The organism is Marinobacter sp. NFXS9, assembly GCF_040148665.1.
Classification (GTDB): Bacteria; Pseudomonadota; Gammaproteobacteria; order Pseudomonadales; family Oleiphilaceae; genus Marinobacter_A; species Marinobacter_A mangrovi.
Genome location: NZ_JAGDDW010000001.1, coordinates 689,864 through 747,534, shown reverse-complemented (window position 1 = coordinate 747,534; position 57,671 = coordinate 689,864). Strand labels below are relative to the sequence as shown.

The window sequence follows — 57,671 nt, the reverse complement described above, 5'->3', positions numbered from 1 at the left end:
AAGACCGCCGTAAGGGGTTGCCCATGGAAGACCTGCTGGAATGCAAGATGCAGGGCATCCGGATTGTCGACGGCGCGGTCTTCTACGAGCGGGAGTCCCGCAAGGTCGCGATGGAAATGATTACGCGCGGCTGGCTCGTCTTCTCGGACGGCTTCTCGGTGTCTTCCGTTTCCGGATTCGGCAAGCGGGCCCTGGATGTGCTGGCATCAGGCACCTTGTTGATTGCAACCAGCCCCCTGATGCTGCTGACCATCCTGGCGATCAAGATCGAAGACGGATGGTCCGCGCCGGTGTTGTATAGCCAGGAACGTGTTGGTCTGCGCGGCCAGGTCTTCAAGGTCCACAAGTTCCGTTCGATGCGCACGGACGCTGAAAAGGATGGCGCCGTCTGGGCGCGCCAGAACGATACCCGCGTGACTCGCGTCGGGGCCTTTATCCGCAAGGTGCGTATCGATGAGCTTCCACAAATCTTTAACGTGTTGAACGGCACCATGTCGTTTGTGGGCCCCAGGCCGGAGCGGCCCATGTTCGTCGAGCAATTGGCGGAGAAGATCCCGTTCTACAACGAACGTCACCGTGTGAAGCCGGGCATTACCGGCTGGGCGCAGCTGTGCTTTGCCTACGCCGATAACGAGGAAGACAGCCGGGAAAAGCTTCGCTACGACCTGTACTACATTAAGAATCAGAGTCTACTGTTGGATTTGTTGGTTATTATTCAGACAGTGGAAGTAATATTGTTCAAGAAAGGATCGCGCTAGGCATTGGTTTGGCTGGTCATCGGCCGGAACGGGTGTCAGTAACCGTGGCTTTCGAAAAAAGAAGCGAGGATGTGAAATGGCAAGGATGGTAATCGGGCTCGTTGTACTGTTTTCTCTTCTGGCAGGTTGTGCCTCGCAACCGGCTTCGTCGCCGCAGCAGATCGAGGCGGCGCTCAATAAGAACGCCGGACCGGTCGACCAGTACATTCTGGGACCCAACGATGTGGTCCAGGTCTCGGTGTGGCGCAATCAGGATCTCAGCGTCAGCGTTCCCATTCGTCCCGACGGCCGGATCTCCGTGCCGCTGGTGGGGGATGTCGTGGCCGCCGGTCTGACCCCCGAAGAGCTGGCCGACGACGTACAGGACAAACTCGAGCAGTATATCCGCCAGCCCCAGGTCAGTGTGGTCGTCACCGGGATGAACAGTCATGAGTTCACCGATCGCGTCCGGGTGACCGGTGCCGTCCAGAGCCCCATGACCATGCCGTTCCGTGATGGCATGACGGTCATGGACGTGGTGCTCTCTGCCGGCGGCGCCAACCCGTTCGCCGATTTGAACAACGCCATGCTGTACCGGCCGATGGGCAAGGAGGTGGTGGCGATCCCGGTCAAGCTTGACGACATTCTGACCCGGGGCGACATCGCGACCAACTACCGGCTTTTGCCCGGGGATATCCTGACCGTGCCCGAGCGCAGTTTCTGATCCACTGGCCGACGCCCTGACATCGATGGTCGGGGCACTCCAGATGATCGCACGTTAGCTTTCAGTTTCAGGTAACAGCTATGGCACTTCCACTGATTCAACTGCCCAGCGAAATCATCCGCGAAGTCGGAACCCGCAAGTGGCTCGCGCTGGCGGCTTTCGCCATTGTCAGCTTTGGCGTACTGGCTGCCGGGTTTCTCTGGCCCTACAAATACGAGTCGGACGTCGTCATCTACGTGGACGACGAGAACATCATCCGCCCTCTGATGGAGGGCAGCGCCGTGACGACCAAGATCAGTGAGCGGGCATCAGCTGCCCAGGAGCTTCTCTGGAGCCGGGGTGTGATGGAAAACGTCGCCAAGGATACCGATCTCTTTGGCCCGGATGCGGCCAGCCTTCAGGCGGAAAAACTGGAATCCCGTGTCAACTGGTTACGCTCCAACCTGAGCGTCCGTCCCCGTGGCGACAGCTATTTCAGCATCGGCTTTATGTCGGAATCCCCCTCCCAGGCCTATCGGGTGGCACAGCGCATGGGTCAGGCCTTTATCGAAGAGTCGGCGCGCCGCAAGCAGGCGGAAAGCCGCAGTGCCTACGAGTTCATCGACAACCAGGTCAAATCCTACGAGGATCTGCTCGCCGAGTCGGAAAAGCGTCTCAAGCAGTTCCTGTCCAAGAACGTCGACGGCACCGAAGGCGAAGCCAACGGCAAGTTGTCCGACTTGCGCGGAAAGCTGGAACAGGCGCAGCTGGATAAACAGGAAACCGAAACCCGAGTGGCGTCGTTGCAAAGCCAGCTTTCGAACGTGAACCAGAACATACGCCGTGGCAAGACCATCGACGCCTACCAGCAGCGTATCAACTCCATGCAGGATCAGCTCGATACGCTGCGCCTGAAGTACAAGGATTCCTACCCGGATATCGTGGCTTTGCAGGAGCAGATCGCGGTGCTCAAACGCCAGCGTGACAAAGCCCGCAGCAGTGGAGACACCTCCGATGCCAGTGTTGGTACCGGGGACACGATCAACCCGCTGTATCAGGATTTGAGTTCCGATCTGGCCGATGCCCGCACCCAGATGGAAATGATCAACACCCGCATCCGCTCCATCAAGACGTTGATCGGGGAACAGGTTGATCGCATGCAGCGGATCCAGGAAAACAAAGCGGAATACTCGCAACTGACCCGCGATATGGAAGTCAACAAACAGATCTACAACGATCTGCTCAAGCGTCGCGAGCGAGCCCGGGTTTCCATGCACCTGGACATCAAAGGGCAGGGCCTGAACTATCGGATCAACGAGACGGCGCGTTACCCGCTCAAACCCGAAGGGGCCCAGTTTAACCAGTTCGCCATGGCGGGGCTTTTCCTGGGCCTGTTAGCGCCATTGGGCACCATCGCCGGACTGTTGCAAATCGATCCGCGGGTACGCGCCAAGTCCCAGTTGGAAGATGAAGTGGGTATCCCGGTGCTGATGGACATCCCCCGGGTGAGAACGCCCTTTGAGATGCGTCGGGAGCGGCGGGTGACCTATGCCGTTGTTATTTGTGCCGTGCTGGTGATAGCCGCCTATATCGGTGTAGCCGTTGCTTCAGTTATGGGAGTTATTTGATGAACGGAACGCGCCAGAGCAGAGATGTCGATGCCTCTCCCGATAAGGACGAGCAGAACGAACTGGATGCCCTGAGGAAACGGCAGCGTCAACTGAGCCGGGAGGACGAATCCACCAACCGGCCGGAAAAATCAGGCTCAAGCGAGTCGGAAGACGCTCGCCTGTTGGTTCCCAGCACGCTCGAGCTGGGCGCCGGCGCGGTCGACCGTTACGTCATGAGCCGCCAGATCAAACGAATGCAGGAGCCTCGCCAGCTGACATTCGATGATCTCGACGAACGCCGCATTATCTATCCCGAGTCGCCGAACCGGGATCTGGTCAACCGGTTCCGCAGCTTGCGGACCAAGTTGCTGGAAATCTCCGGCGGCAACAACTTCACGTTGGTGGTGACCGGCGCGACCGACGGTGCGGGATCGTCTTTTATCGCCCTGAATCTGGCCGCGGCCTTCGCCTTCGACCAGTCCAAGACCGCGCTGTTGGTAGACTGCAACCTACGCGAGCCGTCCCTGCACACCATGCTGGACATGTTCCCGGACACCGGCCTGACGGATTTTCTGGAAGAGTCAGACTACGACGTTGCCAAGATCATCTACCCGACGGGCATTCCCCGGCTGCGCCTGGTACCGGCTGGCAGTCGCCGCGAATCGCCGGCTGAGTTCTTCACGTCGTTCCAGATCAAACTGTTCCTCCAGTCGATCCGCCGGCGTTATCCGGACCGGTTCATCATCCTGGATACGGCCTCAATCAGTCATTCGCCGGACGCGCGGATTCTCTCTGATCTCTGCGACTATTCATTGCTGGTGGTCCCGCATGGCAAGGCCACGCCGTCAGCGGTGGAGCAGGCCGCGCATTCGTTTGATCCCGAGAAATTTGCCGGAGTGGTCATCAATGGGTAGTTCTTACGAATCAGGGATGATTCGAGGCGTTGTCCTCCTGGCCGGGTCTCTCTTTCTGGGCGCGGCGACAATGGGCCATGCGGAGCCTGTGAAGCTCAGCATCGGCGCTGACAGCCGATTCAGCGACAACATCAAGCGCAGCGAATCGGGGGAGAAATCGGATGTGGAAAATCGGATCAAACTGAAGATTTCCCATAAAACCGATCCGGGCCGGTGTGTATCGGATTTGAGCGCCGATCTTGCCTATGGCATTTACGCCAACAACACCTACGATCCCGAGCCCTACGCCTTCATCGATTGGCTGGGGAGCTGCCAGATTGCCGAGCGCTTCTTCTGGGATGTCACCAATGAAACGCGGGACGTGGTCCAGAGCAACACCGAACCCAACACACCGGACAACCGCAGCCGGCGGAATATCTTCAGTACGGGGCCACGCTACGTCTGGGGCGTTACACCGGTCGATACCATCAGCTTGTCGGCCCAGTACGAAAACATCGAATTCAACGAGCCGGAAGAGCGGGACAGCGAGGCGGGAATCGGGTCCGCAGTCTGGAGCCATCTGTTTTCCGAGCTGCTGACCGGTGGCCTGAACCTGTCCGCCGAACATCGTGAGTACGACAACAAGGAAAAGGTCGATCGCAATACCGCAACCCTGTTCTTCTCGAAGGAGTTTGCGGCTACCACGATTTCCGGCTCACTCGGCGGGACCTGGTTGAAACGTCGGTTTTTCAGTACCGAGCAGTCGTTCAATGGCTGGGTAGGCGATCTGCGGCTTGAACGCCAGATCAACGAGGCGTCCTCGTTCTATGTCGCGGCAAGCCGCCAGGTCACGGACGAAACCTCTGAGTTCGACTTCCTGTTCGACGGCGTCACCTACACCATCGAGGACACCTCGGCCGTCGAAGTCAGCGACGTCCGGGGTGGCTACACCCGCCGGTTCAGTGATACCTCGACCCTCAACCTGAGCGCCGTCGCCACCCGCTCGGACAACCTGAAGACCGACTCGCGCGAAGGCCGGGTGGCCTTTAACGCCGACTACCGCCGCCCGGTGACCGGCCAGATCGACTTCACCGCGGGCACGCGGATTGCCTACATCGACTACAAGGACAACGACACCCAGGACGAGATCATCGGGGTCAATGTCGGGCTCAGTTGCCAACTCCTGTCCGATCTTGACCTGAGCGGGAAAATTGGTCACAACCGGCGCAACAGTGACGTGGGCTCCCGGGAGTATGCCGAAAACTGGGTGCTGGTCAGTCTGGAGTACCAGATCCGATGACGCAGACCACCGATCACAGCCGCAGCGAACAACCGATTAACGCACTCACCGTCGACGTGGAAGATTACTTCCAGGTGGCGGCCCTGGCCGAAGCCGTATCGCGGGACGACTGGGAGGCCATGGAATACCGGGTGGAAGCCAATACGGATCGCCTGTTGGCGCGGTTCGATCAACACGGCATCCGGGCCACGTTTTTTACCCTCGGTTGGGTGGCCGAACGCTCACCCGCGCTGGTGCGCCGCATCCAGGCCGCCGGCCATGAGATTGCCAGCCATGGATACAGCCACCAACTGATCTACAACCAGACGCCCGAGATCTTCCGGGAGGAAACCCGGCGCTCTAAGCAGATTCTGGAAGAGATCACCGGCCAGTCGGTGACGGGCTATCGTGCAGCCAGCTATTCCATCACCAATGAGTCCCGCTGGGCGCTCGATATCCTGGCGGAAGAAGGCTTTACCTGGGATTCGTCGATTTTCCCGGTGCATCACGATCGCTACGGCATGCCGGGCACGCCCCGTTGGCCGCATCGCCTCAAGACCGATGAGGGGCACGAGCTGGCGGAATTCCCGCTCAGTACGCTCCAGTTGCCCGGCTACACGCTGCCCATCGCCGGTGGCGGATACTTCCGGCTGTTTCCTTACTGGTTCAGCCAATGGGGCCTGGGGCAGATCAATCGCCAGTCCCAGCCCTTCGTGTTTTACCTGCACCCCTGGGAGGTCGACCCCGGCCAGCCCCGGCTGAAGGTCAAATGGCTGTCGCGGTTCCGGCATTACAACAACCTGGATGTCTGTGAAGCGCGGCTGGAGAAACTGCTCCGTCGATTCCGCTTTGCCCCGATGAGTGAGGTCCTGCGTGAACAGGGCGTGCTGTCTGGCGGATCGGTCAACGAGCAGGGCGCTACGGCGGTGGCCGAAACGGCTGCAACGCCGGATCGTTCCGCGGTGTCACATTAGGGACGGTGTTTACGGGCAACCATTATGCTGATCCTGCTGTTCTGGCTTTCGCTGCTCCTGCTGCTCTACATCTACCTGGGCTATCCGCTGCTGGTGTATCTGTGGGGCCAACAACCCCGGACGATCGAACAGGATGAGGAAGACCTGCCGCATGTCTCGATCCTGATTGCTGCCTACAACGAAGCAAAAGACATCGAGGCCACGCTGCGCAATAAACTGGCCCTGGACTATCCGGCCGACCGTCTGGAAATCCTGGTGGTCTCCGACGAGTCCGAAGACGGCACGGACGATATCGTGCGATCCGTGGCTGCAGACAGTGCCTCACCCGTTCGACTGTTCCGACAGGCGCCTCGCCAGGGCAAGACCGCCGGGCTGAACCGCATCGTGCCGGAAGCCCAGGGCGAGATCATTGCGTTCTCCGACGCCAATTCCGAGTGGGATGTGGCCGCTTTGCGCAAACTGGTGCGCAACTTCGCCGACCCGCAGGTGGGTTACGTGACCGGCAAGATGGTCTACGTCAACGATGCGGGGCATCTCGTGGGCGATGGCTGCAGCGCCTACATGAAATACGAGAACTGGTTGCGCCACCAGGAAACCCGAGTGGGTTCGATTGTTGGTGTCGATGGCGGTATCGACGCCATGCGCCGATCGCTCTACCAGCCCCTGCGCCCCGACCAGCTTCCGGATTTTGTCCAGCCACTGAAAGTGGTGGAGCAGGGCCAGCGTGTGGTTTACGAACCTGAGGCGGTGTTGCGCGAAGAAGCCCTTCAGGACGGGGCCAGCGAATTTTCCATGCGGGTTCGCGTGACCTTGCGGGCACTGTGGGCGTTGCGGGACATGCGCGTACTGCTCAATCCGTTACGCTTTGGTCGATTCGCCATTCAGCTGCTGTCCCACAAAGTCCTGCGTTATCTGGCGTTTGTGCCACAAATCGTATTGACCGTGAGTGCGGTATTGCTCGCGAACCGTGGGGGCATCTACGGGCTCTGCCTGCTGGGGCTCATCGTGATGTACCTGTTTGCCTGGCTGGGGCAGCGACGTGAGCGGGACGGCCGGAACCTGCCGTTCTACATGGCCGCGCCGTACTACCTGATGCTGCTCAATATGGCCTGTTACCAGGCGACTCGCGCCTTCATACGGGGCGAGAAGAAAGTGATCTGGAATCCAAGGAAAGGTTAGTGGGAAAAGTACTGCACCTCATCGACAGCGGTGGGCTCTATGGTGCCGAAAAGATGCTACTGACACTGGTATCCCAGCAGCTGGCCATGGGGCTTTCACCCATGATCCTCAGCGCCGGCGAGCTGGATGTGGGCGACAAGGCCATCGAGATCGAGGCCCGTCGGTTGGGTCTGCCGGTTCATCCCTGGCGCATGCGGCCCGGGTTCAACCCGTCGGAAGCGCTGCGCATTCTGCGCTGGGCGCAGGCCGAAGGTTACGAGCTGCTTCACTCCCACGGCTACAAATTCAACGTGTTGATGGGCATGTGGCCGGCCTTCATGCGCCGGCTGCCGATGGTCGCCACGCTGCACGGCTACGTCAAAGCCGCCCGATACACCAAGGCCTGGCTGTACGAGGCTCTGGACCGGCTCGTCCTGCGTCGCCTGAACCGCATTGTGGTGGTGTCTGAGGCGATGCGGTTCGACATACCGCCGGGTATCGCACGGTCATCGCTACTCACTGTCATCCCGAACGGCCTGGATACCGAAAGTCTGCGTGAGTCTGCAAGCACCCCGTTACCGGAGGATCTGCAGACCTTCATCGACAATCATCACCCGGTGCTGCTGGGTGTTGGGCGCCTTTCCCACGAGAAAGGGTTCGAGCGATTGGTGGGCGCTCTGTCGATGCTCAAATCCCGCTTTCCCGGTATCGGCCTGATGCTCATCGGGGAAGGGCGGGAACGCCAGGCCCTGACGGACCAGATCGTGGCCGAAGGGCTGCAGCAACAGGTCATCATGCCGGGCTACTGCAACACCGTACCCGCCTTGATGGCCGCGTCCGACGTGCTGTGCATGCCTTCCCGGACCGAAGGGCTCCCGATATCGCTGCTGGAAGCCATGGCCCTGGAGTTGCCGGTTGTGGCGTCCAACGTCGGCGAAATCGGTGCCGTACTGGGCAATGACTTTGGCGGCTACCTGGTGGACGCGACCGAAAGCGCCTCAGTCGCCAAAAGCATCGTCGAATGCCTGTCCGACGAGGCAGAACGCGACAAACGCGTGGCCTGGGCCCGATCAAGGGTGGAACGGGATTTTTCCGGCGAGGCGATGTGCCAGCGCTACATGGCCGTTTACGAGCAGGCGCACCGATGAAAATCAGCATCATCATGGACCAGTACAACCACCCGCATGCCGGCACGGAAAGTCAGGTGCTGAAGCTTGTGCGTGGGCTGACGGACCTGGGCTGGGACGTCCGGTTTGCCGTGCTGCGCGGGACGGACTATTCACGCAGCGGGCACTTCCCGGTACCGGTGGAAGAGCTCGGTGTGGGCAGCCTGTCCAACCCGGGCAGTTGGTGGACGGTTTATCGCTACGCGCGTCGCCTGCAATCGGAAGGCATCGGCCTGGTGCACGTCTTTTTCAACGATGCCTCGGTCCTGTGCCCGCCCATGATGCGGTTGGCCGGTATCCAGACCATCATCTCCCGGCGTGATATGGGCTTCTGGTATTCGCCGCTCTATCTGAAAGCGCTGAAATTGACCGGCCGATGGGTTTCCGCAGCGATCTGCAACAGCCAGGCGGTGGCTCGGGTGACCGGCGAGTCTGAAAACCTCCCCGCAGATAAGCTTCACGTCATTTACAACGGCTATCCGAATCTCGGAGAGACACCGGAACCGACGGATGCGTCCGCTTCGGATGCCGTTCGCATCGGGATCGTAGCCAACCTGAGGCCGATCAAACGGATCGATGATTTGATCCGGGCGGTGGGCCAGGTCGCCGCAGACGGCGGTAACGTTCAACTGAGCGTGGTTGGCGGCGGGGACAGCGCCGCCTACGAAGCATTGGCCCGGGAACTGGGCATCGCCGGCCGCGTGGCGTTTCATGGCAGCCAGCCCGAGCCCGAGCACTTTATACGGGACTTCGACATTGCCGTGCTCTGTTCCGAATCGGAAGGCTTTTCCAACGCCATCATCGAGTACATGCGATGCGGCAAGCCCGTGATCTGCACGCGAACCGGCGGTAATCCGGAAATCGTGTCAGAGGGAGAAAATGGTTTTCTGATCGAAGTAGGCGATGTCGAGGGACTCGCACGCCATATCGCCACGTTAACGGAACACCCCGAGTTGAGGAGAAAAATGGGTGAAGCAGGGAAGTTGAAAGTCACCCGCCAGTATTCAGTGGATACCATGCTGGCGCATCATGTGGCGCTTTACGAGCGGCTGATGGCCAGGGAGGTCTGGGCATGCTGACGCACCTCTCCCGACACGTTTTCTACCCACTCTGGGATCTCAAGGATCGCAGCCGGCGCCTGGAAGAATGGAAGAATCTGGAGCGTCAACAGTGGTGGCCACGCCAGGAACTGGAAGCCCTGCAATGGCAACGGGTGCAGGAGATGGTTCGCTACGCGGCGCGGCACAGCCCGTACTATCGGGGATTGTTCAGGGAACACGGCATCAAACCGGACCGGATACGCTCACTCGATGATTTTCGGGCCATCCCTGTCACCACCAAGCAGAGCATCCGGAACAACCTGGATCGGTTTATCAGTGACGAGTTCGCCAAGGACGAATTGGTGACGGCCAAGACCGGCGGTTCCACAGGCGTGTCCCTGCACCTGTATTTCGACGAAGCCTGCCAGGAACGGCGCAACGCCGCGCAGTTGTTGGCCGATCGCTGGTCCGGATGGGACCTTGGTGTGAAAAAGGCCGCCGTCTGGGGCAACCCGCCGGTGCCCAAAACCCCCAAACAGAAGTTGCGCCACCACCTCCTGGATCGAACCGTCTATCTGGACACCATGGACCTGAATGATTCCTCCATGGGGGCATTCGTCAAACTCTGGCGGCGGCAAAAGCCCGAGGCCATTTTCGGCCACGCCCATTCCATCTACATCTTTGCGCGTTATGTGGATCGGGAAGGGATCCGGGACTTGCGGCCCCGGGGCATCGTAGCGACATCGATGATGCTGCTGGAGCATGAGCGCGCCCTCATTGAATCCGCTTTCGGTTGCCGCGTCACCAATCGCTACGGCTGTGAAGAGGTGGGCTTGATCGCCTGCGAGTGCGAACAGCACAACGGCATGCACCTGAACCTGCCTCACGTGTTGGTGGAATGTCTCGACAGCGATGGCCGGCCAGCCGCGCCGGGTCAGCCCGGCAAGCTCGTCCTGACCGACCTGAACAACCAGGGCATGCCCCTGATTCGATACCGCGTGGAGGACGTCGGCGTGTTGTCCGACCGCCAGTGCAACTGCGGGCGAGGCTTGCCCATCCTCGAGCGCCTGGAAGGCCGTGTCGCCGATTTCCTGAAATTGCCCAGTGGCGGGCAGGTCGCCGGTATTTCACTGGTGGAGCGCACCCTGACCAAAGTCCCCGGGATTGAGCAGATGCAACTCGTCCAGGACACCCTGGATACCCTGATCATCAATCGCGTGAAGGGCCAGGATTATGATGACCAGACGGATGCCGCGCTGATTGCCGCGTTGCGTGAAGTCTTCGACGAGAGCGTCACGTTGTCCATCAACGATGTAGAGGCGATCCCGCAGGAAGCCTCGGGCAAATACAGGTTCTCGGTATGCAGGGTATGACGTCAACCAACCAGCCCCTCGTCAGCGTGGTGATCGCCACCTACAACATGGGCCACTACCTGCCTGAAGCCGTCAACTCGGTTCTGGGGCAGACCTGGTCGAACCTTGAAGTCGTGATCATAGACGACGGCTCCACGGATGACACGGTCAATCAGATCGCGCCGCTGGCGGCTGACGAAAGGGTCCATTACATCCGCACCGAGAACAAGGGCCAGCCCCAGGCGAAGAACCGGGGGCTGCATGAGGCGCAAGGTGAATTTATTGCCTTCTGCGATGCCGACGATCTCTGGTCGCCCTGTAAACTCGAGTTGCAGATGCGTGAGTTCGATAACCCCAAGGTGGGGGTCGTTTATAGCGAGGTCTCCTACATCGACCAGGAAGGCGATCATATCGACAAGGCCCAGCCGTACGAACGCCACAGTGGAACGGTTACAGAGCACCTGGTGATCAAGAACTTCGTACCCTTTGGGACGGCGGTCATCCGCCGGGCCTGCATCGACAAGAACGGGCCGTTCGACGAGACCTTGCCCATGGGGATCGACTGGGATCTGTGGCTGCGCTATTCCGTCGATTGGGAATTCCGCTACGTCAGCGACGTCACCTACATCTACCGGATCTGGCCCGGCCAGATGTCCAAGAACTACCGGGGCCGCTACGACAACGCGTTTCGCATCCTCGAGAAGTTCCTGACAGCGAATCCGCACGCTGTACCGGACCAGCTGGCGTCCCGGGCCTGGGCAGATATGTACATCAGCCGCGGCATGTCCATCGCCGCCGCTGAAAGATCGTTTATTGAACCGTTCTGCGATGTCTTCCGGGGCATCCTGCGGGACAGCTCCTACTGGCAGGGCTGGCGGTCACTCGCCAAGCTGATCCTGCGCAGGGTGTAGTCGGAGCGGGGAGAGACAGGGAATGACACTCAACCAATTTATCTACAAAGCCACCCGCCCATTGGGCGGCCTGCAGCTCGCCCGCATACTGGCGCGCCACCATCCCCGTATCCTGATGTACCACCGGCTTTCGGCGAAAGACGAGCCGGGCAAGATCCATGTGGATCAGTTCCGAAAGCAAATGCGGCTGATCAAGCGCCACTTCCACCCGATGAACCTGACAGAGTTGCTGGAGGCCCATGAGCAGGGGAGCGTGCCCAATCATGCGGTTGTGGTGACATTCGACGATGGTTATGCGGACTTTGCCGAGTATGCCTTCCCGATCATGCAGGAGGAGGGGATTCCTTCCACGTTGTTTATTACGACGGGCTTTGTGAATGGGGATCTTTGGTTGTGGCCGGATCAGTTGCGGTATGCGGTAGATATGCGAGTTATACCCCCCCACCAGTTACGAAATGATTTTAAACTTAATCTGGAAAATCAAGGCTCCCCTAGCAGCCTTTGGAATGCACTAGCGGACTATTCATTAACCTTAAGTAATCGCGATAAAATTGCATTCATTGATTATATTTATTCCGATTTTGGCGTAGAAAGACCCGAAAGAGTGCCAGATGAGTACCTACCTGTTACGTGGGAACAATTAAATAAAATGTCCTTGTCCGGCCTAGATATCGGAAGTCATTCAGTTAGTCATCCAATATTAACTAAACTCGAAACGAATGAACTTATATTTGAGCTCTCAGAGTCGAAAAGAATGATCAAAAAAAATCTGGGATTGTCTGTGGACGTATTTTGCTATCCAAATGGGACGGTCGAAGATTTTAATGAAGAAGTAAAAGAATGTATAAGCAATGCTGGGTATAAATACGCCGTGGCGGCCTACCCGGATGGACCAGTATTAGATGATCGGTGGTGCATAAAACGATATCCAGCTCAGTATGATATGAACAACTTTGAAAAAAACGTATATGGAATGTCCCATATATACGATTACTCAAGAAGCAATGTCAAAATGAGATAGTCATGGCGGGAAATAATCGCTGTATTTGGTTGGCTTGGGAAGGTCACACGAGAAGTAGATCACTTGCTACAGAGTTGGAAATTCCTTTGCATGAAATAATTATTAAAGGAAATAAAATTAAGCGTTATGCTATTTCTTTATATAAAACCGCGAAGGTCGTAAAGCGATATAGACCTGAAATAATTTTTTTTCAGAATCCCTCAATCGTACTCTCGGTGTTTTTGGTTTTGTTGAGGCCATTCCACAAAGCTAAACTGATTATGGATACCCATAATGCTGGTGTATATCCTCTTGAAGGAAAAAATAGAGCTTTGTCATGGATTTCTTGTTGGCTTTCAAGAAAAGTAGATTTAAGCATCGTTACTAACGAATCTTTAGCAAAAGAAGTAGGTAGAAGAAGAGGGATTTCATATGTATTGACCGACCCGATACCCAATTTTTTTGAATACCCTAGAAGTTCCAACGAACTTTCTGAAGAAACCTATGTTGTCTTGGTTTGTACGTGGGCAGACGATGAGCCTTATATGGAGGTTATTTCTGCGGCAAAAATACTCGAGGAACATGGCATTACTATACATATTACTGGAAGACCTCCTAAATGTGTCCATGAGATGAGTAAGCCTAAAAATGTTGTCTTAGAAGGGTTTGTGTCGCATGAAGATTATCTAGCGCTGATTTCGGATGCCACGCTATTGATTGACCTGACAAATAGAGAGAATTGTCTGGTCTGTGGGGCTTACGAGGCCGCCGCTGTCGGTACTCCATGTATAATATCTGAGACAGATATTTCAAGAGCGGTTTTTAAAAGTGGGTATTTATATACCAGCAATAGTGCGGCCGATATTGCGAGTAAAATAGTTATCGGATTGGAGCGGAATTCTGAACTGCGCAAACACCTGCTTTCTTTCAAGCTAGAATATTCAAAAAACTTCTCAAATAAAATTAAGGAGTTGGCGCTTTTGACTGGTATATGAACTGGTATATGAAAAGTGCCGAGGTTTTTGCTAATAATTTTGTGGAGTTACTTTGAGTATTCTTATTCCTAAAAGTATTTTGTGTTCAGTTAAGTTAGTGATAGCTTACTATAATAAATAGATTGGAAGGGTTTACCATGAAAAAATGGATTTTGCTAATAGTATTTGGAACCTTGAGCGCAGTCTCAAATGCCAGTGTGATCACATATGACATCAAGAACTACATAACGGATTTGGACAATGGCAATACTTCCACCGGTGCGATGCAAGCAGTATTTGATGATGATGCTGATACGCTACTGAGTTGTTCTATTGAATTAAATTCAAAGATTTGGACATTTGCATCGGAAATGGGTGAACCCGTAACTGTACAGCCCAATGAAATAAGTACGAATGTGTATGAGATATTTATGCTGTTTGGGCCTATTTCGCTTGTGAACGGACTTGACGAAATTTCATTTTACGCTAATGAGTGGAAAATATTGGACCAGCAACCCGATACTGATCCATTTAGACTGCTAGGAGAGAAGGGGCCAAGTGGCATGGGATTGATAAATGCTGGAAGTAAACGGTATGGAATAACTTCTGATTTTAGCCACCTAACCATTAGTCAAGTGAGCGAGCCCGGAAGTGGTTTGTTGTATTTTGCCGGGCTCGCCTTGATTTTCTTTATTGAAGTGCGTCGACGCTTTATTTAAACCCAATGCCCTTTGGAGGATTAGGTGGTGACGGACAGTCGCTCTGACAGAGGCGGGCTCCGTTCTTATTTACATTGCCGCTTGCATCGACAACGTATATATAAGAACTAGATGGTGTAAAATTTCCTGACTTCAACTTGACAGTTACAGAGTTGTCGCTCCATTTCAGCGGAATCTGAACGAGTCGCGCCTTTGCTTCATCAAAAGTAGGCGCATTTGATAAATATACCCTCTGGAACGTGTCATCTATATATATATTATCGTAATATATATACAACGTTTTATTTTCGTTTGTGCCATTACTTATTTGATCAAAATACAATTTGCTATATCGGTCTGGGCGATCACTAGTTCGCATCCGGAACACTGAATCATGGACGGAGTTTCCGTTGTGGTATAAATCAAAAATTCCGTTTTGAACGTCGATATCACTTGCTTTATACACTATTTCCTCTTGAGTCCATTCTCCTTCAACTTGGGGAAGATCAGTACCTACCCAGGTTGCGCCACCTTCTGCCGTATATTCTGGAAAAATTCTACCAGATGAATTCCCTTCTTTTCCTTGATAACCAATGTAAATATTATTTCCGGTATCCGCCCATATTCTATTCGACTTTAAATTGAAGCCTCTAGATCCCCAGTTTGATGAATCCGCGATCGAGAAGCTGTAGCGTCTATTGAAATAGACGTACAGACGGTCAGAGTCAAAATCTATGCCAGGAATCGCCACTGCAGAAGGATCTTGCTTCACTGTAAAACGAAGAACTTGACCTGAACCATATGGAGTTGAGTCAGCTGATATTGTGCCGTTAGTGCTAAAAGAGTCCTTTACGGCAGACGTTTGAATATTTTGCGCTTTTGAATCTTCATCAAAGTCAAAATAATACAACGGGTTAGGGTGCGATTTTTCACCGAAGCCGGACCCAGAAATAACGAGCTGCAACTCACCTCCGGATGATTGCTGAGTCACTGAATTGACTTGTGGCGCAGCAAGCACTTGGGTTGTTGAGAGGACAAAAAATAAAAAACCACCTTTCTTCAAAGCATTATGAGCCATATTTCTCTCAGCAATCATGATATTAGCCCTTCATCTAACGAATGCCTAAATAGATAAGGCTGGTAACTTACAAGTGTAGCGATAATTTTAGAAATGACAATATTGTAAGGGCGTAATAAAGCTTTGATACAAATAGGTGTTTTTTTAAAACGAAATATTTTTAAGATACCTTCGGAGCTAACCGGTTATATAAAAGAGCCTCCTTATGAGTATTCTGATTTAGAAATTGGCACCAGAATATGGTTGTGAGAATTGGTGAGATCATGAAACTCATATTCGTGTTCAGAGCACCAATTTTTTAATAGCTCTGTATTGTGTTCTATCATCAATATTGGGCGATCTTTGGTTATTAAGTTTTCGAGAGCTTTTATTATAAATGGCTCGTGCCCCTCGGCATCAATTTTTATAAAATTTATACTGCTTTCGAAATTAAGCACAGCAGGAGATATGCAAATGACCTTCGAATCTGAAGATGCGTCAATAGATGCTTGATAAAAATTATTGTTTGGGACAGTAAAACCTACAAGTCCGTTATGGTCGGAGAGTGCGGCATTAATGAGAGTGACATTCTTCAGATCTGCAACGTTGCTCGCAAGATATGAGAAAGTGATAGGGTGTGGTTCGATAGCAATAACCCGTCCTTGAGGTGTAAGGTCGGAAAAGCGTCTAGTATAGTGTCCAACATTTGCCCCTATATCCATAACCCAGTCTTTAGGGGAGATTAGTCTGTTGATAATATTGAATTCCATTTCAGGAGATTTGAAGGTGCCCTTACTAATCTGACTTCTATAATAAAATTGCTTAAGCTGGTGCTGTAACGACCAGGGCAATTTCTTTGCAAGCTGTCGTAGCATTTTGATTCCTTATTAGGTGTCCATTATTTCTGTGATATTCTATAATAAAGCAGTGATTGTTTGAAGGTTTTTATGGCAGGTTGTTTTTTTAGGTGCCTATCATTGAAATCTCTGGCAACAGCGTTTCTCGTGTGTTGGCTTTGCGGCGTATTATCTGTAATTCTAAGCTCACAAACTCCGACAGCAAGGAAGAAAGGGATTTTCTGTGGAAGCAAAAATTAAAGTTCTATTAGTTGTGCGCTGGCCAGTTGGCGGAATTAGGACGTTTCTCAAGTATACGTTTAATTATTTCCCCTTGAACAATATTGAATTTACTCTTTTGACGATAAATTCAGAAGGTGGGCGTTTACTCGAATCCGATATATCAAAAAAAATAGTCAATAGTGAGCTTGTGGCTGATGACAAAGATCAGCTAATGAATATGTCTAAACTGATTTGGCATTACGCTAGAAAGGGTGATATAGACATTATTCATGCGCATGGCTTTACAGCAGCTGCGGTATCGTTCCTACCTTCAATCTTGTCTCGCACTAAATTGATATTAACATCTCACGATGTTTTGAATGAGTCGCAGTTTGCTGGGTTTGTGGGTTCTATAAAGCGATTATTTATCTCTAAAGTACTTGGTCGATGCGAGGTCGTGCATTCTGTTTCTAATGATGCGGAAAAGAATCTTTTTAGCTTTTTTCCATCTCTCAATAAAAAGCGTAGTGTAGTTATAAAAAATGGAATAGATTCTCTTCATTTTTATGAGTCTAAAGCTGTTGATTTGAAAAAAGAATTTGGTTTATCTGAAAAATCAATCATAATAGGATTTTTTGGTCGGTTCATGCGTCAAAAGGGTTTTAGGGTCCTCGTAGATGCTGTTGATTATTTGTCGAAAAATAAAGGTTTAGATAATCTTCATGTTCTATGTTTTGGCTCGGGAGCCTTTATTCGGGAGGAGCAAGCTTATGTGGCAAGCAAAATGTTATTGAAGAACTTTACATTTGCTCCGTTCGCGTCGGATGTATCTGCGGTTATGAAAGGTTGCGATTTAATTGCTATGCCTTCACTTTGGGAAGCTTGTCCCCTTCAACCAATGGAGGCTCTTTGTAGTGGCGTTCCATTTGTAGGCTCTAGATGCATGGGGCTTCGGGAGGTTATCGAAGGAACTCCGGCAATAGTGGTCGATGTTAATGATTGTCAGTCTCTCGCTAAAGGAATAGAAAAATGCCTTAAAATTGGGAACGGACCGTTCCTGGAATATCAAAAAGAAGCATTAGAAAAATATAAAATAGAGTCTTCAGCCAAAGCCCTGCAGAATATGTATCGAGAGGTAGCCGGATGACTAGGAAGCTTGCAGGGAAGTCTTTCTCACTTGAAGCCGGAGCTGCTTTAGAAGCTGCAACTGCGCTTCCTTTTAAGTTATACGTTGTTTACTTGATAAGTTTTTTTATTCATCTTCCGGAAAGAATTGCGCCTTTGGGGTTAATTCGATTCGACTTCATATTAGTATTGTTGATCACTTATCTGATTTTTGCATCAAAGGTCTCTACTGGACCCAAACTAGACTCAGCCTCGAAGTATCTCTTTGCGATATTTGTATACGCTATAGTTACACTCCCTATTGTTGAGTGGCCTGGATCGGTAATTAATCGTGGTTTGATAGAGTTTATAAAAGGAGCAATTTTCTATTTCTTCACCGTTAATTTAGTCGTCTCAGAAAGAAGATTAAAGGTTGTAGTATATGTGTTTGTTGTATGTAATTTAATTCGCATTATAGAGCCTCTAATTTTAAATCTTACTATGGGCTATTTGGGTTCTGAGACCTATTTGGGCGATGGTGATTTTGCAGGTCGTTTAGCGGGTGCGCCTTCCGATACCATTAACCCCAATGGTTTGGCTTTTGTGATAGCGACAGTGTTTCCGTTTTTACATTATGTAGTGTCACCAATAAATAAAAAGATGTTCTTTTTATACGTAATTTCGGTACCTGTTCTGCTCTATACTATGGGGCTAACGTTGTCCCGCTCGGGGGCACTTGCAATTGCAATAATTGCGTTTGGTGTCTTTGTAAAAAGCAAAAGAAAGCTTTTGCTTTCTTTGATTGGTGTTGCAGGTGTTATAGTTATAACAATGTCGTTAAACGATATACAAAAAGATAGATATATGTCATTGGTTAGTCACGACACCAGACAATCTGCGTCTGCTGAAGGCCGTATTGATGGTTGGTGGCGCGATTTTCGCGTTGCTATGAACCGCCCCATTGTGGGACACGGACTGGGAACCTCCAGAGAAGCAAACTGGAATGTTGCTGGCAAAGATCAGATATCTCATATCTTATGGGCTGAGGTATGGCAAGAAATTGGCTTTATCGGTCTAGTTTTGTTTATATTGTATCTTGTTTCGATGATTAAAAATTTTAGGCTAGCAGGTAAATATGTATCTTCTTTTAGTAAAGATGATTTTTTATATCGATCGGTTCAAGCAATGCAAGTTTGGCTGTTGATGAATATGTTATTTAGCTTGGCTAGCTTTGGTTTAAAAAGTTACGAATGGTATTTTTTTGGCGGGCTTTCGGTGGTTATCTATAAGCTTGCTAAATATAAGAGAGATTGCAATAGGAGTGAACAAATCTATGACGTAGTGAGCGAAACGGGGTTCGATAGATTTCCTCTTATAAAGCGACTAAAAGAATATAAATAGTTCTGGAACCAATCACATGAGAGCAAAGGATCGTGCCATAGAAACCTTGAGAGCAATAGCTATAATTCTTGTGGTGGCGTTGCACATAACCAATGATGGTCCGCTGGACCAAGCTCGATCGTTTTATGATTATTTTGCATATACTTTTCAAAATATCAGATTGCCTCTGTTTACAGTGATTTCGGGTTATTTATACGGATTAAGGCCGGCATACTCCGGGGTTTATTCGACTTTTGTTTTAGGTAAGATCCGTAGAATTATTGTTCCACTCGTGACCGTGGTTACCCTCGAAATTGTTGCAAAATCGTTTCTTCCTGGTGTGACGGAGAAAGCTTCGATTGATCAACTATTTTATGCAATAGTTTATCCTTACGAACATTTTTGGTTTTTGCAGGTGATCTTTTTAATATTTCTCTTTGTAGGTTTTTTGGATAAGTTAGATATAATAAATTCCTTTTCAATTTGGGGTATTTTATTTATTTTTAGCTGCTGTATATATGTATTCTATCCTTTTCTTGATATTGATTTGCCTATATTTTCCTTGGGTACAACAAGTTACCTATTGCCATTTTTTTCTTGGGTTATGGAATAGCGAGATTCGATGAAGATATGTTTTCGGAAAATCGTAGTTTTTTATGGTTAGCGTTGTTTTTGATATCTTTTCTGATCCAGCAATATGTATGGTTTGAGGGGCATGCCGAATTTGCATCTAAACGTTCTTTTTTGGGGTTGATCGTATCGGTTGCTGGATGTGCTACTCTATTCGTTTTTAGACGGCCGGTTCTGGGACTTTCTACATTAGGGTCGTTTGCCTTTACAATATATCTGTATCAAGGGTTTGGTTCGGCTCTTGGTCGAAGAGCTGGCTCTATTTTCTTTGAATCTAATCCGCATATGTATTTTATATGTGTGATTGCAATTACAATAGCTTTCGGTGTTGTTGTCGATGTTGCTGTTTCTAAAATCCCTAAAGTGAGGAAGCTAATGCTAGGCGTTAGGTAGTTATCCGTTTTTTTTAAGTAATTTTTTAGTTTTCCGCATTTTTCCCAATAAATTTTGCCCCAAAGATATTTTCATCAGTAATGATAAACTGTTTTTAGAAGGGTAATGTGCTATTGATCTGAAAATGCTTTTGAGTGCAGATAGATGATTGCCGCTGTTAACCTGCTCGCAAGCTATATCATGGTAGTTTTTTGATATCAGTTTTCTTATATTTAATTTAAATTCTCTATTTATATTTCCTTGGAATTTAGTTGTCGAGCTATTTTTGAGCTGACGTTCTAATACTTTGATTTTGTTAGTTGCTCGTTTTGTCGCATTGCCACTAGATATACTGTTTTGGTGAACTCGGTATTCATGATATTCATTGCTTAGATAAATAATATTGTATCTTTTTGCGATTTCAAACCACATGTCTCGATCATCGCCATTCTGTATTTCTTCGTCAAAATAGCCCACATCAAGAAAGATGCTTTTGGGTATTACTACGCCCGAAGTACCAATAAAATTCTGTTTTGAAAGATATAGCCATGGTTCTGGTGCGGGCAATCTAAAGACAGCTTTTTTTGGATTGTTTTGAATTTTTTTTATGAAGCTATAACTGTCTAAAAAGCGATTTCTAAGCGTATTTCCATGCTCGTCAATTGTTTTGAAGTTGGTGAATAGTAGGCCTGAGTCTGGATGCTCACTTAACGCCGCCAGTGAATCCTCGATTTTTCCGGGAAGCATTATGTCATCTGAATCAAAGAGAAAAATATACTCTCCTCTTGCCGCGGCTATCCCTCTGTTCCTCGGAGATGCCGGCCCACCACTGTTTGGTTGCCAGATGTAGCGAATGCGTTTATTTAGGTACAAACTTACAAGGTCTTTGGTATTGTCTGTCGAACCATCGTCAACGATTATAATTTCATCCTGTTCAGTCAACTGAGGCAAGATACTTTCAATTGTTTCAGGCAGCGTCGATGCTGCATTATAGGAGGGGATGATGACGCTGGCTCTCATAAGTCCTTTCCGTGAGTAAGCGTTATTCCAGTAGGCCGTGTCTAGCTGATACCTTCAATAAGGTCGGCAAAAGGGCGCTCATGCTGTACACCCTCAAGCTCGTACCTTGTGCAAGGATTAGAGGGAATGCGTATGAAGCTTTCCATTGTAATCCCAGCCTATAATGCCTCAAATACCATCCAACGAACACTTGAATCGGTGTTGCCCGCTGTTGGTGATCAGTGCGAAGTGCTGATTGTTGATGACGGGTCGACAGATGCCCTTGCCGAAGTGCTCAAGCCCTATATAGACGGAGTGGGGGTTCGATTGATTCGTCAACCGAACTCTGGTGGACCAGCCTCTCCAAGGAATCGAGGGATCGCTGAAACCACCGGCGATTATGTGCTTTTCCTCGATGCCGACGATGTTGTCGTTACGGATGAAATCGAGCCGACATTACAACTGTTAGAACAGCATCCTGACGTTAGCATGATCTGCGGAAACTTCGACGTTACCGATGCTCAGCTTTCGACTCGCATTTCCAGAAATATCGATCGTTACACAACGTTCCTGTCTGTTCTTCATGAGCGCGCGGGTCCGAACGCCTGGAAAATCCCCGGTGAAACGGCGGTATCTGTATTGCTGCAAACCAATTTTGTGGGTACATCGAGCGTTATTGCACGCCGTTCTTCGCTGGAGGTGGTTGGCGCTTTTGACGAGACGCTTAGGAACCTGGACGACCGGGACATGTGGATTCGTCTCTCCCAGGCCGGCCCAATCCTTTACAGGGAACGGGTGTTTTACAAATACCGGGACTCCGCGGGTAGCGTTTCAAAGCAGCGTCAGCTGGAGCAGTGCTGCGAGAGGGCGGCGGTGGCTAAAAAGGTGATTCGTAGTACCAAATCGTCCCGAATTAAGCAGTTAGCTCGCCGTTGTCGATCACAGAACCAGCTCAAGATGGGCTATATTTTGTTTCATGAGCGGGCGCAATCACGCCAGGCTTTTGGGGCTTTCAGTGCATCGTTTCTTGATCGCCCCAATTTGGCTGCGTTTAAGGGCATGCTGAAGTCTTTGCTTCCCAGACGCATGTATCAATTGATGGTGCGCACCTAACTGACGCTATCCCTTGGGGATAGGGGAGGTCGGCAAATGACAGCGGATCGTCCTGTGGTAAGTGTCTGCATAGCGGCCTTCAATGCAGAGCCGTATCTGGAGGAGACGGTGGCCAGTGTCCAGGCGCAAGGCGTTGAAGCGCTTGAGATGATTATTGTCAATGATGGTTCAACGGATGGAACGTTGAGTCTGGCGCACAGGCTCTCTGAAGCCGACGATCGGATCATCGTGGTCGATCAACCTAACAGTGGCTCCTGTGTCGCCCGTAATACGGCTTTTGAGCGGGCGAGAGGTCAGTACATTTGCACGCTTGATGCGGATGATATCTGGCCGGCTGGCAAACTGACCGACCAGTTGTCTCTCCTTGAAAAGCATCCTGACTCCATCGTCATTGGTGGCGTGAAGCGATTTCGTGATAAAGACGGAGCGCGAGTCTGGGGCGAAGAGACCCTACCGTTCCATGCGGCGGACCGAAAGGAATATCTCAAGCATCTGCTGTCCATGCCGGATGTCGAGAAGGTTCTATTGAATACGCTGTGTGCTCCAGCAGGCTTTATTCAAGCCAATAATTGGGATCCCGAATTCCGAACCGGGCACGACTGGGAGGTCTGGATTCGGCTGGCGTACAAACATCCATTTATTCACGTGCCGCAGATTTACCAGTTTTATCGCAAGCACCCGATCAGTACGACCAAGCGAAACCGGGTACGCATGGTGGGAGACTGCCAGTTGAAGGTCATCGAACGCCATGGCCCCACAATCTGCGACTCCCGGAGCGAATTGAACCGTGTTGCAGCCGAATGCGCCATGCACTTTGCGGTAACGTCGCTGTATATGGGTAATAAACGGGATTCGCTTTATTTCCTGTGGCGAGCGTTGGCTGCGGGCGGCGTTCCGCTGCTTTCGAAGCGGTTTTACGCCGTTCTATTGAAGTTAATTGCGACCGCGGCATGGCGTAGTCGATCACCGCAAACGGGTTAGTCGGCCAGGGCAGGCGGGGACGACTTCAAGTACCTTTATTACCCTCGAGTCGACGAAAGCCTTGCCAGAGAAGCTGTTTTTCCCGGTCGTTGAGAACGAACAGCCAGAGCATTCCCAAATAGATCACACTGAATCCGATGATTTCGAACAAGACATGGGGAATACTCACCCTAAGGTCCATATATTCATTCAGCGAGTAGCCCATGACTGCCAGCGTCAGTATCGGCAGCAGTGGCTTGGCCACGGTCGTGTACAGGAGCGACACGGGCAAACGACTGTGTTGAGCCACGTAGCTCGGCTGCAAGATGGTTCGTGTGAACGTGAAAGGCAGCGATATGGCCAAGGAGGCCGCCAGCAAGGGATTTGGAATGAAGGTGATAAAGATTGGAATGAGTATCAACGAGGCGATGGTTTCAATCACAGAGACCAGGGCTTGATAGCGATTTTTAGCCATCGCAAACAGGACGTTACTGAAAGGGTTGGTAATAAAGACAATCATCCGGCCTGTCAGGAGAATGACAAGGACCAGGTAGGCGTCTTCGGCATTGAACTTGGATCCCATCCAGACTCTGATGACATCCTCCCCAAATAGTACGCCGCCTGACAGCATCAGACCCGCAACGATGGTGTTCAGGCGCAGGAACATGACAACTTTTTGCTTGAGAGCGTCGTCGTCTTGCTGTGCAAAGGCTTCGGTATAGAGCGGCAGCGTGAAACCGAACGCCTTGTTGAGCAATTGGTTCGCATAATCCACCAGTCGCACGCCCACATAATAGACGGTCAATGTTGCCGGTGAAGTGAAAGCCGCCACCAGCCAGACATCGCCCCGTTCCTTGAGCAGCCTTGCCAGATCCATAAGAAAGGTCCAGGCGCTGAACCCGAAGATTTCCTTGAGTGTTCCCTTATCGACGCTTCGAAAGTGAACTGATACCTCTGGTTCCAGGTAGCGTGCGATATAACGAAACACGAAATTTGACAGGAAAGACGACAGAAACTGGACCAGGGCTATCGCGATTAACTGATAGCCGGCGAACAGGAGATAGGCGACGACAAGTGTGCTTAGTATCTTGAAAGCGATTCGAGAGTAGGACATCAAGTCCTGACGGAGATGATATCCGGCAATTCCGGCGTAACTCTTGAAAGGAAACTCGATGGCGATATTGAGCCCGACGATCACAATCAGAATGCGGACCAGCTCTATGTTCTCGGGATTCTTGACGATCAGGGAGGAGGCGAAGGCAATAACGACACTGGTCAGAAATATAAATATAGCCAGGACGGAATAGATAGCGAACGCTGTTGACACAATCTGGCTGGCACGTTTGCGGTCATTCTGCCCCAATGCATAGGACACGAAGCGAGTGACACTGGATGCCATCCCGATATCAAACAGGTAAAGCGAGCTGACAATGCTACCGATTACGATCCAGATGCCGTAAAGATCCTCTCCCAGAATCCGGATCATGAGCGGCATCATGATGAGACCAGTCACAATGGCTATTACGGTCTCTAACGTCCGTGCAAATGAACTGGCCACAAATCGCTTCGCACGCATGTACTGCTTTCCCTGTCCGGTGCCTGAAAGAAGGGCAGTATAGCGCACTCGCGTGTTTATGCGTGGTGCCCAAACAGGGGACTGTGATGCGCGTAACCGGCTATGACGAAAAAAGGGGCTGATCCTGCGATCAGCCCCTTTTTAGGTCGGGTGGTGGGTCTGGACTTTCCGGCTGACCCTATTATATGGTCGGCGGAATGTCATCGTCGTTTCGCCCAGGATGGGCGTCGTGTTTTTCAAGGAAGAGATCATGTCCCTACCTACCGGCCTGCAGTTCACGGCCCGCCTTGGGGCGTTGCCCGAAGATACCTTTGTTGTGGCCGCCTTCGAGCTGAAAGAAGCTCTATCCCGACCGTTTAAATTGACCCTCAAGCTGGCCAGCACCTTTGCCGACATCGCGGCGACTGATGTCCTGGATCAGGGCGTGGAGCTGGTGGTCTGGCAGGACGGCCAGGCCCTGCGCAACGTGCAGGGGATCGTCACCGCCTTCAGCCGGGGCGACAGCGGCCACCGCCGCACCCGTTATGAAGTGGAAGTGCGACCCGCCCTGTGGCGCCTGGGGCTGATGCACAACAGCCGCATCTTCCAGCAGCAGACTCCGGATGTGATTCTCGGCACCCTGCTGGACGAACGGGGGCTTGTGGACAAGACCTTTGATCTGAAGCGCACACCCCAGGAACGGGAGTACTGCGTCCAGCACCGGGAAACGGATCTGGCGTTCCTGTCCCGGATCGCCGCCGAGGAAGGCTGGCATTACCGGTTCGATCAGGCGACCGCCGGTCAGCCCATTGTGATCGCCGATCACCACCGGGATGCGCCGCAACTGCCGGAAGTGGGTTACAACGCCACCTCAGGCGGTTCCCACAAGACCCCCTGCGTCTTTAAATTCAGCTACACCGAGACCGTCTCCGTCGCCGGCGTGGCCCTGAAGGACTACACCTTCAAGAACCCCGCCTACGCGTTGATGCACGAGGCCAATGCGGCGGACCTGGACAGCCAGCGCAGCGACTACGAGCACTACGACTACCCGGGCCGGTTCAAAGGTGATGCCTCCGGCCAGCCCTACACCGAAGCGAGACTGGACAGCCTGCGCAAGGACGCCAGCCTCGGAAGTGGCGAGAGCAACCGCCCGGACTTCAGCGCCGGGGCCAAGGTGACCCTCAATGGCCACAGCACCGACAGCCTCAACCGGGACTGGCTGATCACCACCGTCAAACACACCGGCAAACAGCCCCAGGCGCTGGAAGAGGAAGGCGGTTCCGAGCCCACCACCTACAGCAACACCTTCAAGAGTGTGCCCGGGGACACCGCCTGGCGGCCGGAGCCGCCCCAGCGGCCGATCATGGACGGTCCCCAGATCGCCATCGTCACCGGCCCCCAGGGCGAGGAGATCCACTGCGATGAACATGGCCGGGTCAAGGTAAGGTTCCCCTGGGACCGCTATTCCCAAAACGACGAACACAGCAGCGCCTGGCTGCGGGTCAGCCAGGGCTGGGCCGGCGGCAGCTACGGCTTCATGACCCTGCCGCGCATCGGCCACGAGGTCATCGTCTCCTTTCTGGACGGCGATCCGGACCAGCCGATCATTACCGGGCGCACCTATCACGCGACCAACACGCCGCCCTACGCGCTGCCGGAGCACAAGACCCGAACGACCCTGAAAACCCAGACCCACAAGGGCGAGGGCTCCAACGAGCTGCGCTTCGAGGACGAGGCGGACAAGGAACAGATCTACGTCCACGCCCAGAAGGACCTGGACCTGCTGACCGAGAACGACCGCACCGAGGTGGTCCACCACAACAGCCACCTCACCGTGGACAACGACCGCTACGCCCACATCAAGGCCAATGACCACAGCACCATTGATGGGGAAAAGCGAGAGAAGGTGGGCCAGGACCACAGCTTCGACGTTACCGGAACGATCCACCTGAAGGCCGGCACCGCCTGGCTCAGCGAATCCGGCCAGGAACTGCACATCAAGGCTGGCCAGAAAGCCGTCATCGAAGCCGGCGCCGAAATCACCCTCAAAGGCGGCGGCAGCTTCGTCAAGATCGATCCCAGCGGCGTGGCCCTGAGTGGGCCGGCGATTAACCTCAATGCGGGTGGTTCGCCTGGGAGTGGGTCGGGGCAGGGTGCAAAAGCGCCGGGCGTGCCCTCGCTTTTGAGCGGCATGGCGGCGTCTGCTGCTCCGGCGGCATTGGCTGAAGTCGGGCAACGAATCAATGCGGAAGCCGTTGAGGCAAATGACTTGCTCACGGCAGCCGCGGGACGCGTCCCGGCAATGCAAACATGTCAGAAGAAAAAGGATGGAACCTGCAATGCCGAGAATTGCGCCTGTGTTGCCTGAAACAACTGAAAGCGTTGGATTCGAAGCAGCGGCACGTCGCTTCGGTGTTGATCGCGGGCAGCGTTGCCTCCTGCTCGTGGACGCCGCGCAGTTTGAAGAGAATGTCATCCTGCAACGGCTTTATGACCTGGACGACACGCCGGACTGGTGCTGGCTGTTTGAAAGCAGCGAACTGGCAACTCACGCAGAGGCTGGCCCCCTGGTTGTAAACACCAGGACCAATAGCCGTCTGGTCCAGCATGCGATAGCCGAGTGGGCGAATAGCGGCTTGCTCCTGCTGGTTGCTGACCAGCCGAGAGACACGCTGCTTAAGGGCTTGAGAACGGCGCTGACCGCCAACCTGCAAACCTTCGGCCCCACGGTTCTACGAGCCTACGACACGCGGTTCCTCCAGGTCATGAAGGCTTGCCAGCCAGAGCGCTTGTCGGCGATGGTTGGACCGGACACCACTTGGCTATGGTCTGTTGATTTACTGGAATCCGTGGAATGGACAGGGCACCGAAGCTTGGACTCGGTGCCGTCCACGTCCGGATTCCATGATCGGGCGTTCGAACGCATGCTCGGCTGGGTATCCGGTTGGACCGCGTGCGCAAGGACGATGCCAGCGGGACGCAGCGCGAGTGCCGAGGACCTGGCGGCTTTTGTCGCGGCCCAATATCGGTCGGGAAAAGATATGCCTGAAGAAGAGACACCCCTGGAAACCCTATGGCAGCAGTACGAGCGTGTCAGTGCCTGATTTTCCAGCGGCGCAATGGATGTGAATGTCAGCCTGCCTGAATCACGGCAGGCCCATGGATGAAAAGGAAAGCGTAGTATGCCAGCGGTACAAGCGGCTTCATGCAAACCCTCAACGACCTTTTGGCTGGAGCTGACGGGCGAGAAGTCGCTGGACAGCCATCAATACGCCCTGGTGAACAAGGAGGGGGAGGGCGGCGAAACGATTCAGCTTGCGCCATCTTCCGAATATAAAGGCCGAAGAGGCCCGATCCTGGCCGCTGAAATCTGTGAATCAAAACCGCGATCACTCGTCTTGCAGCTTGAGGGCAAGGAAACCATCGAGCTCACGCTGATTCCGCAGGAGCAAATGGGTCCCCATGACCTGAAGGCGCCCCAACGGAATGATCAGGACAACCTGATGGTTTCCGTCCATCCCACCCTGTTTTGTGATTCCGGCGAGTTAACTCAATCCAGGCCGGTGACAGGCTATAACGAAAGCATCCCCGGCCCCATGCGCACAGGATGGGTCTATGTGTTCTTCAACGGCCGTCTGTGGCGGGAACTGCTGGTCCAAACGACTGAAAAGGCTGCTCCAACCTTTAAGGATACGAATCTGTCGTCTGCTCGCTCCGAAGACGGCACATTGCAGAGCGAACGGTTACCCACGGGCCCTGAGCTGGATGTCATCCATGTCCCCGCCAAGCTATTGGGAAAGACGGTTTATGACAAGGTCTTCCTGGCGTTCAGCGAAGTTCAGTGGTCACCAGCCTACATCGCGGAACTGGAAGGAAGCGAAACCTATCTCAAGGAACGGTGCCGCGGTGCCACTGCGATAAAAGCCTTCCTCGAACGCCAGCCCAGTTCGCTCTACAACGACTGGAAAATCATAGACGACCTTCCTCCCATGAGAGCACGGGACCATGCGCTGGAAATGGATGTGCCCCAGACGAGCGAATGGCTGATAAGCGTGGATGGATCAAAGGTGTCGTCAGCGCGCCAGGCACTTATTGAACAGCGCAATGCCATTGAACAGGATCAGGATGTTGTTGAGGCGGACTACTATATCGGTGGACCGTCATTGTATCCGCGTTGGCGCCTGTTGCACCTCAACGGGGAAGACATCCCGGATATTGAGGCAGGGCAGGACGTGCTGGGGAGCTTGCGGGGCAGGCATCTGTTAACGCTGCATTTGAGGGACCCTTTGCAAGCGGCGCGGCATCTGTCACAGCAAGTGAATGCCTCGATGGCATTCCTGCTTGCGATGGTGAACAACATCAAGAAGCGCCCATTCGGCATCACAGCGGAACTGTTCCACAACAGCTTCCGTCGGGAAACCTTTCCAGACGGTTCGAGGAACCCGCTGTACATTGAAGAAAGCTGGATGGATAGCCGTATTGATTACACCGATGCCGGGCGATTGAAACGGACGGTGTACGATCTCGAGCGGCGTGCTGTAAGAGCGTTCTTGGCCGAGTCCCAGGGAGCCATTGCCCGGTTGTTGCGGGACGAGCGCCCGGAGAACCTGACTTCGGTCATGCGAGACTTGTTCTCGCTGGAGCCTGGCGACGATATTGCCGGACTGCTCCATAGCGACGCCTTGCTGCAGGCCATATCGCTAAATATGGATGGCGTCGATCCGCTTCGTTTACCCCAGGAAACGGCCAGCAGCAGCGGCGAAGAACCGCAGTCTCTTGCGTTGGCGATTGCGACCGGCGACCATCCTCTTGGTCCAATGATGCTACCGCATACAGCAACAAGCGACGCGTCGCGCATCGGTGATGCAACGCCGGCAAAACTGAGAGACATGGCCCAGGCGCTGGAAGACGCCGGCAGGGATATGCAAACCTTTGAGGCCAGTATCCTGCGTGACATGGCTGACAAGCAGGATGATGCAAAATCACCGGATACCACGGCCCAGGTCGTACTGACGAGAAGCACCTTCCGAACCGTATCGCCCATTGCAGGCAGCATCGCCAACTGGTGGTTATCCACGATCACCCGAGAGCTGAAAGCGTCCGGCAACGCCTTCAAAGTGCGGGCCGAACAGATTAAGGGGGCGTTTGAAGGATTTGCCGATGCGGCGATTCCGGGCCGCACGCGTGTTCAACTTGAGGGGGCTGACGATGGTCGGTGGTATGTCTTCCTGGAAACCGTGGACGAGCAAGGCAAGACATTGACGTCTGGGGCGGTAGCGGCTGGTTCATACCAATTTGCAGATGAGGGGGCGTTCAAAGGCAGCATCCAGAACAACCGAGTTGGGAATTGGCTACACCAGTCTGCGACTCATCCTATGGGCTTTCCCGGTATATTGGCGATTTTTGATGTCTGGAATCTAGTTTCGAAGTTTGAACAGTTTGGTAAGAAACCTGATCTGTGGAGTGCCACTTGGGCGTTTAGCGCATTTGCTGATTTAATCGTCAGTAGCGCCAACTTGATTTCATATTTTCCAACACGTTACGACTGGCAGAAGCAGTTTGTAGCAACACTACGAGGCAATGCCGAAAGCTTTAATTTAATTGCAAATAAAATTAATGCACGAAGTGGTAGTGCGGAAGCAGTTGCCAGAAACAGGCTCGGTGCTTTGGGTTGGGGCGCCGGTATGTTCCTCACCTGCTTGATGATGATAGATACAGGTAAACTCTTCTACAACGGTCGACGGCGTGAAGGCTTTGTCAAGCTGGCTCAAACGACTGCAACGGCTGCGATGGTTAATTCCGACATCATTGCAGCGCGAATCGTCACTCCAGTCGCCACCCGTGTGGTCGAGCATACAGCTGTCCAAGCTGTTTTGAGAAGCCTTCCCGGCCGGCTAGCCCTAGCCGCGGAGTGGACAGGTACTGTAACGTCTGGATGGATTCTGGCAGTTGGTTTTGGCGCTTATATGTGGTGTGAAAGCATCCGTTACGATGTTATGGATGACCCTGTAAGCGAGTGGTTACGCGCCGGACCGTTTTCTGGCGACCGGGGCGAGCAAAGCAAACTCTACAAGTCGGAGATGGAAGCCTATCTGGGATTGGTAAAAGCGATGACGCCTATCTCATTTGTCCAGATAGGTAGGCAGGATCTGAAAGGGTGGCTTGAAAGAAACAAGCTGGATGCGTGGTCGGATGAAGCGGCGGCGGTGCTGAGCTTTGCCAGCCCCGTATTTTCACTCACTGGCGAACCGGTTGATATTGAACTTGAACTCACCTGCCAGCAGAAACGTGTTCGCCAGAATCTGAATGATCGCTCTCGCTACTGGCACACTGAAACACTGCAAAGCGAAGAAGAGCAGTTGTCTACTTCGGACACCCCATCGCAATCCCAACCTCTCTACAAGGCGATTGAGGACCGGTATGACGATACCCGTCAGGCGATCGATTTCATGATTGGCAAGGCACAGCTGCCGGGATTGGTTGCCCGGTCCCGCGATGAGCGGGTTGAGACCACGTACAAAGTAAAACAGCTGACACTGAGTTTTAACGTAAAGGTCTGGGACCGTTCCCGAGAAGCGTATGTGGATCAAAAGGTTTCACACACGATGGAAGATCTGGATATTGAGCAAGGATAGGCAAGGTCCGCCACTCAATGGCTATGCGGAAACAGTCGAGATCAAAGATAGTGGAGGAACAGGGGTTTGACTGATCCTGAGAAGAGTGAACATAGCGGGGCTTCATACTCGGAAACGGCCTATCGCTCCGATGCCTTGCCGCGCCAGGCCCCGCTGAGTGATCCGGGTGGTTTTGCTCGCACCCTGGAAGGGCTGAATTTTGTCGAGCGGCTGCCTACTGGCAGTTACGCTGGTTTAGACGAGGACGTTAGCCCAGACGTTGTGAAGCATTTTCAGGATCGGGCACAAGGTGAAATGAACTTGGCAGGCCCTCCCTGGGATCATAAAGGGAAGCCGGCTAATCTCATTAAGACGCGCTGGGAAATTATACTAATGTTTGCCGGTACTCTTGGAGATAGGTTCGTTTTCGGTTTTTTTTCGTTCGCTTGTTTAGGCAGTTTTCTTATAGGCATATGCGTTGCTGATTTTTTTATTACATTGAAACTTTTTTCAATATTGTTTTTTGGTTTGGTAATTCTTCATATTACTTTTCGTTACCCCTTCATGTGGCTCTTGGAGCGCTATCCAGAGATCATGGTTCGCGATCTCGGTTGCGGCTTTTTCCGTACGACGGGAAAAATCAAATTCCGCACCTACTGGGGTAAGGAAACCTTCGAGGCCCCCTTCATCGAGTTCGATCCCTATATCGCCTATCACGTCCAACCGAATGGCCCGGTGAGCTATAAGCTGGTTCTTCGACATCGTTATCGAGGACGTCAGACGGAGGTGGTTACCGTTCCGCAGGGACGAAAGATCGAGCTCTATGCCGTCTGGGACCAGTTGCAACGCTACATGGACGTGAGCCAGCCCCTGCCGGATATCCCGGCCCTGGAAGCCTACCGGTCCCTCGACCCCACAACCGCCGCCTACGATGCGGCCGGCAAACGGGGCCGACCCGCGGACTACTGGGTCAAACTGGACCTGGACTGGTGGAAGCGGGAAGGGTATCCCGAGCACATGAAGAAGATCGCAGAATTCCCGTGGGGCAGCCTGGAAGACAAGATGGAAAAAAGCGTTCCTAATCTCCGGGAAGCGGCGATGGCCTGACTGTGGCTTTGGTCAGTGCGGCTCACTCCCCGGCGCACTGGTCGAGATTGAACTGGAGCTGACCTAAAGCCAGCGCCGCTATCGCATTGACGGTATTAACGGTGTTGGCGGCTGGGACACCACAACGCTCGAGAAGGACTCGGGGCAACTGGCCACACCGTCGGAAGCTGACACGGTAGCGTCGGGAGACGTCTCTCAAGCCATTGAAGTCAGGTATAACGAAAACCGTCAGGCCATCGATTTCATGATCGGCAAGGCCCAGCTTCCGGGCTTTACCGCCAAAGCACCCTCCGAACATGTCGAAACGGACTTTTCGGTCAAACGCCTAAAGCTGACGTTCGAGGTGGATGTCTGGCAGCGCGCCTCGGGCCAATACGAATCCCGTAAAGTCTCACACGTTATGGAGAACCTGGACATTGAGCGAATGCACTGACAGCGTTGAACAAGGGGATAGCCCCTATCGGGACACTGCGTTTCGGTCCGATGCCATCCCCCGTCAGGCTCCACTGAACGATCCCGGCGCTTTTGCCCGGGCTCTGGAAGGCTTGAACACGCTTGAACGGCTGCCCATGGGCAGCTATGCGGGCCTGGACGTTGATGTGAACCCAGAGGTGGTCGAAAGCTTTCAGGAGCGAGCTGCCGGTGAGGTGAGACTGGCGGGGCCACCTTGGAATCATGAGGTTAAACCAACAAATCTCATTAAAACTCGTTGGCAAATGATATTGCTATTCGCAGGGGGGCTTGCCGACCGGTTTGTGTTTGGTATTTTTGCTTTCTCTTGTCTTGGGAGTTTGCCCTTTTTAGTTCTTTATGGAATGGATCCACTGCTTGCTGCACGGTTTACAGTTTGGCCACTTCTTTGGCTAATAGGTCTCCACCTTTTCTTTCGACACCCCTTCACCTGGTACTTGGAGCGTCATCCGGAAGTCATGGTCCGGGACCTGGGTTGCGGTTTTTTCCGCACAACGGGCAAGATCAAATTTCGCACCTATTGGGGCAAGGAGACGTTTGAAGCCCCTTTTATCGAGTTTGATCCCTACATCACGTACCACGTTCAGCCCAATGGGCCAGTGGAGAACAAACTGATCCTGCGCCACCGTTATTCCGGCCACCAGACCGAGGTGGCCACGGTACCGGATAGCCGGCGGCATGAGCTATACGCCGACTGGGACCAGTTGCAACGCTACATGGACGTGAGCCAGCCCCTGCCGGACATTCCTGCCCTGGAAGCCTACCGGTCCCTCGACCCCACAACCGCCGCCTACGATGCGGCCGGCAAACGGGGCCGACCCGCGGACTACTGGGTCAAACTGGACCTGGACTGGTGGAAGCGGGAAGGGTATCCCGAGCACATGAAGAAGATCGCAGAATTCCCGTGGGACAGCCTGGAGGACAAGATGGAAGACAGTGTGCCGAATTTGCGCGAGGCCGCGATGGCCTGACTGAGGTCTCCGTCGAAAAGGTTTCACACGCCATGGATGATCTGGATATCGAGCAACTGTAGTCCTGGCCTGCATCTTGAGGGCATTGGGGAAACAGCTGATATCACAGATGGTGGAGGAACAGGGGTTTGACTGATCCTGAGAAGACCGAACATAGCGGGGCTTCATACTCGGAAACGGCCTATCGCTCCGATGCCTTGCCGCGTCAGGCTCCCCTGAGTGATCCGGGAGGGTTTGCCCGCGCCCTGGAAGGGATGAATTTTGTCGAGCGGCTGCCTACCGGCAGTTATGCTGGTTTGGATATTGATGTGGATCCTGATGCTGTTGAGCATTTTCAGGATCGGGCGCATGGCGGAATGAACCTGGCGGGGCCACCGTGGAATCATATATGCAAACCAAGCAATCTTATGAAAACTCGCTGGGAGTTAATATTGCTAATTGCGTCAAGCATGATTGATACGGTCATGTTTGGTTTTATAGTCGCAAGCTTTTTGCTTACGTTTGTATTGGTAATATTGGCTATCGGCTTTTTAGGTGCAGTACAAAAAATTGCATGGCCGCTAGCTATATTGATTTCACTTCGACTTTTCTTCAAATACCCTTTTGTTTGGTATCTAGAGCGAAACCCAGAAGTTATGGTTCGAGACCTAGGCTGCGGTTTTTTCCGTACGGCGGGAAAAATCAAATTCCGCACCTACTGGGGTAAGGAAACCTTCGAGGCCCCCTTCATCGAGTTCGATCCCTATATCGCCTACCACGTCCAACCCAATGGCCCGGTGAGCTATAAACTGGTTCTGCGACACCGTTATCGAGGACGTCAGACGGAGGTGGCTACCGTTCCACAGGGACGAAAGATCGAACTCTATGCCGTCTGGGACCAATTGCAACGCTACATGGACGTGAGCCAGCCCCTGCCGGATATCCCGGCCCTGGAAGCCTACCGGTCTCTCGACCCCACAACCGCGGCCTATGATGCCGCCGGTAAGCGGGGTCGACCTGCAGATTATTGGGTCACACTGGATCTGGACTGGTGGAAACGGGAAGGGTATCCGGAGCATATGAAAAAGATCGCAGAATTCCCGTGGGACAGCCTGGAGGACAAGATGGAAGACAGTGTGCCGAATTTGCGCGAGGCCGCGATGGCCTGACTGAGGTCTCCGTCGAAAAGGTTTCACACGCCATGGATGATCTGGATATCGAGCAACTGTAGTCCAGGCCTGCATCTTGAGGGCATTGGGGAAACAGCTGATATCACAGATGGTGGAGGAACAGGGGTTTGACTGATCCTGAGAAGACCGAACATAGCGGGGCTTCATACTCGGAAACGGCCTATCGCTCCGATGCCTTGCCAAGTCAGGCTCCCCTGAGTGATCCGGGAGGATTTGCCCGCGCCCTGGAAGGTCTGAATTTTGTCGAGCGGCTGCCTACCGGCAGTTATGCTGGTTTAGATATTGATGTCGATCCTGATGTCGTTGAGCATTTTCAGGATCGGGCGCGCGGAACGGCGGACTTTTCGGGGCCAACTTGGAATCATGAAACAATGCCTACCGACCTAATCAAAACTCGTTGGGAATTTATACTAGTCTTAGCGGGGGCGCTCGGTGATCGTTTTGTTTTCTGCGTTTTTGCGTTAGCCGTTATTGGAACTTGTCTCTCAATGATTGCTTTCGGGGTGGGGTTTGGCGTTGCCGTTCAGATGTATCTATGGCCATTCGTATGGCTTGTCGGGCTCCATCTTTTTTTTCGATACCCCTTTAAGTGGCTCTTGGAGCGCCATCCAGAGATCATGGTTCGCGACCTCGGCTGCGGTTTTTTCCGTATGACGGGAAAAATTAAATTTCGCACATATCGGGGCAAAGAAACCTTCGAGGCCCCCTTCATCGAGTTCGATCCTTATATCGCCTATCACGTCCAGCCCAATGGCCCGGTGAGCTATAAACTGGTTCTGCGACACCGTTATCGGGGGCGTCAGACGGAGGTGGCTACTGTTCCGCAGGGACGAAAGACCGAACTTTATGCCGTCTGGGACCAGTTGCAGCGTTACATGGACGTGAGCCAGCCCCTGCCGGACATCCCGGCCCTGGAAGCCTACCGGTCCCTCGACCCCACAACCGCGGCCTATGATGCCGCCGGTAAGCGGGGTCGACCTGCAGACTATTGGGTCACACTGGATCTGGACTGGTGGAAGCGGGAAGGGTATCCCGAGCACATGAAAAAGATTGCAGAATTCCCGTGGGACAGTCTGGAGGACAAGATGGAAGACAGTGTGCCGAATTTGCGTGAGGCCGCGATGGCCTGATTACCCGCGCCGCTGGCAGGTGCCATTGTGGCGTTCGCGCTTTACTGCCCAAGATACCCTCCGAACAAGTCGAAACGGACTTTGCGGTCAAACGCCTAAAGCTGACGTTCGAGGTGGATGTCTGGCAACGCGCCTCGGGCCAATACGAATCCCGTAAAGTCTCACACGTTATGGAGAACCTGGACATTGAGCGAATGCACTGACAGCGTGGAACAAGGGGATAGCCCCTATCGGGACACCACCTTTCGGTCCGATGCCATCCCCCGGCAGGCACCGCTGAACGACCCCGGCGCTTTTGCCCGGGCCCTGGAAGGCTTGAACACGCTTGAGCGGCTGCCCACTGGCAGTTACGCGGGGCTGGACATTGACGTGAACCCCGAGGTGGTCGAGAACTTCCAGGAGCGAGCCGCCGGTGAAATGAAACTGGCGGGGCCTCCATGGAATCATGAGGCAAAGCCTTCAAACCTGATCAAGACGCGATGGCAAATGATATTGCTATTCGCAGGGGGGATTGCCGACCGTTTTGTTTTTTGGCTTTTCTTTATTGGCGCATTTCTCATGTATTTAGTTTCTCTCTTCGCACATGGGTTTATGGCCTCAATTAATGAGGGGATATTGCCAATGCTTTGCATTTGGGGGCTCCATGCCTTTTTTCGATACCCCTTCACCTGGTACTTGGAACGTCACCCGGAAGTCATGGTCCGGGACTTAGGTTGCGGCTTTTTCCGCACGACGGGCAAGATCAAATTCCGCACCTATTGGGGCAAGGAGACGTTCGAAGCCCCCTTTATCGAGTTCGATCCCTACATCACGTACCACGTTCAGCCCAATGGGCCGGTGGAGAACAAACTGATCCTGCGCCACCGGTATTCCGGACACCAGACCGAGGTGGCCACCGTGCCGGATAGCCGGCGGTACGAGCTTTATGCCGACTGGGACCAGTTGCAACGCTACATGGACGTGAGTCAGCCCCTGCCGGATATCCCGGCCCTAGAAGCATATCGCCCGCTGGACCCGACAACCGCCGCCTACGATGCGGCCGGTAAACGGGGCCGGCCCGCGGATTACTGGCTCAAGCTGGACCTGGAATGGTGGAAGCGGGAGGGGTATCCAGAGCACATGAAAAAGATCCGGGAATTTCCCTGGAGCAGCCTCGAAGACAGGATGGAAGACAGTGTGCCGAATTTGCGCGAGGCCGCGATGGCCTGATTGGCCGCTGTTACCCGCGCCATCGGAAGCTGGCAAGGTAGCGACGGGAGCCCTCCATCAAGCCATTGAAGTCAGGTACGACGAACGCCGTCAAGCCATCGATTTCATGGTCGGCAAGGCCCAGCTCCGAGGCCTTACCGCCCAGGCGCCCTACGAACATGTCGAAACGGACTTTGCGGTGAAACGCCTAAAGCTGACGTTCGAGGTGGATGTCTGGCAACGATCCTCGGGCCGGTACGAGTCCCAGGAAATCTCACTCGTTATGGAGAACCTCGACATTGAGCGAATGCACTGACAGCGTGGAACAAGGGACGAGCCCCTATCGGGACACCACCTTTCGGTCAGATGCCATCCCCCGGCAGGCACCACTGAACGACCCCGGCGCTTTTGCCCGGGCTCTGGAAGGCTTGAACACGCTTGAACGGCTGCCCATGGGCAGCTATGCGGGCCTGGACATTGATGTGAACCCAGAGGTAGTCGAAAGCTTCCAGGAGCGAGCTGCAGGTGAGGTGAGACTGGCTGGGCCATCGTGGAATCATCAGACAAAGCCGTCAAATCTGATCAAGACACGATGGCAAATAATACTGCTATTTGCAGGGGGGCTTGCCGACCGGTTTGTTTTTGGCATTTTTGCTTTCTCTTGTGTAGCTTCCTTTATACTTGTTGTTGCTTTTGGTTTGGATTTCTTGGTCGCCACACGATTGTTTTGGGGGCCATTCTTCGGCCTAATTGGTCTCCATTTATTTTTTAGGCACCCTTTCACTTGGTATCTGGAACGTCACCCTGAAGTTGTAGTTCGGGATCTGGGCTGCGGTTTTTTCCGCACAACGGGCACGATCAAGTTTCGCACCTATTGGGGCAAGGAGACGTTTGAAGCCCCCTTTATCGAGTTTGATCCCTACATCACGTACCACGTTCAGCCCAATGGGCCAGTGGAGAACAAACTGATCCTGCGCCACCGGTATTCCGGACACCAGACCGAGGTGGCCACGGTGCCGGATAGCCGGCGGTACGAGCTTTATGCCGACTGGGACCAGTTGCAGCGCTACATGGACGTGAGCCAGCCCCTGCCGGACATCCCGGCCCTGGAAGCCTATCGGTCACTCGATCCTACAACCGCCGCCTACGATGCGGCCGGCAAACGGGGCCGACCCGCGGACTACTGGGTCAAACTGGACCTGGACTGGTGGAAGCGGGAAGGGTATCCCGAGCACATGAAGAAGATCGCAGAATTCCCGTGGGACAGCCTGGAGGACAAGATGGAAGACAGTGTGCCGAATTTGCGCGAGGCCGCGATGGCCTGACTGAGGTCTCCGTCGAAAAGGTTTCACACGCCATGGATGATCTGGATATCGAGCAACTGTAGTCCTGGCCTGCATCTTGAGGGCATTGGGGAAACAGCTGATATCACAGATGGTGGAGGAACAGGGGTTTGACTGATCCTGAGAAGACCGAACATAGCGGGGCTTCATACTCGGAAACGGCCTATCGCTCCGATGCCTTGCCAAGTCAGGCTCCCCTGAGTGATCCGGGAGGATTTGCCCGCGCCCTGGAAGGGCTGAATTTTGTCGAGCGGCTGCCGACCGGCAGTTATGCTGGTTTGGATATTGATGTCGATCCTGATGTTGTTGAGCATTTTCAGGATCGGGCGCGTGGTGAGATGAACCTCGTGGGGCCACCGTGGGATCACCGAGCGAAGCCCAATAATCTGATAAAGACGCGCTGGGAATTGGTGCTATTGTTCGCGACGTGCATGACTGACAGGATTATTTTCGGTATTTTTGCATTCAGTTGCGTTGTCACATTTCTTATCTCGATTTTTGTCGTGGATTTCGTGCTCGCTCTAAAATTGAATTCATGGCCAATTTTGGGGCTTTTAAGCCTCCATCTCTTTTTTCGCTATCCTTTCAAGTGGCTCTTGGAGCGCTATCCAGAGATCATAGTTCGCGATCTCGGTTGCGGCTTTTTCCGTACGGCGGGAAAAATCAAATTCCGCACCTACTGGGGCAAAGAAACCTTCGAGGCCCCCTTCATCGAGTTCGATCCTTATATCGCCTATCACGTCCAGCCCAATGGCCCGGTGAGCTATAAACTGGTTCTGCGGCACCGTTATCGAGGGCGTCAAACGGAGGTGGCTACTGTTCCGCAGGGACGAAAGATCGAGCTCTATGCCGTCTGGGACCAGTTGCAGCGCTATATGGACGTGAGCCAGCCCCTGCCGGACATTCCTGCCCTGGAAGCCTACCGGTCCCTCGACCCCACAACCGCGGCCTATGATGCCGCCGGTAAGCGGGGTCGACCTGCAGACTATTGGGTCACACTGGATCTGGACTGGTGGAAGCGGGAAGGGTATCCCGAGCACATGAAAAAGATTGCAGAATTCCCGTGGGACAGTCTGGAGGACAAGATGGAAGACAGTGTGCCGAATTTGCGTGAGGCCGCGATGGCCTGATTACCCGCGCCGCTGGCAGGTGCCATTGTGGCGTTCGCGCTTTACTGCCCAAGATACCCTCCGAACAAGTCGAAACGGACTTTGCGGTCAAACGCCTAAAGCTGACGTTCGAGGTGCATGAGCCAAAGGCGAAAAGTTTGAAAGCATAGGTCATTATTCCGTTCACTTTATTTTCACTGTGCATGGTTTCCTTGATTCTTGCCGGGCAGCGGCGTGGTGCCAACGAGTAGCGACGGCAGTAGTGGGAACTCCAATGATTGAACCACCAGATTCAATATTGGTTGCACTCGGCGTAATCGGTCTCACGATGGGCTGTCATGCCAACTGTTTTTGCGTTTGTCGGGGGGGGGGGATGCTTCTGCTTGCTGTCGTTTATCTGGCTAAGGGTGGAAGATAGTGTAAAAAGGGGCTGATCCTGCGATCAGCCCCTTTGGCTTGGCGGGTGGTGTTAGAAGCTCAGCACCTCATGCAGCGTACTGAAGGTGGTGCCGGTGGACAGCCCGCCACCCACAACGTGCACGCTGTTGTTGATGGTGGCGGAGGCCGGTCCATGGCGCGGACTCGGGATCTTGACCAGGCTGCGCCAGGTCTGGGTGGCCGGGTCGTATTCCTCGTTCTGCTCAAACACGCCCGACGGGCTGTCCGGGTTCTGCTCGCCGCCGATGACCTGGATGCGGCCGTTCGCGGTGCCGACGGCCATGGCGCGGCGCCCGGTAGGCATGGGTGTCTGGCCGGTCCAGGTGCCAGTTGCCGGCGAGTATTTCTCCATGCTGACCAGCGTCGGGTCAATCGTTGAACCGTCCGCATTGCGGATACGGCCGCCGAACACGTACAGCTCGTTGTTGAGGACGGCCGAACCGGGGTTGTCACGCCGTGTCTGGAGCGGCGTGACGGTTTGCCAGGTACCACTGGCGGGGGTGTACGCCTCGACCGTGGCCAGGGACGCACCGCTGTTGTTCATGCCACCCACCACATAGATGACCCCGTTGATGACCTGAGCAGTGGCTCCACCACGGGCGGTCGGCATGTTCGGCAGGCTGGTCCAGCTGTTGCTGCCCGGATTGTAGACGGCAGCGTTGCTGACCGCGCCGGAGAAGGGCTCGGTCGAGCCGCCGAAGACATACAGTTGGCCGTTGTGGGCGACGACGGCAGCGTTCTCGACACCCACGCCCGGCAGGTTGGCGCCCTGGCTCCAGCTGTTGCTGCTGGCGTTATAGATCCAGAGGCTGGTGAGGTGGCCGTTGCTGTTCTTGCCGCCGACGACGTACATCTTGTCGCCGATCGCCGCACCCGCCGCATCCAGAATGCTGACCGGCAGGTTGGCGTCATTCCCCCAGCATCCGAGACTGACCGGCTGCAGTGACGTGAGCTTATCGCCACCGAACTGGCCGACGAAGATGACGCCATTCGGCGTTTGCGCGAGAGGCAGCGGATCGTTGAACCCGGTGATCAGCGGCGTGCCTTCGATCACGCTGTTGCCGTCCTCACTCAGCTGAACGCGGAAGACGTCGTCGCCAATGGAGTAATCGGCAATCAGCAACTGCCCGTTGAGGAAATCGCCGACGCAGCCGGTGGCGCCCTTGTACTCGATGATGCCGTTGGCGGACTTGTGATCCCCCAGGTTGAAGAACGGCTCGACATAGTTGGGCAGCGGCGCGACGCCTTGGTAGTGGCCGTCCTTGAAGACGCACTCGTCACGGTACGGGTTCGGATGCCCGAAATAGTCCCCTTCGTTGACCAGGTGCAGCAGGTCAGGCTGGACGCCCGGGTTGTCGCCGCCATTGAGGTAGCTGGCTGTATCGCCGAAGCCGAGGCAGGGCGGTGTTGGCGTGGGCGGATAGGTGCCGGTGACGCCAAGCCCGTTGTCGGTAGCGTACATCTTGCCGTTGGAGTGGAACACGAAGTCATAGCTGTTGCGCAGACCGGTGGCGTAGGTCTGCACGTCGCAGGGCGGTGGCCCGAAGATATCGCTGGTGTTGGCGCAGGTGCCGTCAAAACCGGCGGCGAATACGTCCGCCACCAGGATGGCGGCGCTGAGCGGCTGCTCCTGCATGGTGCCGAACTCGGAGTTCGAGTTGTTCGGAGCCCCAGCGCCGGTATTGCCCCCCATGGCGATATACAGCCGGTTGTCCGCGCCAAAGTGGATCGAGTTGATGGAGTGGTTGGCCTTCGCCCTGGGCAGACCGGTGATCACGTGCTGGACCTGGGAGAAGTTCGGGCCGTAGAGACGGCTGACCATGCCGGAATTCGGCTCGCCGTTATCGACCGATGGGCTGGAGTGCGCGAGCCACAGCTCGACGTTACTGGCAGTGGATGTCGGCGAGACGGTAATACCCAGCGTCAGACGCGGGCCGATGGCGTCCTGCAGGGACGTGATGGTCTGCTGGTCGATGATGTTGAAGTCGTCATCGAAGGTGAGGGCTTCCACCGAACCGAACAACTGGGCGACGTACAGGCGGTCATCGGGGCCCCAGACCATGGAGGTCGGGTAGTCGACGTTGTAGTTCTTACGCACGAAGTCGAGGCTGGAGGACGGTGACTCCGGAGTGCCGCCGACTTCCAGGGTGAATTCGTCGAACTGGTAGGTCTGCGGTGTTGCGCTGCCGCGGTTGGTGGCAAAGATACCCGCGAAGCTGCGCGTTCCGATTTCCGGATCGATACCGGCGGCATCAAAGCTGAAGAATTCATCCGGTGGCGACAGCGTCGCTAACTGGTTAGTGGTCCCGCCTTCGATGGCGTAGTGGACTTCGACGGTGCGGGTATACGGGTTGACGACCATCATGAAGGTGATGTCCTTCCCGTACAGATCGCCGGCAGCGACGGTGCGTTCGACGGCCGTCAGCCCACCGATTTCCATCAGGTAGTGCAGGCGTGGCCCTTCCGGTCGGGAGATGATGACCAGCTTGATGTAGTTGTCTTCGTCGGTGCCGAACCAGAGGCCCGCCTGCTCATAGTTGCCGGTGCCGGTAGGCACGTTCTTGAGCTGTGTGGTGATGCGGGTGATCTGGTTGGGGGCGGCAAAGCCCACGCCGAGGGCGTTATCCTGGGAATTGTTGGACAGGTACTGGATGCCCGATGTGGTGGTCAGATTCAGTACGCCATCCAGGAAGTTCATCTCCAGGTTGTCCGGGATATAGCCGGTGCCGGCTGAGGGCTGGTCCACCCAGGTAAAGCCGGTGCCCAGACCGTTCTTGTCCATGAGGTGGCCCTGGCTTTCGGTGAACGTGAGCTGGTAGGGCAGGTCCACCTTGACGTCGGTGCAGACCACCGGGGCGCACTTGTCGTTGCTGGTCAGGTTAAGCGTGACCGGAACATCCACGTTGGGGAATCCGCTGGCGGTAATGGTCAGCGTGGCGCCATAGCTGCCCGACGCCAGGCCGGTGCCATCGACGCTCACCTGAATGCTGTCTGGTGTGTTGCCGGAGGTCGGTGAGGCTTGCAGCCAGGGCATGTTGGTGCTGACGGTAAAGGCGTGGGATTCACTGTTGGAATGCGTGATGTTCAGCGTCTGGGACGCGATCGTGGAGCCCGGGGTGCCGGAAAAGACCAGGCTGGACGGGCTGGCAACGAGGGTATCCGGGTCATCCGTGATCGTCAGCGTGTAAACCAGCTCGCCAGCGATGTAGCCGTCTGCGTCGGCGGTCAGCTTCCCGGTGTAGTTACCGGCAGCAAGTCCATCCGGCGAGGCCTTTACGGTAATGGTCGCCGGCGTGGTGCCTGAATTGGCGCTGAAGGTCAGCCAGCTGGCATTCGATGTGATATCGAACGGGGCGCCCGAATTATCGCTGCTGGTCAGGTTCACATTCTGTTGCAGGACGTCGGTACTGCCTACAGGGCGTGATCCAGCGAGGCTGGTTTGTGCGAAATTCAACGTTGCTGAGTCGTTGGACACCGTGAAAAAGACGGTGGTTTCATGCGTCGTTCCATCCTTGGCAAGGACGACGGCCGTCAACGTGTTGTTGCCTTCGGGTAACGAGGTGGTATCGAACGGGATGGCCAGATCCGTTGCTGTGGTGCCAGCCAAGTCGTAGGGAGGCAGGTTTTCCTTCTTGGCCGGGGCGCCGGTCTTGAGCGGGTCATTGATGTAGAAGTAAACCCGCGTAATAGACTGGTTGTCCGGCACGAACACGTACACATCACCTGAGACGGTGGCCCCCTGCAGTCCATTCGCACCGCTTCGATCGGCAGCCAGGCTGTAGACGATGGGATAGAGGCTGCTGTCGTCAGGTACGATCTCAAGGACGACGGTCAGCGAATCACTGGCATAGCCGTTCGCTGTGGCGGTCACGTTGGCGGTATATGAGCCCGGAGCAAGGCCGTTGGGCGAAGCGGTAAGAGTCAGCACGTCGGGTGTGGTGCCAGATGAGGGGCTGACGCTGAGCCAGCTTGCGTCGTCGCTGATGGAGAAATCAGCGTTCGCACTCTGGTTGGTTTCCAGCGACACGTTCGCCGATTGGGTCTGGGTGTCGTTTTCGGTTGCCAGGAAGCTGAAGCTGGCGTTCGAGAATTCGAGCTGGGGTACGGCATTGTTGACCGTAAATGCAGCCGACAGCACTTCTGTGGCGCCGCTGGTATAGGTCACCAGGGCATACAGCGTGTGCTGTCCATCGTTGATCGCGTTGGTATTGAACGGGAGTGCCAGGTCATTGTCGGCCGTACCACCCAGATCGAAAGGCGCGATGTTTTCCCGCTTGAACAACGTGGAGGGTGGCGGAGAATCGAAATAGAACTCGACTCGTCGAATGCCGTCTATAGGAGCAGCGAAGATATAAACGTCATCGGTCAGTTCCATGCCGCTCAAACTGGCCGGGGATGACCGATCGGGAAACGAGCTGACCAGAAGCGAAGGCGCCGCTGTGGCAAAGCCGGAAAGGCCAAGCATGAACGCAAGCAGGAACCAGCGCATCAGGTATTGGAAACAGGCCCAAAGCCGGATTTCTCTCTTGTTATCTCCGGGCGTTTTGGCGAATGTGCCGAGTAATTGTTTCATTTGGACAGAACCTCCCGACGGATCAGACACTCCACACGGGCGGAATCGCATATAGAATGCCAAACGGGCAGATCGTGTAGGGATTACAGTGTGATAACCTGCATTTTCTGTCTGCAAAAACGACACTCATGTAAGTTTTTTCGACAAGGATTGCGGCTCGATGCAGAAGGATGACGCCTTGCTATGACGCTGTTTCAAACCCGTGCATGGCAGGATGCCTGGTGGTCGGTGTGGGGGAATACGGCCGGTTTCAGCCTGGTCCGTTCCGGCCAGGGTGACGTGTCTGGTCTGTATACGGATCGTTACAGGTTTCGCGGTATTTTCCCGATTCGCTGCCTGCAGTTTGTGGGCACCAATTATCGCCGGCTTTCGACGCCGCGCACGGAATACAACGGTTTGATCGAGCCTGGCCTGGAACGTGCGGAACGCGACATGGGGCCGTATCGTGCATTGTTGGAGACGCCCTGGTCTGAAGCTGTTTTCCGGGACATCGTCCAGGACGGCCCTGATCATCGGGCTCTGAAGCAGCTGGCGGAGGAGTGGGGACTCGACAGCCGGGAGGTGGCCAGCGATGTCGCCTATCAGGTTCGCACATCGGGTGATTTCCAGGCCTATGTCGCTGGTTTGGGAAGCAACACCCGGCTTCGATTCTATAACCGGCGCAAGATTCTGGAATCTCTGGGTGACCTTTCAATCCGGAACGTGTGGACAAGCGATCCGGCGGCTTTTTTTGAGCGGCTGAACGACTTCCATGCCGAACGGTGGGGGACACCCTGTTTTGGACGGGAGAGCTTGCTGTTCCACCGTCGGTTCCTCGATGGACTGACGGACGAGGATGGAGTACCGGAGCTATCCGTGATGGAAATTGACGGGAAGGCCGTCTCGGTGCTCTATAACGTCCGGTTTAAAGGGCGCACCTACAACCTCCAGTCCGGCTTTGTCGAAGGTTTTCACCGTAAGCTGGCGTTCGGGTCATTGCATCTCGGATACGCCATCGAGGATGCTTTCATGGACCCGGACATAGCCTGTTTCGATTTGTTGGCAGGGCAGGGGAAAAACAGTAATTATAAGCAGCATATTGCGACAGACAGCGTGACTTTGGTGTCGTTAATGCTGGTCCGGTCGACTTTCTACAAGTGGCTTTACCGGGTCAAACCACAACAGTAAACAGTCTCGTGGAAGCGGCATCGTACGTCGGCTTTCAGGCGCTAACGGGTTGGGATGTTGAAGATGGATCGAGGGAACGCGGTATCAGGTATCAGGGTGTGGTCGCCGGTTGTTTTTCTGCTGGCCTTTGTCGCCGGGACCTATCCCATATTGGCCGGCATCGCCGAACGGTGGGTGAAATGGGATGAGGCCTATTCCCACGGCCTGATTCTGTTCGCCGTTTGCCTGTACCTGACCGTTCAGAAGTTGCGCCGGGTTCGTCCGGTGGCCGGGTTCTACTGGCCCTGGCTGGTGCCGCTGGTCCTATCGGCCGTCCTGTATGGCATTGGCGGGATGCTCCGGATTGAGGCGGTTCAGCAGGTCATGCTGTTGCCCATTCTATTCTCCGGCTTGTTGGTCCAATGGGGTTGGCGTCAGACGATCCCTTTCCTGATCCCCATTGGTCTGATCGTTTTCGCGATTCCCTTCTGGGACTACCTCGCGTGGTACCTGCAGCTGATCACGGTGGCGGTCAACCAGCTGTTTCTTTCCCAATTGGGCATCAACTTCGTCGTCGAGGGCGTGTTTGTTTACTTCCCGGGAATTGGCGCCTTTGAGATTGCCCATGGCTGTTCGGGGCTGCGGTATTTGCTGGTCGGCCTGACGCTGACCTTTCTGTACAGCGAGCTCAATCTTGCCACCGTCCGGGCACGCATCGCATTGATCAGTTTTGGAGCCATCCTGGCGCTGGTGGCGAATTGGGTGAGGGTGTTTGTGATCATCCACACCGGCTATGCCACCAAGATGACGTCGTCGCTGGTCAACCATCACGATACGTTTGGCTGGTGGGTGTTTGCGGCGACGCTGGTGCCTGTCTTCGTTTTTGCGCGCTGGCTGGAGAAGCGTGAAGACGCAGCGGCTCCGCAGGACGCTCCGCAAAGCGTCAAGACTTCCGGGACGGGGCGCTCGGCGCTGGCTGGACTCTCGACGTCCGCCATACCCCTGATCCTGCTTGCGATTGCGTTCTGGCCGGGAACGATTTCCAGGGCGGGTAACGTCAGTACGGACGTTCAGCATCGCGGACTGGATGTTTTTGATTCCACCGAGTGGTTGCCACTGTTCGGTAGCGGTCTGGCGGCCTGGCATCCGATCGTGGAGCGACCGGATCGTTCTTTCGAGCAAACCTACGTACGGCGGGGAACGCTTGAGAGCGAGGGACAGGGGCAGCAGCTTCCACACTACTTTGTCGGTCTCTACAGCTACGACTATCAGAGGCAGGGCGGAGAAGTGATTCAATACGGCAATCACATCTACGATGGCGAGGCGTTTCTTCCGAGTCAGGCCTTTAATGTCGGGCCCAAGGGCGAGTCGGCGATGGCCGGTGTGACCATCTCAGCCCATAACGACGCCACACCGATTTACATCGCTTACGCCTATTATGTCGAAGGTCGCTGGGAAACCAGCGAACTGCAGGCCAAGCTGGCGCAATTGCCGGGGGCTTTCAACCGGCGCACGGACGCATCCCTGCTGGTGGTCGCCGTTCGCTGTCACGACTGTGATGGGCAGACTGCGCTGGATAAAATTGCGCCCGGCATTCGGGACCGGGCGCAAGACTATATCGACGATGTGTACCTTGAGCGCCAGTGATCCAGCTTATTGAACCTCCTGGGACACTTCGTCCGAAGGTGGACTGATCAGGCCGTTGCTGTCCACGGTTTGTACCGTAAAGTACCAGGTGCCCGAAGAAAGTCCGTCGAACGTGTAGTTGGTCGTGCCGGCGTCGACTTCCTGGGTCTGCCCGAGATTGCCGGACTCCTGGCCGTAATTGATGATGTAGTGATCAATCTCACTCAAGGCGATGGACGATCCATCCAGACGAGTGGAGGGCGCTGTCCAGGACAGGGTGACGTTGCCAGTGGTCGTTGGCGGTGGTGTCGGTTCAGGCTCTGTGCCACCTCCGGTACCGGCTGATGTGGATTCCAGCGTCCAGGGGTTAAGGTCGCTCTGGTAGGCGTCCAGGTTGGTAACACTGCTGCCGTTGTTGACCTGTGAAGCGTCGTTGATCCAGGGATTCAGGCCGTAGCTGAGCTCCCAGGTGTCCGGGATCCCGTCTGAATCGGAATCCTGGGTGCTCGACGCGTCCGGATCAGGCGCAGTGATCGTGCTTTCCTGGGCGACAGTGTTGCCATTGGACTGATCGACGATGGAGAACTGCGCCACGGCATCACCGGAATTCTCGTAGTATTCGATGTTGATGTTGGCCGACTCACCGGCTTGCATACTGCGGGTGTACGAGAAGGTCTCTGTGGCGTGATTGGACCAGTCGTTAATCACACGTTCGCCATTGATGTAGAGCCGCGTGCCGTCATCGGTGCTGAGATTGAATTCGTAGTCTCGGCTGCCACTGCTGTGCGGGGCGGTAAAGATCCCTGTCCAGCGGACGCTGAACCCATCGTTGCCGATGCCACTCATCGGAGAGCCGGATCCCCAGTCGAAGTCGACGGTGGCGTCCTGACGGGTGGCAACGAAGTCATCGAACGCCATGCCGGTAAAGTATTGGCCCACGAAGCCGTTGGTTGTCGGTGCGGTTGATCCGCCTCCGGTTTCTTCCGGCACGTCATCGCTGTTATTCGGGTCGGTACCGGCCTGGTATTCCTGGAGGTTAGTGTAGCCGTCGCCATCTGCATCCCGGGCGGCATCGCTGCCATTGAGCGGATTCAGGTTGTAAGCGAACTCCTGGCCGTCAGGAATGCCGTCTCCGTCGGTATCGGCGTTGTTTTCCTTGGTGCCGATCAGGAACTCGTCGGCGGCGGTCAGGAAGTCGCCGTCGGGATCGGTGTCGGCGTCGTTGGAGTTGGATGGATCAAGGCCGTTGACGGTCTCCCAGTTGTCGTAGAGGCCGTCTGAATCGTTATCCAGTGGCGGGAACTCGGGATTGAAGGAAAGCCCCTGGGTGCTGTCGAAATAGCCAACCCGATACCCGAGTGTATAGGCCTCGGCAGAGGATTGATCCTCATAGTTACCGGATTGGCCTTCACTGTATAGATAGTCGCCGGAGATGACTTCCTGGGAAATGCCCGGCCCAGACCAGGCTACGGCGAAATGCTCACCTCCTGAACCCTGTTTGTGGCGGATTTCAAAGTAATAGCGCTTTCCCCCTTGGAGTACCTGCGTGCCTGACGTTTGGGACGAGTACTTGGTGTAGTTGTACGGGGTGGTGTAGTTCGGCACTGATGCAATGATTTCAGCATTGGAAGGCGATTCGTTGGTGCTGAACCAGAATTGGGTTTCATCGTCACCCGAGACATAAAAGGTGTACTCACCATCGGTCGGGGGCTCAATGTAACCCCGCACCAAACTTCCGTAGTAATTCCCCAGCCCCCCGGGATTGTCCAGAGACGTCAACTCTTTGGTGGTGTTGGGGTTGTCGGGATAGGCGTTGATGCTGGTCAGGTCGGAGACATCAGACCCTGTGATCCCGGTCCAGATCCTGAACTGCACTTTCCCTGGCTCACTGGTTGCCGGCAAGGCCGCGGGTGGCGGGAGTTCGCCGACCTGGGAGGGCCACATCTGGCAACCGTGGATAAATAAGATGGTGCTACCTATCAGCAAAACCTTTGCGTTATGCATAAGTCGTCACCCGAATCGAGTACAAACTTGGCATGGGGATGGCCATTCCGGCGTCCCGCGCCTTTTGGCGAACCCACCAGGGACGCTGAACCCATCACTGTGACCTTGACGGAGTTCTGGCGTCAGGAGAGTGAGTTACACAAAGTATCGTTCCCGCAGAAAGGCCCTGCCACGTGGATTTAGGAATCTTTTGATCTTTAGAGAGGCACGTTATTCGTTTAAATGATGAGCAACAATTTGCCTGGACAATAGGGGAGACAGGCCCGCACAAGGCGGGCCGTTTCGGTCTTCTTTTTGTTTAACGGCGTCTTCGGAACGTAAGAAGGCCACCCAGCCCGAGAGCGAACAGCGCCAGACTGGCGGGCTCGGGTACCGAGATAATCTGGAAGATCGAGAAGTCGCTCTGGTTATTGCATTTACCGGTGCCGCACGTGTTCGAGTAGAGCGCGTCAAAGGTCAGCGAACCGATCAGGTTCTTCCCGAAAATGGCGCCGACATCGACCGTTCCCGGCGAGCCGAAGACCGCGGTGCTGGCGGCCAGGGGAGACATGCTCGAATCGCCGTCGACGGTCAGCGTTACGAAATCATCACCTGGATTGAGGTAGACATTCTTCAGCACGGCAACGCTGGAGCTGCCATCCAGGAAGGTGGCGGTAATCCGGGCGATCTCTTCGACGTCTCCGAATTCCGGTCCGTCGTAGAGAAAGGCGAGGGAGAAGCCACCGAGAACGAAGCCGGATGACGAGCTGGCGGTCAGGCTTTCCCGCAATCCGATTTCATTGGTGCCGGAATCGCCTGCGACACCAACGCCGGCGGCCGTTATACCGTGTTCTGTTTTAGTGCCTAGCTCACCGCCTGTGGCGGAGAAGGTTAAACCGCCGCCATAGCCAGAGGCGATGTCGGTGGCTGTGATGACCGTTGCACTTGCCCCCACAGAAAGCATTCCCATTGACAAGGCAAGTACCAGTCCATTGGTCGGGATACGCATGGCGGAGCCTCCTCCTGCCAACTACATGAGGAAGACAATTGCTGCGATTTACATGCCATGGGGCGTACGGAGAGTGAAATCAAAAAGTTACGTTTGACTTGCCGAACGGCGTTGTAAAGCCGTTCGACAAGTCGCATAACGCGGCATTAGAGCTTGGACAGTATCTTCTCAGCCTCGTCCTGACGTCCTGTCGATTTGTAGGCTTCCGCAAGATGCTGTGCGATTTCAGTGGTTTGCGGTGACAGCTTGTAGGCTTTCTCAAGCACGGGCAGGCTCCCGCTGTGATCCCCCTGCTGGAACAGGATCCAGCCGTAGGTATCGGCAATCGCCGCGGAGTCCGGTTTGAGGTTGTAAGCTTTTTCGGCGAGCTGGCGGGCATCCTGCTTGCCGGATTCGTGGTACAGCCACGCCAGGTTGTTCAGGGCCACCACATTCCGGGGCGAGGTGCTCAGGACTTGCTGGTAAGCGTCCATGGCTTTCTGGGCATCACCACGTGTTTGATAGGCCATGGCAAGCCGCATTTGCAGGGCCTCGTTTCCGGGATGGTCCTCGATACCGTTTTCAAGCGCCTTGATCGCCCGCAGCTCCTGCTGGCTTTCTCCGAGGGCGTCAACGAACAGCAGGGTCAGCTGCGGTGAGTTGTCCTTGGCCAGGGCCAGCTCATAGAGATCCGCCGCTTTGCCGTAACGCTTCTTGTCCTTTTCATGCGCCGCTTCGACGACATAGGGCTGGGGTGAATCCGGGTGTTTCAGGCGGGCTTCCTTGAGGATATCCCGGGCGGCCTTCTCATTGTCCATCTCGAAGTAGACCTGTGCGGTCTGCAGGGCGATGGCTTCGTTGTCCGGGAACAGGACTTGCGCCCGTTTCATGATCGCAAGGGCGTTCTGCTTGTCGTCGGTTTTCAGCTTGTTGCCGGCGACCGAACCGTAAACGTTGGCCACAGCGCCGGTATGCGGTGACAGCTCATTCTCGCTGACCGGCTCAAGCAGGGCGGCGGACAGTTCGTCAGCCCGATTGATGTTATTGGCGCGCAATGCCAGTTCGAGCAGGGCCAGCTTGGGAGCAACAGCCTCAGGATGGTCCTTGGCGACTTGAGCCAGGTAAGCCTGCAGCTGAGCGGGCGAGGTGGCCTGGGCCAGGCCCTGAATGGCTGCTCGGTTATCCGGCGCCTTGGCGATGGCGGCCTTGAACTGGCGGCTGGCTTCGTCTGTGTTGTCCTGGCTCATGGCCAGGCCACCCAGTGCGTTGTTGGCGCGGGGGTCGCTGTCTGACAGTTTCAGCGCCTGGTTGTAGTACTGTCGGGCCTGAGGTGCATCACCGGCGCGGGCCGCCAGGCCACCGCTGACGAGCAGCGCAGTGACGTTGTCCGGCTGTTCCTTGACCCAGGCGCTGGCGGATTCTTCAGCGGCCTGGGTATCGCCGGCCCGGACATAGGCATTGATGATCAGCTGGCGTGCCTGGTCATTGTCCGGTTGCGCTTCCATAACCTTTTCGGCCTGGGCAATGGCGGTGTCGGTATCGCCCTGTTCAACGAGGTAGTTGGCGTACCGCAGACGCAGGTCGTGGTTGTCCGGGTCGAGTTCAAGCGCTTTCTCAATGTACTTGCGACCGGCCTCGTTATCACCACTGGCCAGGTGGGCGATGCCGATCAGCGCCAGGACACCGGGGTCTGTCTGTTTGTCGTCCAGATTCTCGAGCAGTTTGCGGGCTTCCTCCGGACGCTGCAGGCGTAATTGGGTGGCGGCCAGCAGTTTGCTGGCGGCCGGGGAGTCCTGGATCTGGCTGATCGGCTCAAGCAGTTCTTTGGCTTCTTCGACGCGCCCCTGCTGGAAGCGGATCATGCCCAGCATAATGGAACTCTGGACGTGGTTCGGGGCCTGTTTCAGCACTTCGTTCAGATAGCGGGCGGCACCTTCCAGATCGCCCTTACGATAGGCTTCCTGTGCGGCGTCGAAATTGCTCTTGATGGTGCCGGGCGCCGACTTGGCCAGGATTTCCTCGTAGACAAAGGCTTCCGACGATTTGCCTTCCTCGCGAAGCACACTCACCAGCGAGGAGATCGTGGTGTACTTCCGGTACGTCATGATGTCGTACTTCCCGATGTCTTCAAGCGCACGGATATAGGCTTCCTCGGACTTCTCCCATTGCTGCTGTTGCTGGGCCAGTTGGGCCTTCCAGAGCCACAGTTCCGGGTCGTTGGCGTCCACCTCTTCCGCCTGCTTGATCTTTTGCCGGGCGAGATCAGCGTTGCCCTGGGCCATTGCCACCCTGGATAGTCCAATCAGGGCCAGGGTCGATGTGGCGTCGGAATCCAATGCCTTCTGATAGGCGGATTGCGCCTTGTCGTAATTTTTGGCAGCCAGTTGAACGTCGCCCCGCAACAAATCGGCCCGGACCTGCTGGGTCCGGTCCGGTGATTTTAACTGGTCCAGGGCCTTCAGCGCGGCCGCGGTGTCCTGTCGCATGAGGTGGGTTTGGGCGAGGATGAGCTGGATACGGTTCTGGACGTTATCGGTGGTGCCTTTCTCTTGCAGCTGCTTATCGATTTCCTTGACCTGTCGAGCTGCGGTGACGGCGTCACCGGCAGTGATCAGGTTGTCGATAATGATGAAATAGGGATCCACCTTGTGCGGGTTCAGGTCGATGGCGCTGCGCGCTTCAAGGGTACTGGCCTTGAGCTCACCCTGACGCTGGAAAAAACGGGACTGATCCAGATGGCTGAGGTATTGCAGCTCCTGCTGGCTCATTTCTTCCTTGTCGTCACTGCACCCGGTCAGCAGAGAGGTAAAGGCGACTGCCAGCAGGGTAATGCGAAACAACGTCTTCCACTTCATTGTCAGGTCCTTGTCATCCAGATACGGGGCGTCCTTCGTGCCGCCGGTGCCGATCAAGCACCGGAAACGGCGGGTGATGTCTCGATTTTATACTTGTCAGTCAGGTTGTAGAGCGTGGGGCGGGTGATGCCGAGTAACCGGGCGGCCTGAGCCATGTTGAAGTTGCTGGTTTTCAGGGCATGGTTGATGGCAGAGCGTTCCGCATCCTCGCGGACCTGACGCAGGTTGAGCACATTGCCGTCATGGACGAAATCGTCGCATCGCAGCTGTAGGTCGCTGGCCGTGACGCGTTTGCCTTCGGCCATGATGGTGGCGCGCTTGATCTTGTTGATCATTTCCCGAACGTTCCCGGGCCAGCTGTAGCTCTGGATGGCCTGCATGGCATCTTCCGAGAAGGCCAGATTGGGGCGATCAAGCTGCCGCCCCAGCGACTTCAGCAGAGACTGGGCGATGACAATGGCATCGCCATCCCGTTCCCGTACGGCGGGGACGTCGAGGGTGATTTCACTGATCCGGTAGTAGAGGTCTTCGCGGAAATCGCCGCTGGAGACCAGGTCTTCCACGTTGCGGTGGGTCGCACACACCACGCGAACGTCCACGTGGATCGGGTTGACGGCGCCGACCCGGTCAATGACCCGTTCCTGCAGGAACCGCAGCAGTTTGGCCTGCAGCGGCATGGGCATGTCGCCAATCTCGTCGAGGAACAGGGTGCCCCCGTTGGCCATCTCGATCTTGCCTTTCTTGCTCTGGGTGGCGCCGGTGAAGGCCCCTTTCTCGAAGCCGAACAACTCGCTTTCCAGCAGGTTTTCCGGAATGGCGGCACAGTTAATGGCCGCGAAGGTATGGCCCGCCCGCTGACTCATGTCGTGAATGGCGCGGGCAAGCAGTTCTTTGCCGGTGCCGGTTTCACCGATAATCAGCGTCGTCACATCGGCCGGTGCCACTTTTTCGACCATCCTGCACAGTGAAAGCATTTGAGGGCTGGCGGCCACGATACCCTTGATCGAGGTGCCATTACGGCCCTGACTGAGCTCCCGGTTCTCCTGTTCCAGTTCGGCCAGCCGGAAGGCGCGGTTGACGACGAAGGTGAGGATGTCCGGATCCAGCGGTTTCTGGTAGAAATCGCTGGCACCCATGCCAATGGCACGGACGGCGTTCTCCCGGTCCTCGCGCCCGGTGACGACGACCACCTTGGTGGTGGGGGACAGGCGGACAATGTCGTCCAGCAGGGCGAACCCTTCTTTCGCGCCGCCCGGGTCGGGGGGCAGACCCAGATCAAGGGTGACGACCTGAGGCTCGAATCGACGCAGGGCGGTGAGGGCCGCTTCGCGATCGCCGGCGACGACCACTTCAACATCGTCGGTGAAGCACCAGCGCATCTGACTTTGCAGGCCAGGATCGTCTTCGACAATCAATAGACGCTTATTCACGACAGAACCAAATCCTTTTTTCTGATCGGTGACATTGGGCGCTGGGTGATAAAACCCTGAACACCTTTGAGAGCTTTCTTCTTTACCGCCGACGGCTATTCTGGGCGCCGTCTGTTAACATACTGTAACACTGATTCTGGCTGTATTTTGACGGAAATCAACAGTAATGCACTCGATGCATCGAGAATGAACAAAAATTTGACAAACATTTAACCGTTGGTCGTTTCGTGAACAGATTGGGGGCCCACGGTCAGGCATTCTCGGCAATCGGCTGGGGCGGTTCATCGAGATTGCCCCGCTTGATTTCGGGCTTTCCCAGCGGCAGCCGGACCGAAAAGCAGGAACCCACTCCCGGTTCGCTCGTGACGTCGATGTTCCCGCCGATCTGGCGAACGTATTCCCGCGCCTGATAGGCGCCAATGCCCATGCCGGCCAGTCCCTTGGTGCTCTCGAACGGCTTGAACAGCTTCATCTTGATGAAGTCCTCATTCATGCCGGCGCCGGTATCCTGAATAAAAATCACCACGTGATCGGAGCCTTTCTTCAGGTTCAGGGTGACTTCACCAGTGGGTGGGGTGGCGTCCTGCGCATTCTGGATCAAGTGACCGATGACGCTGCGCAGCTGTTCGGGATCGGCCCGGACCCAAATCGGTTCGCCGGGAGGATGGTAAACGGGTTTGGGGTCGCTGCGGGTATGGTGATGCGCCAATTCTTCCAGCATCGATTCGAGTTCGATCGGCTGGACCGGCATCTCGTTCGTGGCGGGTCTGCGAATATGGTCCACCAGGCCGGACAGTTTGGTCACCGCATGCTCGGTGGTGCGGATCATGTCGTCGATGAACTCAGGGTTGTCGCGATGCCTTTCCGCATTTTTTACCAGGAGCGAGAGCTGGGCGATCATGGTTTTGAGGTCGTGCACCATGAAGGCGGACGCCTTGGAAACTGCCTCGAACTGCATCGCCCGTGAGAGCCGGTTCTGGGCATCGGCCTGGGCCAAAACGTTACAGGTCTGGCGAGCCACGACCCGGATCAGGTCGAAGTTTTCCCAGTTGAGCTCCACTTTGGCGTAGGGCGACCCAACCAGGCAGACCCCGTAGAGCTCATCGCCCAGGTACAGCGGGATCACCAGCCAGCCATCGGGGAATTTGAGGATGGCGTCGGGTATTTCCAGCAGTTCATAGCGGATCGGATCGATGTGGTATTCCGACAGGTCGATGATCCATTCCTTTTCATTGAAGAAGCTGACGATGTTGGCGTCGCGGTCGATCATGGTGTGTCTGGGCGGTGTCAGGTTGACCGTGGTGTGCAGCACGTAGTTACCGTCTTCGTCCCTTACCCAGAGCGCGCCGGCGTTGCTTTCCACCAGATCCGCCATGATCCGCACGACTCGCTCGGGCAGCGGGGGATCTTCCGTGAGGTTGGCGAAAATCTGGGTCATTTTCAGCCACTCTTCCCGGTAGTCGTACTTGTAGTCAAAAAAGTTCTGGCTGATGAAGATCATCAACCGCGCCCGGAACCGGCTGGAGCTGAGCAGCGCGGTAAACAGCACGAGAAAGACGGTCAGGAACAGGACCTGAAGCGCTTCCCCCCAGTCGCCGCCCAGGGTCCGGACGTAATAGCCGCCAATGGCCGCGAAAATCAGGTAGGCGCCGGCGAAGGCAATGGCCCCGACGTGGAACACGGCATTGCGGGAGAGTTGGAAATCCACCGGTTGCTTGCGGGTATTGATGACGTTGACGGCAAACAGCGGCGCCAGGAAGGCGTTGGCGGCACCTCGGGCACTCCAGAACGAATCCGACAGTTGGCCGAAGAGCAGGGCATCGGAATACATAAAGAAGTCATAGGCGAAGATGCCGCCAATCCCGATGCACAGGTACTTCATGCTCGAGCGGCCGAAGGAAAGGGAATTACGCCAGATCTGTTCGATCAGGCAGACCCCAAGTAAGGACACGGCAATCTGGCCGACGACCTTGGTCTTGCCGTCCAGCAGTTGCCAGCCCAGCGCGTATTCAAGGGCGCCACAGGTCAGCAGTGTCAGGATGAGCAGGCCGATTGCGGTGCCCAGCACCCGGCGCAGGGTGGTCGCAATGTGTCCGGAGCGCTTGCTGTCGCGAATCAGCGCAAACAGCACGGCCACCCAGGCGGCGTCGCGAATCAGCTCCAGCAGGTAGCGGATAAAGAAAGGGGGCTGGTTCCAGATCATCTGGCTCACAAGGGACACGCCCCAGATGGTCGACACCATGGCGGCCAGCATGAGCGCGCGATCCGTGTTGCGCCTGAGGTATTTGGAACCAACCAGGATGGCCAGGGCCGCGTACGCAAGCGCCGCAGCGGAATGGCTCACCAGACTGAAGTCGATGCTCATGGGTACTCGTCCTGTGAGTTTAGGAGCCTCTGACTAAGCACGAGGGCGCCGCGATCACCGGTGCCGCGCCCGTTTTTCGACCAGTATAAAAGCAATTCTGTCGCGGATGCACACAGTCTGTGGTTTGGGGCGCCGGGAAGTCCGCTTTCCAGGCACCCCGCCGTTGAGCAGCGGGTCCGGCAGGGGCTTTACACCGGATGTTTGTTTTCCCGGTAGTAGCGGAAGATCTCCTTCAGCGGCCGCTTGGGTTTAAAGCCGAAGGTGTCTCGAAACGTACGACCATCGATCACAACCGGGTACTTGAAGAAGCTCATCAGGTACGACGGGAAGCTCTTCATATTCAGCAGGCGTGCAATGGTTCGGGGCAGCGACGGCGGAATCGAGGGAATCGGTACCCGGGTGCAGCCGCTGAGCTGGAGGGCGTGCTGGTAGGCGATCCAGT

Annotated in this window: 43 protein-coding genes (2 of these 43 running past the window's edge); 32 read left to right on the top strand and 11 right to left on the bottom strand. The window is 55.0% G+C overall.

The window, feature by feature from the left end:
- The 14 genes from J3364_RS03225 to J3364_RS03160 all read left to right on the top strand — a co-directional run.
- Window positions 1–758, top strand: partial view of a TIGR03013 family XrtA/PEP-CTERM system glycosyltransferase gene (locus J3364_RS03225; protein ID WP_349556656.1) — the 3' portion only. 655 nt of this gene lie to the left of the window's left edge; only the last 758 of its 1,413 coding nucleotides appear in the window; its start codon lies beyond the left edge, outside the window; its stop codon occupies window positions 756–758.
- Window positions 759–834: 76 nt separating this feature from the next.
- Complete coding sequence (locus J3364_RS03220) at window positions 835–1,461, top strand: XrtA/PEP-CTERM system exopolysaccharide export protein (protein WP_349556654.1); 627 nt, start codon at window positions 835–837, stop codon at window positions 1,459–1,461.
- An 80-nt stretch (window positions 1,462–1,541) separates the two neighbouring features.
- On the top strand, window positions 1,542–3,068 hold the full coding sequence (locus J3364_RS03215; protein WP_349556652.1) for an XrtA system polysaccharide chain length determinant: 1,527 nt from the start codon (window positions 1,542–1,544) through the stop codon (window positions 3,066–3,068).
- A complete protein-coding gene (locus tag J3364_RS03210) occupies window positions 3,068–3,964 on the top strand; it encodes a P-loop NTPase family protein (RefSeq protein ID WP_349556650.1) in 897 nt (298 codons plus the stop codon). The genes J3364_RS03215 and J3364_RS03210 overlap by 1 nt, the downstream gene beginning before the upstream one ends.
- Window positions 3,957–5,243: an outer membrane beta-barrel protein gene (locus J3364_RS03205; protein WP_349556648.1), complete on the top strand. Its 1,287-nt coding sequence runs from the start codon at window positions 3,957–3,959 to the stop codon at window positions 5,241–5,243. The genes J3364_RS03210 and J3364_RS03205 overlap by 8 nt, the downstream gene beginning before the upstream one ends.
- A complete protein-coding gene (locus J3364_RS03200) occupies window positions 5,240–6,196 on the top strand; it encodes an XrtA system polysaccharide deacetylase (protein ID WP_349556646.1) in 957 nt (318 codons plus the stop codon). The genes J3364_RS03205 and J3364_RS03200 overlap by 4 nt, the downstream gene beginning before the upstream one ends.
- Window positions 6,197–6,220: 24 nt before the next feature.
- Window positions 6,221–7,375: a glycosyltransferase family 2 protein gene (locus tag J3364_RS03195; RefSeq protein ID WP_349556644.1), complete on the top strand. Its 1,155-nt coding sequence runs from the start codon at window positions 6,221–6,223 to the stop codon at window positions 7,373–7,375.
- Window positions 7,375–8,502, top strand: a complete 1,128-nt coding sequence (locus J3364_RS03190) for a glycosyltransferase (RefSeq protein WP_349556642.1) — start codon at window positions 7,375–7,377, stop codon at window positions 8,500–8,502. The genes J3364_RS03195 and J3364_RS03190 overlap by 1 nt, the downstream gene beginning before the upstream one ends.
- A complete protein-coding gene (locus J3364_RS03185) occupies window positions 8,499–9,599 on the top strand; it encodes a glycosyltransferase family 4 protein (protein ID WP_349556640.1) in 1,101 nt (366 codons plus the stop codon). Before J3364_RS03190 ends, J3364_RS03185 begins: the two co-directional genes overlap by 4 nt.
- Window positions 9,593–10,933 (top strand): phenylacetate--CoA ligase family protein, encoded by a 1,341-nt coding sequence (locus J3364_RS03180; protein ID WP_349556638.1) that lies wholly within the window; start codon window positions 9,593–9,595, stop codon window positions 10,931–10,933. The genes J3364_RS03185 and J3364_RS03180 overlap by 7 nt, the downstream gene beginning before the upstream one ends.
- Window positions 10,930–11,823 (top strand): glycosyltransferase family 2 protein, encoded by an 894-nt coding sequence (locus tag J3364_RS03175; RefSeq protein ID WP_349556636.1) that lies wholly within the window; start codon window positions 10,930–10,932, stop codon window positions 11,821–11,823. The genes J3364_RS03180 and J3364_RS03175 overlap by 4 nt, the downstream gene beginning before the upstream one ends.
- A 22-nt stretch (window positions 11,824–11,845) precedes the next feature.
- On the top strand, window positions 11,846–12,844 hold the full coding sequence (locus J3364_RS03170) for a polysaccharide deacetylase family protein (protein WP_349556634.1): 999 nt from the start codon (window positions 11,846–11,848) through the stop codon (window positions 12,842–12,844).
- A 2-nt stretch (window positions 12,845–12,846) separates the two neighbouring features.
- On the top strand, window positions 12,847–13,818 hold the full coding sequence (locus tag J3364_RS03165) for a glycosyltransferase (protein ID WP_349556632.1): 972 nt from the start codon (window positions 12,847–12,849) through the stop codon (window positions 13,816–13,818).
- Between the two features lie 137 nt (window positions 13,819–13,955).
- On the top strand, window positions 13,956–14,516 hold the full coding sequence (locus J3364_RS03160) for a hypothetical protein (RefSeq protein ID WP_349556630.1): 561 nt from the start codon (window positions 13,956–13,958) through the stop codon (window positions 14,514–14,516).
- Here the strand turns inward: J3364_RS03160 and J3364_RS03155 are convergent.
- Together J3364_RS03155 and J3364_RS03150 are read right to left on the bottom strand one after the other, a co-directional pair.
- Entirely contained in the window at window positions 14,509–15,591 is a 1,083-nt protein-coding gene (locus tag J3364_RS03155) for a hypothetical protein (protein ID WP_349556628.1), read from the bottom strand. The two genes, J3364_RS03160 and J3364_RS03155, sit on opposite strands and share 8 nt — an antisense overlap.
- Before the next feature lie 185 nt (window positions 15,592–15,776).
- Window positions 15,777–16,427, bottom strand: a complete 651-nt coding sequence (locus tag J3364_RS03150; RefSeq protein WP_349556626.1) for an FkbM family methyltransferase — start codon at window positions 16,425–16,427, stop codon at window positions 15,777–15,779.
- A 205-nt stretch (window positions 16,428–16,632) separates the two neighbouring features.
- Here J3364_RS03150 and J3364_RS03145 point away from each other — a divergent pair, with 205 nt between their 5' ends.
- From J3364_RS03145 to J3364_RS03135, 3 genes are read left to right on the top strand one after another with little or no spacing between them, the layout of a single operon-like run.
- Window positions 16,633–17,757 carry a glycosyltransferase family 4 protein gene (locus J3364_RS03145; protein WP_349556624.1) on the top strand — a complete coding sequence of 375 codons (1,125 nt, stop codon included), beginning with the start codon at window positions 16,633–16,635 and terminating at the stop codon, window positions 17,755–17,757.
- Window positions 17,754–19,115: an O-antigen ligase family protein gene (locus tag J3364_RS03140; RefSeq protein ID WP_349556622.1), complete on the top strand. Its 1,362-nt coding sequence runs from the start codon at window positions 17,754–17,756 to the stop codon at window positions 19,113–19,115. Before J3364_RS03145 ends, J3364_RS03140 begins: the two co-directional genes overlap by 4 nt.
- A gap of 16 nt (window positions 19,116–19,131) precedes the next feature.
- Entirely contained in the window at window positions 19,132–19,707 is a 576-nt protein-coding gene (locus J3364_RS03135; RefSeq protein WP_349556620.1) for an acyltransferase family protein, read from the top strand.
- Window positions 19,708–20,117: 410 nt separating this feature from the next.
- On the opposite strand, the gene J3364_RS03130 is transcribed toward J3364_RS03135, so the two are convergent.
- Window positions 20,118–21,116, bottom strand: coding sequence for a glycosyltransferase family 2 protein (locus tag J3364_RS03130; protein WP_349556619.1), 999 nt, complete (start codon window positions 21,114–21,116; stop codon window positions 20,118–20,120).
- Window positions 21,117–21,242: 126 nt separating this feature from the next.
- Between J3364_RS03130 and J3364_RS03125 the strand changes: the two genes are divergently transcribed.
- Complete coding sequence (locus J3364_RS03125) at window positions 21,243–22,208, top strand: glycosyltransferase family 2 protein (RefSeq protein ID WP_349556617.1); 966 nt, start codon at window positions 21,243–21,245, stop codon at window positions 22,206–22,208.
- A gap of 36 nt (window positions 22,209–22,244) precedes the next feature.
- The gene (locus J3364_RS03120) at window positions 22,245–23,189 is read left to right on the top strand and encodes a glycosyltransferase family 2 protein (protein WP_349556615.1); all 945 of its coding nucleotides are present in this window, start codon (window positions 22,245–22,247) and stop codon (window positions 23,187–23,189) included.
- A gap of 25 nt (window positions 23,190–23,214) precedes the next feature.
- Here the strand turns inward: J3364_RS03120 and J3364_RS03115 are convergent, their stop codons facing one another.
- Entirely contained in the window at window positions 23,215–24,744 is a 1,530-nt protein-coding gene (locus J3364_RS03115) for an oligosaccharide flippase family protein (RefSeq protein ID WP_349556614.1), read from the bottom strand.
- A 250-nt stretch (window positions 24,745–24,994) separates the two neighbouring features.
- On the opposite strand from J3364_RS03115, the gene J3364_RS03110 reads away from it, so the two are divergent.
- The 11 genes from J3364_RS03110 to J3364_RS03060 all read left to right on the top strand — a co-directional run bounded on the left by J3364_RS03110 (window position 24,995) and on the right by J3364_RS03060 (window position 39,846).
- The gene (locus J3364_RS03110; RefSeq protein WP_349556612.1) at window positions 24,995–27,091 is read left to right on the top strand and encodes a type VI secretion system Vgr family protein; all 2,097 of its coding nucleotides are present in this window, start codon (window positions 24,995–24,997) and stop codon (window positions 27,089–27,091) included.
- A complete protein-coding gene (locus J3364_RS03105; protein WP_349556610.1) occupies window positions 27,063–27,827 on the top strand; it encodes a DUF4123 domain-containing protein in 765 nt (254 codons plus the stop codon). Before J3364_RS03110 ends, J3364_RS03105 begins: the two co-directional genes overlap by 29 nt.
- A gap of 78 nt (window positions 27,828–27,905) precedes the next feature.
- On the top strand, window positions 27,906–31,358 hold the full coding sequence (locus J3364_RS03100) for a hypothetical protein (RefSeq protein ID WP_349556608.1): 3,453 nt from the start codon (window positions 27,906–27,908) through the stop codon (window positions 31,356–31,358).
- A 66-nt stretch (window positions 31,359–31,424) separates the two neighbouring features.
- Window positions 31,425–32,444, top strand: coding sequence for a hypothetical protein (locus J3364_RS03095; protein WP_349556606.1), 1,020 nt, complete (start codon window positions 31,425–31,427; stop codon window positions 32,442–32,444).
- Window positions 32,445–32,688: 244 nt separating this feature from the next.
- Window positions 32,689–32,877, top strand: coding sequence for a hypothetical protein (locus J3364_RS03090; RefSeq protein ID WP_349556604.1), 189 nt, complete (start codon window positions 32,689–32,691; stop codon window positions 32,875–32,877).
- A gap of 496 nt (window positions 32,878–33,373) precedes the next feature.
- Window positions 33,374–33,886 carry a hypothetical protein gene (locus tag J3364_RS03085; protein WP_349556602.1) on the top strand — a complete coding sequence of 171 codons (513 nt, stop codon included), beginning with the start codon at window positions 33,374–33,376 and terminating at the stop codon, window positions 33,884–33,886.
- Window positions 33,887–34,014: 128 nt separating this feature from the next.
- Entirely contained in the window at window positions 34,015–35,034 is a 1,020-nt protein-coding gene (locus tag J3364_RS03080) for a hypothetical protein (protein WP_349556600.1), read from the top strand.
- Window positions 35,035–35,162: 128 nt separating this feature from the next.
- Complete coding sequence (locus J3364_RS03075; protein WP_349556598.1) at window positions 35,163–36,185, top strand: hypothetical protein; 1,023 nt, start codon at window positions 35,163–35,165, stop codon at window positions 36,183–36,185.
- Between the two features lie 186 nt (window positions 36,186–36,371).
- Window positions 36,372–37,394, top strand: a complete 1,023-nt coding sequence (locus J3364_RS03070; RefSeq protein WP_349556596.1) for a hypothetical protein — start codon at window positions 36,372–36,374, stop codon at window positions 37,392–37,394.
- A 278-nt stretch (window positions 37,395–37,672) separates the two neighbouring features.
- Window positions 37,673–38,698 (top strand): hypothetical protein, encoded by a 1,026-nt coding sequence (locus J3364_RS03065; RefSeq protein ID WP_349556594.1) that lies wholly within the window; start codon window positions 37,673–37,675, stop codon window positions 38,696–38,698.
- Between the two features lie 128 nt (window positions 38,699–38,826).
- Window positions 38,827–39,846 carry a hypothetical protein gene (locus J3364_RS03060; protein ID WP_349556592.1) on the top strand — a complete coding sequence of 340 codons (1,020 nt, stop codon included), beginning with the start codon at window positions 38,827–38,829 and terminating at the stop codon, window positions 39,844–39,846.
- Between the two features lie 448 nt (window positions 39,847–40,294).
- Here J3364_RS03060 and J3364_RS03055 read toward each other — a convergent pair whose 3' ends face one another.
- Window positions 40,295–44,836, bottom strand: a complete 4,542-nt coding sequence (locus tag J3364_RS03055; protein ID WP_349556590.1) for a Kelch repeat-containing protein — start codon at window positions 44,834–44,836, stop codon at window positions 40,295–40,297.
- Between the two features lie 183 nt (window positions 44,837–45,019).
- Between J3364_RS03055 and J3364_RS03050 the strand changes: the two genes are divergently transcribed.
- A complete protein-coding gene (locus J3364_RS03050) occupies window positions 45,020–46,003 on the top strand; it encodes a GNAT family N-acetyltransferase (RefSeq protein WP_349556588.1) in 984 nt (327 codons plus the stop codon).
- Window positions 46,004–46,066: 63 nt separating this feature from the next.
- On the top strand, window positions 46,067–47,629 hold the full coding sequence (gene xrt / locus J3364_RS03045; RefSeq protein ID WP_349556586.1) for an exosortase: 1,563 nt from the start codon (window positions 46,067–46,069) through the stop codon (window positions 47,627–47,629).
- A 6-nt stretch (window positions 47,630–47,635) separates the two neighbouring features.
- Here xrt and J3364_RS03040 read toward each other — a convergent pair whose 3' ends face one another.
- The 6 genes from J3364_RS03040 to J3364_RS03015 all read right to left on the bottom strand — a co-directional run.
- Window positions 47,636–49,483: a PA14 domain-containing protein gene (locus tag J3364_RS03040; protein WP_349556584.1), complete on the bottom strand. Its 1,848-nt coding sequence runs from the start codon at window positions 49,481–49,483 to the stop codon at window positions 47,636–47,638.
- Window positions 49,484–49,910: 427 nt separating this feature from the next.
- The gene (locus J3364_RS03035; RefSeq protein WP_349556583.1) at window positions 49,911–50,600 is read right to left on the bottom strand and encodes a PEP-CTERM sorting domain-containing protein; all 690 of its coding nucleotides are present in this window, start codon (window positions 50,598–50,600) and stop codon (window positions 49,911–49,913) included.
- A 146-nt stretch (window positions 50,601–50,746) separates the two neighbouring features.
- Window positions 50,747–53,434 (bottom strand): tetratricopeptide repeat protein, encoded by a 2,688-nt coding sequence (locus tag J3364_RS03030; RefSeq protein WP_349556581.1) that lies wholly within the window; start codon window positions 53,432–53,434, stop codon window positions 50,747–50,749.
- 53 nt (window positions 53,435–53,487) lie between these two features.
- Window positions 53,488–54,864, bottom strand: a complete 1,377-nt coding sequence (gene prsR / locus J3364_RS03025; protein WP_349556580.1) for a PEP-CTERM-box response regulator transcription factor — start codon at window positions 54,862–54,864, stop codon at window positions 53,488–53,490.
- 250 nt (window positions 54,865–55,114) lie between these two features.
- On the bottom strand, window positions 55,115–57,229 hold the full coding sequence (gene prsK / locus J3364_RS03020; RefSeq protein ID WP_349556579.1) for an XrtA/PEP-CTERM system histidine kinase PrsK: 2,115 nt from the start codon (window positions 57,227–57,229) through the stop codon (window positions 55,115–55,117).
- A 188-nt stretch (window positions 57,230–57,417) separates the two neighbouring features.
- On the bottom strand, window positions 57,418–57,671 hold the end of the coding sequence (locus J3364_RS03015; protein WP_349556578.1) for an SDR family oxidoreductase. The gene runs 694 nt beyond the window's last position; only the last 254 of its 948 coding nucleotides appear in the window; its start codon lies beyond the right edge, outside the window; it ends in the stop codon at window positions 57,418–57,420.

Excerpts from the sequence above, each read along its gene's own strand:
- J3364_RS03115 (WP_349556614.1), bottom strand. The coding sequence starts at position 24,744 with ATGCGTGCGAAGCGATTTGTGGCCAGTTCATTTGCACGGACGTTAGAG.
- J3364_RS03055 (WP_349556590.1), bottom strand. The coding sequence starts at position 44,836 with ATGAAACAATTACTCGGCACATTCGCCAAAACGCCCGGAGATAACAAG.
- J3364_RS03180 (WP_349556638.1), top strand. The coding sequence starts at position 9,593 with ATGCTGACGCACCTCTCCCGACACGTTTTCTACCCACTCTGGGATCTC.
- J3364_RS03185 (WP_349556640.1), top strand. The coding sequence starts at position 8,499 with ATGAAAATCAGCATCATCATGGACCAGTACAACCACCCGCATGCCGGC.
- J3364_RS03170 (WP_349556634.1), top strand. The coding sequence starts at position 11,846 with ATGACACTCAACCAATTTATCTACAAAGCCACCCGCCCATTGGGCGGC.
- J3364_RS03125 (WP_349556617.1), top strand. The coding sequence starts at position 21,243 with ATGCGTATGAAGCTTTCCATTGTAATCCCAGCCTATAATGCCTCAAAT.
- J3364_RS03210 (WP_349556650.1), top strand. The coding sequence starts at position 3,068 with ATGAACGGAACGCGCCAGAGCAGAGATGTCGATGCCTCTCCCGATAAG.
- J3364_RS03150 (WP_349556626.1), bottom strand. The coding sequence starts at position 16,427 with ATGCTACGACAGCTTGCAAAGAAATTGCCCTGGTCGTTACAGCACCAG.
- J3364_RS03220 (WP_349556654.1), top strand. The coding sequence starts at position 835 with ATGGCAAGGATGGTAATCGGGCTCGTTGTACTGTTTTCTCTTCTGGCA.
- J3364_RS03035 (WP_349556583.1), bottom strand. The coding sequence starts at position 50,600 with ATGCGTATCCCGACCAATGGACTGGTACTTGCCTTGTCAATGGGAATG.
- J3364_RS03135 (WP_349556620.1), top strand. The coding sequence starts at position 19,132 with ATGAGAGCAAAGGATCGTGCCATAGAAACCTTGAGAGCAATAGCTATA.
- J3364_RS03050 (WP_349556588.1), top strand. The coding sequence starts at position 45,020 with ATGACGCTGTTTCAAACCCGTGCATGGCAGGATGCCTGGTGGTCGGTG.
- J3364_RS03110 (WP_349556612.1), top strand. The coding sequence starts at position 24,995 with ATGTCCCTACCTACCGGCCTGCAGTTCACGGCCCGCCTTGGGGCGTTG.
- J3364_RS03175 (WP_349556636.1), top strand. The coding sequence starts at position 10,930 with ATGACGTCAACCAACCAGCCCCTCGTCAGCGTGGTGATCGCCACCTAC.
- J3364_RS03155 (WP_349556628.1), bottom strand. The coding sequence starts at position 15,591 with ATGATTGCTGAGAGAAATATGGCTCATAATGCTTTGAAGAAAGGTGGT.
- J3364_RS03215 (WP_349556652.1), top strand. The coding sequence starts at position 1,542 with ATGGCACTTCCACTGATTCAACTGCCCAGCGAAATCATCCGCGAAGTC.
- J3364_RS03140 (WP_349556622.1), top strand. The coding sequence starts at position 17,754 with ATGACTAGGAAGCTTGCAGGGAAGTCTTTCTCACTTGAAGCCGGAGCT.
- xrt (WP_349556586.1), top strand. The coding sequence starts at position 46,067 with ATGGATCGAGGGAACGCGGTATCAGGTATCAGGGTGTGGTCGCCGGTT.
- prsK (WP_349556579.1), bottom strand. The coding sequence starts at position 57,229 with ATGAGCATCGACTTCAGTCTGGTGAGCCATTCCGCTGCGGCGCTTGCG.
- J3364_RS03130 (WP_349556619.1), bottom strand. The coding sequence starts at position 21,116 with ATGAGAGCCAGCGTCATCATCCCCTCCTATAATGCAGCATCGACGCTG.
- J3364_RS03105 (WP_349556610.1), top strand. The coding sequence starts at position 27,063 with ATGCCGAGAATTGCGCCTGTGTTGCCTGAAACAACTGAAAGCGTTGGA.
- J3364_RS03200 (WP_349556646.1), top strand. The coding sequence starts at position 5,240 with ATGACGCAGACCACCGATCACAGCCGCAGCGAACAACCGATTAACGCA.
- J3364_RS03090 (WP_349556604.1), top strand. The coding sequence starts at position 32,689 with ATGATCGGCAAGGCCCAGCTTCCGGGCTTTACCGCCAAAGCACCCTCC.
- J3364_RS03100 (WP_349556608.1), top strand. The coding sequence starts at position 27,906 with ATGCCAGCGGTACAAGCGGCTTCATGCAAACCCTCAACGACCTTTTGG.
- J3364_RS03120 (WP_349556615.1), top strand. The coding sequence starts at position 22,245 with ATGACAGCGGATCGTCCTGTGGTAAGTGTCTGCATAGCGGCCTTCAAT.
- J3364_RS03085 (WP_349556602.1), top strand. The coding sequence starts at position 33,374 with ATGGTCCGGGACCTGGGTTGCGGTTTTTTCCGCACAACGGGCAAGATC.
- J3364_RS03160 (WP_349556630.1), top strand. The coding sequence starts at position 13,956 with ATGAAAAAATGGATTTTGCTAATAGTATTTGGAACCTTGAGCGCAGTC.
- J3364_RS03205 (WP_349556648.1), top strand. The coding sequence starts at position 3,957 with ATGGGTAGTTCTTACGAATCAGGGATGATTCGAGGCGTTGTCCTCCTG.
- J3364_RS03030 (WP_349556581.1), bottom strand. The coding sequence starts at position 53,434 with ATGAAGTGGAAGACGTTGTTTCGCATTACCCTGCTGGCAGTCGCCTTT.
- J3364_RS03195 (WP_349556644.1), top strand. The coding sequence starts at position 6,221 with ATGCTGATCCTGCTGTTCTGGCTTTCGCTGCTCCTGCTGCTCTACATC.
- J3364_RS03165 (WP_349556632.1), top strand. The coding sequence starts at position 12,847 with ATGGCGGGAAATAATCGCTGTATTTGGTTGGCTTGGGAAGGTCACACG.